Here is a 54,349-nt window from a genome sequence, read left to right on the forward strand (position 1 = left end):
CACGTGGGAACTGAGCGCCAAGGACATCAGTGGCGGAAAGTGCGAATTCACCAACCGCGTCCGCTCCTACGCGACCGACGAATTCCTCACGTTTTTGGCGAGGCAAGGCATCCCGTTCGAGCAATTCCGCTCCCAACGCCAGCCGGCTTCGATCGCTCACAATCAGAGTGAGACCCCCCTGTTCGCCGCCAGCATCGAGCGGCAAGCCCTGCGCAACTGAACTCGCATCGGAAGGAGACGTATTCATGACCAAGCTGGTGACCATGGGAACTGAAGAGGAATCTTGAAAGAAACTAGGCTAGTCGCAGACGAGATACCTGCGATGTCCTCTATAGGCATAATAGCAGTCACTACTCGAGTAGTAGCTGGAGCGCGCGCCGCCATAGGCGTATCCGGCGTAAGCGCCGGCCGCGTATGCGCCGGCATATGATGCCGCACGCGCGCCATATCCATATCCGTGCGCTCCACCATAACGATAGGCGCCGGCACCGCCGATGTTGACTGCCGTCGTCCGCGGTGCGTTCACGATGGTCGGCCCGCCGCCGACACCTCGCGCGGCGAGATCCGCGCGCGGCCCAGCTGCCGGACCGAGCCGAGGCCCCGGGCCAGCGACAGGGCCGGGCTGAGGGGGACCTGCAAATGTTGGCGGAGTTGCGGGAGCGATCGGAGGCGGCCCGGGCGGTGCCATCGGTGGCGGCGGCGGAAATTGCGCAAACGCAGCAGTGGCGACGAGCGGACTCGCTGCGACAGTCACAGCGACCGCAAAGGTTGATAGCGTCTTCGAAAGCATCGTCGTCTCCGTCCTAGATCTGGACCTCGAGCACAGGCTCAGGTGCGTGGTGAGTGGCGGTCTGTTCGGCAGGCGCTTCCTGCGCATCAGCTTCGGGTTCATGGGCAGGTGATCCAGTTGCACGATCAGGATGGATTCTGAACCACGCCACATAGAGCGCCGGCAGGAACAGCAGCGTCAGCAGCGTGCCGACGATGATGCCGCCCATCATGGCATAGGCCATCGGGCCCCAGAAAATCTCCCGCGCGATTGGAATCAGGGCGAGACTTGCGGCGGCGGCTGTCAGCAGGATCGGGCGCATGCGGTGCTCGGTTGCTTCCACCACGGCATCCCAGGGGGGCCGGCCCTCCTTTTTCAGATCTTCGATCTGCACGATCAGGATCACGGAGTTGCGGACCAGGATGCCGATGAGGGCCAGCACGCCGAGGATGGCGACGAAGCCCAGCGGCGCCCCGCTCGGCAGCATGGCCATGACAACGCCGATCAGCGCGAGCGGTGCGACCGCGAACACCAGGAACAGGCGCGAAAAGCTCTGCAGCTGTACCATCAACACGGTCGCCATGACGAACAGCATCAGCGGCACGACCGCGATGATTGGCCCCTGGCTCTTGGCGCTCTCTTCCACTGATCCGCCGATCTTGATCGCGTAGCCCGCGGGCAGCTGCTTTGCAAATTCCGCAACCTTCGGCGCAAGCTGGTCGACGACCGTCTTCGGCTGAACGTCGCTGACGACAGCGGCCTTCAGCGTGATGGTCGGAATCCGCGCACGGCGCCAGATCGTGGGCTGTTCGAGTTCATAGCGCAGATTGGCAACAGCCCCGAGCGGCACCGATTGGCCGCCGAGCCCAGTCAATTGAAGGTCGCGCAGCGTGTCGATCGAGGCGCGTTCCGGCGCGGTCGCACGTCCCGTAACATTGACCAGATAGATGCTGTCACGCACCTGCGTGATCGGCGAGCCCTGGAGCACGGAGTTCAGGGTGGTGGCGATGTCTTCCGAGGTCACGCCGAGCTGGCGCGCCTTGTCCTGAAGCACATCGACCTTGACGACGCGCGCCGGCTCCATCCAGTCGAACACCACGTTGCCGAGATCAGGACCGCTGCGAATGACGCCGGCAAGCTTCTGCGAGAGGTCACGAACCTCAGCGATGTCGGGGCCGCTCAGGCGGTATTGCACGGGACGGCCGACGGGAGGGCCGACCTCGAGCAGCTTGACGTAGGTGTCGGTGCCCGGGAACGTCTTTCTCAAATAGTCCTCGAACTGCGACTTGACTTTGTCGCGCGCGGCGATGCCGCCTTTGGTCACGATCACCTGCTGACCGAACCAGGTGTTGGCGGTCTGCAGGTCGAACGACAGCACGAAGCGGGGCGCACCGGTGCCGACATAGGTGGACCAGTGCTCGACCGAATTATTGCCCTGCAACTGCTCGCGCTCGAAGCGAGCCATCTGCGTGTTGGTCTCGGTGATCGAAGCGTTCTGCGGCAGGTTCCAGTCGATCACGAGCTCGGCACGGTCGGACGAGGGGAAGAACTGCTGTTGTACGAACTGCAAGCCGAACAGGGCGAGCAGGAAGGCGCCGGCCGTCACGGCAACGGTGATCCAGCGGTGATGCATGCAGAACAGCAGCAGGCGCGCGAACATCTGCGCGAGGCGCCCCTTCTGCTCGTGATGTCCCTTCATCCTGGCCGGCAGGATGGTGACGCCGAGAAGCGGCGTGAACAAGACGGCCACGATCCATGAGACGATCAGAGATACCGCGATCACCACGAACAAGGTGAAGGTGAACTCGCCGGCGTTGCTGCTGTTGAGCCCGATCGGGATGAAGCCGGCCACGGTGACCAGCGTTCCCGTCAACATCGGAAATGCGGTCGACGTATAGACGTGGGTTGCCGCCTTTTCGAGGGGATCGCCGATCTCGAGCCGCGCCACCATCATCTCGACCGCGATCATGGCGTCGTCGACCAGCAGGCCAAGCGCGATGATTAGGGCCCCCAGCGAAATGCGTTGCAGCGAGATGCCGCAATAGGCCATCACGACGAACGTGATCGCGAGCACGAGCGGAATAGCGATTGCGACCACGAGCCCCGCCCGCAAGCCCAGGCTCAGGAAGCTGATGCCGAGCACGATGATCACGGCCTCGAACAGCGCTTCGGTAAAGCCCGAAACGGCATGTTCGACCACGACGGGCTGGTCGGCAACGAGGTGCACGCCGACGCCGATCGGCAGGTCGGCGATGATCCTGGTCATCTCCTGCTTCAGCGCCTCGCCGAACTGGAGCAGGTTGGCACCGGACTTCATGCCGATTGCAAGCGCAATGGCGGGCTGACCGTTGTACCTGAATAGAGTTGATGGCGGATCGGCGTAGCCGCGCGTGATGGTCGCAACATCGGTCAGCGGGAAGAAGCGATCGTTGATGCGGAGATTGACCGCCTTCAGGCTCGCCTCGGAGGTGAACTGGCCATTCACGCGGACGCTGATCCGCTCCGGCCCCTCCTGGAGCACGCCGGAGGGCGCGACCGCGTTCTGGCCTTGGAGCGAATTCATGATGGCGTGAACGTCGAGGCCGAGGGCCGCGATCTTGCGGGTGGAGAATTCGAGGTAGATCACCTCGTCCTGAGCGCCGAGGATGTCGACCTTGCCGACATCGGGCACCGTCAGCACCTGGGCCCTTATATCCTCGACCTGGTCGCGGAGCTGTCGCTGGCTCAAGCCGTCGCTGGTGAAGGCATAGACATTGCCAAAGACGTCACCGAAGCGGTCGTTGAAACCGGGCCCGATCACGCCTTGTGGAAAATCGCCCCTGATGTCTGCGATCATGTTGCGGACGCGCACCCAGGTCGGCTTGACGTCCGCCGCCTTGGTCGAATCGCGCAAGTAAACGAAGACGGTAGTCTGGCCTGCGACCGTCACGCTCTTGGTGTAGTCGAGCGATTCGAGCTCCTCCAGCTTCTTCTCGATCCGATCTGTGACCTGACGCGTCATCTCCTCGGGCGAGGCGCCCGGCCACTCCGCCTGGATCACCATGGTCTTGATGGTGAAGTCAGGATCCTCCTGTCGCCCCAGCTGGAGATAGGCAAACAGGCCGGCCGCCATGAAGGCGATCATGAAATACCAGACGAGCGAACGATGGCCCAGCGCCCAGTCGGAGAGGTTGAACGACTTCATGGCTCTTGATCCTGTTCGAAGCGGACGCGCTGTCCTGGCTTGAGGCTGTGAATTCCGGCGGTGACGACGCGGGTGCCTGCAGCAAGCCCGCCGGTGACGCGGATGCCCGCCGCTTCGGCGACACCATCGATCTTCTGCAGAGAGACGGTGCCGGCGGACTGATCGACCACCCAGACAAAATCGGCGCCGTCCCTGGCGAGCACAGCTGATGCGGGCAGGCGCAAATCCTTGCCCTGATCCTTGCCGAGCTTTGCCATGACGGTCGCGCCGAGACGGAAGCTTTCGGGCGGATTGTCGAGCGCAATCCGGACGCGCCGCAGCCGTGTCACCGGATCGGCTTGCGGCGCGATTTCGCGAATCCTGCCCTCGACCTGAACGGCGGGGAGGAGCTGCAGGCTGACGCTGAACAGGAGACCGGCTTCGAGGGGGACAGGGAGGTCTTCCCCGATATCGACGACCGCCTCCCGAATGTCCGGCCGCGCAACCGTCACCACGGTTTGACCCGGCGAGACCACCTGACCGACTTCCGCGCCGACGGCGGTGACGACGCCGCCGAAGTCGGCCTTGATCTGGGCGTAGCCGAGTTGCTCGATCGCCTTGGTCAGGTTCGCCTGCTCCTGCGCAACGCTTGCTTCGGCGCCGGCGCGGGCCTGTTCGGCATTGTCCAGCGTTTGCCTGGTGGTCGCATCGCTGGTGATCAGCGTGCGTTGCCGCTCCTCCGTGGCCTTGGCCGTCGCAAGCTGTGCCTCGGCCTTCGAAAGCTGAGCTTTCGCCGCGCGAACGGCGAGATCGAGTGCGGTGGGATCAATCGTCCCGATGATTTGTCCTTCGCTGACGATGTCGCCAACGTAGACCGGACGCGAAGTCAGCCGTCCGAGTACGCGAAAGCCAAGGTTGGTTTTATAGCGCGGCTCGACGACGCCGACGGCAACCGTGCTGTCACCGCTGTTCGGCTTGGCCACCATCGAGAGCACGGGGCGCATGGGCTCCGGCGCGTTCGTCTCCTGCTGACATCCGGTGAGCAACGAGGCCGCCGCGAGCGTGCCAGCGATCATCATGACCTGTCGCTTCATGACTGACCTCCCTCTTCAGTGACCGACTGGCCGACGCTCAGAAGCTTGCCGCCGTCGACGACGACGCGCTCGCCGGGCTCGAGGCCCCCCTTGATCAGCACCTGACCGGCTTCATAGGCGCCGACCGTGACGGGCTTCAGCGAAGCTGTCTGCGTTCTCGGGTCGACGGTCCAGACGGCAGGCCTGCTGCCCGCGGCCATCAGCGCGCTCCAGGGCAAGGTGATCTCCTGCTGAGCTTTCGCCTTCACCGTTCCCGCGACGGCGCTGCCCAGCGTCATCGCAGCCGGCGGGTTCTCGATGGACACTTTGACGCGGATCGTGGAGCTCTTCGCGTCGATGGCCGGTGAAATCTCTCTGACCTCGCCCGCTGCTGCCACGCTGGGATCGGAGACCAGCGCCAGCGTCACGCGGCGGCTGTCGGTCTGGCCAAGGAAGACGGATTCGTAGACCTCGAAGACGGCATCCCGCTCCCCGTCCTGAGCAAGCGAGAACACGGGTTGGGCAGCCGGAACGACCTGGCCGACCTCGAGATTTCGGGCGGTAATGACGCCGTTGGCTTCAGCGCGCAGGACGGTATATCCAAACGCATCCCGCGAAGTGCCAAGCTGCGCCTCGGCCGCTTCCAGCACGCCCTCTGCGGTTCGCAGACCTTCCTGCGCCTGGTCGTAAACGGTCCGGGTGGTGAAGCCGCTTGCGATCAGCGCTTTCTGCCGCTCGAATGTAGCCTTCGCCACGCGCAGCTGGGCTTCGGCGGAGGCCACTGCCGCGGTCGCAGCATCGACATCGGCCTGTTGCTCGGCCGGATCGAGCCGGGCGAGGACGTCGCCCTTGTTGACATGAGCACCAACGTCCACGGTGCGAGCGATCACACGTCCGCTGACGCGGAACGAGAGGTCGGCACGGAAGCGCGCCTGGACCTCTCCCGTCAATGTGATGGAGGCTTGCCGGTCGCGCGGCTGCACGATCGTAGTCCGGACTAGCGTTGCCCGTGTGGTCGTCTGCGCCGCGTGATCGTTGCAACCGGTCAGCGCAATGCTGACAAGCGCGGCCGCTGCGACGCACCTCGCTGCATGTGGCGTTCGAAGAAGACGGATCGGATGGGGAGATCGGTTTGTCATGGCGCGTCCGTATGATGGGAAGGTGACAACAGCCCGCCAAGCGCATCGGCGGATTGGCGGGGGACGACCATTTCGCGTTCTTGCTGGCGCAGTCGTCGCGCAAAGGGATCGGTCTCAACGGTGGGCCCGCGTTGATCGGCCGCTGCACTTGCCGTGAGCACCGCTTCGTTCGAAGCAGTGGCTCTCGTGCGGCGCGGAGCTCTCATCTGGCGCGTTGCGATTGACCAGTTGGCGCCCCGTTCGCGCTCGGTCAGCGGGAACGAGAGGACGATCGAGGTGAATTCGGCGCCGAAACCCTGCTCGATCCGGCCTCCGAGCGCCCGCGCGATATCCCTGGCAATTCGCAATTCGCGGTCGGACGTCTCCCGCGCGGGACGCGAGCCGTTGTCCAGGATCACGCAGTTCACCAGCGCGCCGGTGCGCGTCAGCTTGATCCTGATCTGCCCGGCCCGGTCGTCGAAACAGGCGTGCCTTGCCCCGTGCATCACGAGCTCATGGACGATCAGCCCCAGATGCCAGCAGCGCTCCGGCTCAAGCGCGAGGGACTGGGTCGCGAATGCCAGTTGAATGTTCATCCGGTCCAGCAGCGCCCGGCGCATGCCACAGCCCAGCTTGCGAATGTAGGTCGCGGCGTGGATCAGCGTGTCGCCCGCGGGCATCGCCAGCGCACGATGCACGTCGGAGTAGCCATGCAGCAGCTCGACGACATCGCTGAGCGCGCTCTTGGCTTCCGTCCCGTCGACCCGAATGACGGCGGCGGAGACTAGGTCGATGGCGAAGGCGACACCGTTGGTCACCCTGTGATGGAGCTCGCGCAGCAGCACGCCTTCCTGCGAGCCGGACGGGGCTGAGCTCAAAACAGTCATGACATTCTCCTCATTCGCCTCAGACCATCCGGGTCGAACCCCACATCCTTGGGACCCCGACCGTTAGGGAGCACTCGCCAAGCTCGCGAAACGTGCAGACCTGACGAATTAATAAACTATACCGTATATTTTCTTTTTGTTGCCTTTCTTCGCGAGCCATGTCAAGTGGGAAAGCGACGCGCACAGACTCGTGATTTCGGAGGTCCAAGAATGAAGAAGACGAAGCGAGGCAGACCGCCCAAGGATCTTGCCGGGGACGCGCAGGCGCGCATTCTCGACGCAGCCCAGCAGCTGTTTCTGGAGAAGGGCTACCGCAGCGCCAGCATCGACGACATTTCCGAGCTCGCTCCCGCGAGCAAGCCGACGATCTACGCCCACTTCCCCGGCAAGGAAGCGTTGTTCGCGGCGGTGGTGGCCCGCACCATCGACGGCTTGACGGACTTCGAGGGCTTCTCGCCCGAGGGCCGCACCATCGAGGACAAATTGATGAGCCTCGGGACAGCCATCGTCGAGAGAGTGGTCGAGGAATCGCTCGGCATGGTGCGAGCGACCATCGCGGAATCGCAGCGGTTCCCCGAACTGAGCCGCAACGTTCACGACGCCGCGCGCGATCGCTCCCTGGCCGCAGTATCCCAGCTGCTGGACGACGCCACGCAGAAACTCGCTCGCACCCCGAGGGGCCCTTTCAGCGCCAAGCGAAGCCGCGCTACCGCACAGATCTTTCTCGACCTCATTCTGCTGCCGATGCTGTTCCGGTCGCTCGTCGGCGAGACGCCGAAAGACCTGAAGAAGGAGCTTCCCGGCTTCGTGCGCGAGCGTGTCGGCTTTTTCCTGGCAGCCTGCGAGACGGACTGGTCGTACTAGCTGTCCTCTTTGGACGATTGGCTCTGAAGCATTCGCTTTAGCCGGCAGCCTTGAGCTGCACGGGAGCTGTCATCTCGGCCGGTTGCAGGAATGGCGTGCGACGCAAAGCGTCCGTACAAAATCTCAACATCTCGCCGAAGCTTGGCCGCAGCGTCGCAGCGCCGACCCGCGATGGATTGAGATGGACATCCATGGCTTCCAGCAGGCAGCAGGTCAGCGCCATCGGACTGCCGCCCTGCAGTTCGCCGCGTGCTTGCCCGGTGCCGATGATCGGTCGCACCAGCCCGCGGATCCTGTCGTGGTAGGCGAGAACGACCGTCCAGTTCTGCCGGACAGCCAGGGTTACCAGGTCTTGCAGTCGTCGATGCTTCGCCGGTCGAGCTTCATTGCAGTCGGCGATGGCTTTCAGGATTGCGGCCAGGCGCCGTAACGCTGGTCCACTGCCGCCGGCCGCCTCAGCCGCCGCACCTACCGCCTCCTCGAGCACCTCCTCCACCACAGCCTCCTCGATAGCCCGCCTCGAGGGAAAGAATCGATAGACGCTTGCCGAAGACATCGACAGACTCCGCGCGATGTCGGCGACGGTGGTCTTGTTGTGTCCCATCTCGCCATAGAGATGGATAGCGGCCTGCACGATCCTACGGCGGGCGCTTCTCGTTCGATCTTCAATCTGCTCGCGCATAACGTCTCTCTCACTGCGCCGGAAGGTCCATCAGTTCGCGGCGGCAGGCTTCTCCGAAATCGCGCAATGGATCCATTTCCTCGATGAATTTGGGGAGATCGACGAATGTGCGATTTGGCGAAAGATACGTTTCGATGATCAAGTGCCCGGCTCTCTCGGCGGCCTGAACGACCTCGTTGCTCGATAAGATCCGCATGCGCCCGACCAGCGTGTAGAGGCTGACCAGTTGCGGGATTTCGGCCTGATCATTGACCAGGGCGTCGGCATAGAGCCGCGATGCCTCCTCGATGAAGCTGTGGTACAATTGTTCGCGCTTCGAGAACGAGCGGGCATGATGAAGCTCGCGACGCCTTCGGCGTCCGCTAAACCATCCACTGACGATGGTCGAGACCGCGCCGATCGCAGAGCCGCCGAAGGCAGCCAAGGCCGGTATGTACATCGTGCTCATAAGATCGCTCCTGTATCCTGTTGCAGTGCGGATGTGGTTCAGGGCAGCGCCGGGGCACATCAGCCGCAACGTCGCGCGTTATCTGCCCCTGACCGATCCGGTGGATGCCTGCTCGAAGACCGCTTTACACCCTTCGCTCAGATCCGACTTCCTGAGCCGCAGACAGGCTTCGACTCCCGACGGGTCGGGAATGTAGGCACTGCACAGACGAAAGGCGTCGGGCGTGCAGGCCGCCCGCTGCTCCGGTGTACCCCGGTTCTCCTGGGCAAAAGCTGCTGCGCTGCCAAGCGCGACTACGGCCGCTGCGAACAACGCCGCCATCAATTTCGTCATGTCAGATCCTTTCTCTGCTCGAGACTTCTGGTTGAACCTGGCGGAGCCTCGCCGCCTTGATCCTGCACACGCGCTTGTGACGCACTCGTCTTGACTCCGGCCATATCGCGTGATTTATATGAACTATACGGTGTATTTTATTAAGGAGACGCGGAATGTCAACACTGCTGTTCGCGTTGATGCGCGAAAATCCGTTGCCCGGCCTCGCCGCCGCATCGCTGAACGTCATTGTCGCCTTGTGCCTCGTGGCCCTGAGCGTGCTGCTTGGCATCACGATCGCGATGATCGCGTGGGCTCATACGCTCGCCACAGGCCAGACCAGCACCGTCCGGCTGGAGCGGAGGACGGTCGCATGACACCGGCCCTGCTGATCGCCCGCGACTGCATCATCTACTGGGTCAACGTCTGGATCGCGCCGGTCGAATGCGTGTTCGACGTGATCGAGTCCGAGCTCGCGCGCAGAGGCGTTGCGCCAGACGAAGTCGACCGCCTCACGCGCACGGCGTGAGGGAGCACCGGTGTCCGAGATGCTGAACTTCATCGAAGTCTTTGACGGGATGGAAGTGGACCCGACCAGCGGCGAGGTCGTGTGGACCGGTGTGACCGGAACACGGACAGCGCTCCAGCGTGACGGACTCATGATCGATCCGAAGGCCGCAGCCTATTGTCCAACCGAATGGCTCGACGATCGTGGCTATCTCGACGCCGAGCGTGCGCGCCGGCATCCGCGCCCGTGGAGTATCTGACGATGCGACAGAGCGATGCCGTTGTCGGGAGCCGCGTGCCGTGAGCCGACGATCCGTCATGTCAATGCACGCGAGCCGATCGAACGACACCGCCCTTCCCTTGTGCGGCTATTTTCTGTCGGTCGGCGGCGCCCTGCTCTGCTTGCTTTGGGCGATCGGTTGGGTGCTCCCGGCCCAACTGCCAAGCCGCTTCGCGGAGCCGGATCCTGCGCGGCCTCCGATCCGCATCCATTCCGACGTGAAGGGGCCGGAGCGCGTCGTGATCGATACCAACCAGTCGCTGCCCACGCTCTCCGACAAGGAGATCTTTGTCGCTCACACGGCCCTCGCAGGCGATTGACCAACCAGACCGAGATTAATCCAATGTCGAAGCAGCATTTGTTTGCCCTGATCATGTGGTCCGCCACGCTCTCCGCGACCGCCGCCATCGCTGACGTTCAAAAATCTGCAGATGCAGACAGCCGAAGCGCGAGCGCGCAAAGCCAGGCCGAAGAGGCCGCTATCCAACGCGTGCTCTCGGAATTCCGCACCACGCGCGTCCCGCTCAGCCGGGCGATGGCGATCGCGGAACGTCTGCATGATGGCTCGAAGACCGCCGACATCAGCTTCGAGGTGGACGGCCCGCCCGTCTACCGCGTTCGCACGATCCGGAATGAGCACGTGTGGGAGAACGCCATCGACGCAAATACCGGAAGCATCACCGGGAAGGAGATGACGTCGTCGCTGAAGGAGCTCGATCGGGAAGACCTCGCTAAGATCCTTGCCATGAGATGGATCAAGCAAGAATTGTCGGATGCCGTGCAGGTCGCCGAGAAAGCGGCGGCCGGCAGCGCGCTGGCCGGTGGACTGATCCGACAGGACGGCAAACTCAACTTCGTGATCGTCGTCGCCTCCGGGGACCATTTGAAGGAGGTGCTGCTCGAGCCTCCCAAGGTCGGAAAGCAAGACACCAGTCGCCATTAACACGAGCATCCAATCAGCAATTCAAGAGCACTCGCCATGAACTTCCAGCCCCGATCACAAATCTCATCCGCACAACGGCAGCTTCCCTTCGACTGCATCGCGCTGCTGTTGCAAGGCGGGGGTGCGCTTGGCGCGTACCAGGCGGGCGTGTACGAAGCCCTGGCCGATGCCAGCATTCATCCCGACTGGGTCGCCGGCATCTCGATTGGAGCCATCAATGCCGCAATCATCGCCGGCAACCCGCCCGAGTCTCGCGTTGACCGCCTGCGCGATTTTTGGACCCAGGTCACCTCGACCGCGCCCTGGGATTGGTCCGGCAATCCTTTCCTGGATTGGACGCGGAGCGACAATACGCGCAACCTCATCAACCAGATGAGCGCCGGTCTGGCGGCCACATGTGGCGCCACCGGATTCTTCTCAGCCCGTCCCGTTTTGCCTTGGCTGCAGCCAGGTGGAGCCAGCGATGCGACCAGCATCTATGACACGCGCGCGCTCAAGACCACGCTGGAGCGCCTGGTCGACTTCGATCGTATCAATGCCGGGCTGACGCGCTTCAGCGCCGGCGCAGTCAACGTCCGAACCGGAAATTTCGTCTATTTCGACAATACCACGCATACGATCCGGCCCGAGCACATCATGGCCAGCGGCGCGCTGCCGCCGGGCTTTCCGGCGGTGGAGATCGAGGGCGAGCACTATTGGGACGGCGGCCTCGTCTCAAACACACCGCTGCAATGGGTGATTGAATCTGATGCCCCGCAGGACATGCTCGCATTCCAGGTCGACCTCTGGAGCGCGCGCGGTCAACTTCCCCGCAACATGGCTGAGGTCGTCACGCGGCATAAGGAAATCCAGTATTCGAGCCGCACGCGCGCCAGCACCGACCAGTTCAAGCATGTGCAGCGCCTGCGGCGCGCACTCACGGATCTGCTCGGCCGGCTGCCCGACGATCTCAGTCAGCATGAGGACGTGAGACTGCTCAGCACGGCTGTCTCGCGGAACGTCTACAGCATCGTCCATCTGATCTATCGCGCGCGCAATCACGAGGGGCATTCCAAGGATTACGAGTTCTCGCGCCTATCGATGCAGGACCATTGGCAAGCCGGCTACCACGACGCACTGCGCACCCTCCGCCATCCCGAGGTGCTCGCTCGACCTTCGAGCCCCGACGGGGTCTTCACCTTCGATCTCGAACATGACGGCCGCGAGTAGCCCGATCTCATCGCCTGGAGAGAACGCAAATGCGCGAGACTGACGTGAAACGACAGGCTTTTGCCATGCCGCTGACCAGCCCGGCCTATCCGCTCGGGCCATACCGGTTCGTCGATCGCGAATACCTCATCATCACCTATCGAACCGATCCGGACAGGCTTCGGGCCGTGGTTCCGGAACCGTTGGAGGTCGACCAGCGAGAAGCGCTGGTCAAATACGAGTTCATCCGCATGCCGGATTCGAATGGCTTTGGCGACTACACGGAGAGCGGACAGGTCATCCCCGTCTCCTTCCGTGGACGCAAGGGCAGCTACACACATTGCATGTTCCTCAACGACGAAGGACCCATTGCGGGTGGACGCGAGCTATGGGGCTTTCCGAAGAAGCTTGCGCAACCGATCCTGCGAACCGAGATCGACACGTTGATCGGCACGCTGGAATACGGCCCGCTCCGGGTCGCCACGGGGACAATGGGCTACAAGCACTGCGAGGCCGATCTGGCGAAGGTCAAAGCTGCGCTTAACGAGCCGAACTTCCTGCTCAAGATCATCCCGCACGTCGACGGCAGCCCACGCATCTGCGAGCTCGTTCAATATCATCTCGAGGACATCGTGCTGAAAGGTGCATGGACCGGACCGGCGGCCCTGGCCCTCACGCCACACGCTTTGGCGCCGGTCGCCGAGTTGCCGGTCCTGGAGATCGTCTCAGCCGTCCACATCCGCGCCGACCTCACGCTCGGCCTCGGCACGGTGGTGCACGACTATCTGCAACAGCCGGCTCGCGGTTCGATTCGAGCCGGCGAGAAGGCTCTGGTTTTCTAAGTCAAAATGCGCGCCGCGCAGCTCGGTTCTGATTGGTATGTTACAAGGAAAGTGTACGAGATGGGAATTCTGAACGGTAAGACGGCTGTCGTCACCGGCTCGACCAGCGGCATTGGCCTCGCCTGCGCGCAGGCGTTCGCCAAGGCGGGCGCCAATGTCGTGATGAATGGCATGGGCGCGCCCGCCGACATCGAGAATGAACGCGCTGCGATCGAGCGCGCTTTCGCGGTTAGGGCGATCTACTCGCCCGCGGACATGACGAAGCCGAGCGAGGTCGCCGAGCTCATCGCTCTCGGCGAAGCGACGTTCGGCAGCGTTGACATCCTGGTCAATAATGCCGGCATCCAGCACGTTTCGCCGATCGAGGACTTTCCCGCCGAGAAGTGGGATGCGATCATCGCCATCAACCTGTCCGCCGCATTCCATGCCATCCGCGCGGTCGTGCCCGGTATGAAGAAGCGCGGTTGGGGGCGCATCATCACTACAGCTTCGGCGCATTCACTTGTCGCCTCGCCCTTCAAGTCGGCCTATGTCGCGGCCAAGCACGGCATCGCCGGCCTCACGAAGACGGTGGCGCTGGAACTCGCGCGCTCGAAGATCACCTGCAATTGCATCAGTCCCGGCTACGTCTGGACGCCACTCGTCGAAAAGCAAATTCCGAACACGATGGCGGCCCGGCGCATGCGGAGAGACGAGGTCATCAGCGATGTCTTGCTCGCCGCGCAGCCCACCAAGGAGTTCGTCACCGTCGAGCAGGTCGCCTCGCTCGCACTGTTCCTGTGCAGTGACGAGGCCGCTCAAATCACGGGCGCCAACCTCTCGATGGATGGCGGCTGGACGGCTGCGTAGCCGGTTTCAGTTCACGGAGCTTCAATCGTGCTTGCTCTCGAAAAAGCGAACCTAGTCGACGCGACCAAACGCAGTTTCCGACTCAATCCTGCGGAAGATGACGGCCTCGCCAACGCTCTGCGCGTATGCGAGGAGACCTTCAATGCGGACGCGCTGCCCCAAGGTATCGAGCTGATGGCTCCGTGCGACTTTTATGCGGCGATTGCTTTCGGTCGATCTCGCACTCGGCCAAGGGCCAGGGATGAAGGGGTAAGGCTCTTTCCCTATCTCGCGGCGTGAGGAACGTGCCACCAGACGGCGAGGGAGTTGACCCAAGTCAACACGAGCAAACCCAAGCTCGGAGATCATGCAATTCGAACAATCAACGGAGACGGTCATGTCGGAGCAAAGCAGCATGCATTTCTACCTGAATTGGGCCAAGGAGCGCATCGACGAGATGGATGCCGCACTCGCCTCGTTCGAGGTCAAGGCCGGCGAGGCCAGGGCTGACTCCAAGGTCAAGGCCGAACAGATCATCGCCGATCTGAAGAAGCGCCGCGACGAATTCCAGGCGCAGCTCAAGACGCAAGCCGAAGCCGGCGAAGCGGCCTGGGCACGCAGCCGGACGGAACTCGAGAAACAGTGGAACGGCTTCGAGGCGCAGATGAAGGTTTACTTCGAGAGCGCCGGCAAGCAGCTCGAGCAGCAGCAGGCCACATTCAAGGACATCGCCGCCGCGCAGGCGAAGGCCTGGCGCGAGGCCGCCGACAAGTTCCGTGAGGCGGCTGGCAAGGTCGCCGCAACTCATACCGGGGATTTCGATGCCGCCCTCAAGCAGATGAAATCCGATGCGTCAGAGGCGGAAGCGCGTCTGCAGAAGCTGAAGCAGGCTGGCAGCGAGTCATGGACGGTGCTGAGCGCAGCGCTCGCCGAGTCTCGCAAGGCGTTCGATCAGGCCAATCAGGCGGCTTGGAAGGCGCTGAAGGGCTCTGACGCGAAGAGCTGAAGGTTTTCTCACAAGCCCGCCTCACGCAAGATATGTTTGGCAAGATTTCCTCAGTTCTCGGGAGGCCGAGCGCTTGCAGCATAACGTTTTGACCGCGGAGTTGACCACCTTGGTGAAGCAGGGGAGCGGCAAATTTCGCTGGGAGTTCCGGCCCCTGCCTTAGACTGCTACCATCAAGGGCGCGAAATCGTGCAAGCTCGTAGTTTAGCGTGCAAAATCGCGGGATTGGTAGCGGGGTTCAGTACGCGTTTGAAAAGTGCCCTAGCAATATCAATAGCGTGAAGGTTGCTTTCAAAAGAAAGGCGAGCTTGCGAATTTCGGACGGCCAACATCAAACCGATATGAAATCTCCGGTTTCCGCCGCGCGCTTGATCGCGTCGATCACTCCGAGGGTTTTCAGCCCTTCACGCCCGCCCACCACAGGCTCGGCCGTACCGCGGATGACTCCGCAAAAATTGGCAATCTGCAGGCCGAGCGGGTCTTGCTTCTCGTAGCTCAGCCGCGCGCGCTCGATCGGCGCCCACCAGCTGGCCTCGCTCGGATGATGCCATAGATCGAGTTGCGGAATAGCCAGCGACGCCCTCGTACCGCCGATCTTGTAACACGCCTCCTGCGTATGACTGTAGGCCGGGTTCTCACCAGCGGTGAATTCCCAGCTCCAAGGCGACTGGATGGTATCGGAGACATTGACCGTTCCCAACGCGCCGGAAGCGAAGTGCAGGAGGATCACCGCGGTCTCTTCAACCGCATTTCCACGCAGCCGATTGGATTGGGCAGCCTGTACTGCCACGATATCCCCACAGAGGTACCGCAGCAGGTCGACATCGTGGATGAGATTCAGGAAAACAGGACCCGCCCCTTTCTCGCGGCGCCAGGCCACATCGAAATAGTCGTCCGGCTTGATCAGCCAGAACATGCCATGCACCGATACGATCAGGCCGAGCCGGCCGCTGTCGATCTCCGCCTTGGCGCGCTGGATCATCGGGTTATGCCGGCGATGATGGCCGGTGAGCAGCGGCACGCCCGCCCGCTCCGAGGCTTCGACCAGGGTCTGTGCAGCGAGGACGTCATCCGCTAGCGGCTTCTCGATGAGCGCTGGGATGCGAGCCGCGATACAGTCCATGCCGTTGGCCACGTGCATCTGGTTGGGGGTGGCGACAACCACCCCGTCTGGCCGATTTTCGGAGAGCATGTCCTGAAAGGACGGATACCAGTCCACCTTCAGCGAAACCGCCAACTCTCGTGCCGCAAGCGCCGGATCGACGATCGACGACAGCATCGCCTCCGGCCGCGCGAGAATGTGCTCGACGTGTCGCTTGCCGATGAGACCCGCTCCCATCACCGCCAGGCGGACGGGTGCACTCATACGATGCTATCCCTTCTTCTCATCAAGGAGCTTGGCCACACGACGCAAGCCGAGCAGATAACCCTGGGTGCCGAAGCCTGCGATGACCCCATCAGCTCGTTTGGACACAAATGAATGGTGGCGGAATTCCTCGCGCTTGTGCACGTTGGAAATATGCACTTCGACCACCGTCCCCTCGAACGTGTTCAAGGCATCTAGGATGGCGACTGACGTATGGGTGAAAGCCGCGGGATTCATCACGATGCCGGCAGCCGTCTCGCGCGCCTCGTGGATCCAGTCGATCAACTCGTATTCTCTGTTGGATTGATGGAAACGAATCTCCACGCCAAGCTCCTTGGCTAGCGCCCGGCAATCCCGCTCCACGTCCGCAAGCGTCTCGTGACCATAGATGTGGGGCTGACGCTTGCCGAGCAAGTTGAGATTTGGCCCGTTCAGGACGTAGACAAGACGGCTCATGGAAGTACTCCGTTCAGTGATGGGCGAGGATTTCGCCAAGGAACTGCCTGGTGCGGGCGTGCTGCGGATTGCGGAAGAAAGCGTCGGGAGCGCCTTCTTCGATGATCTGCCCATCAGCCATGAAGATGACCCGGTCGGCAACCTGGCGGGCAAAGCCCATCTCGTGGGTCACGCAAATCATGGTCATGCCGTCGTTGGCGAGGCCTATCATCGTATCGAGCACCTCCTTGACCATCTCGGGATCGAGCGCCGAGGTCGGTTCATCAAACAGCATTACCTTGGGCTGCATGCAGAGCGCACGCGCAATCGCGACGCGCTGTTGCTGGCCGCCTGAAAGCTGAGCCGGATACTTGTCGGCCTGGTCACCGATGCGTACGCGATCGAGATACTTTCGCGCGGTCGCTTCCGCCTCACTCTTGCTGATGCGGCGCGCGCGAATAGGCGCGAGTGTACAGTTCTGCAACACCGTCATATGAGGGAAAAGGTTGAAGCTTTGAAAGACCATGCCGACATCCTGACGTACGACATCGATTGCCTTGATGCTGTCGTCCAGCCGATGGCCGTTCACCACGATACTGCCCTGCTGGATCGCCTCGAGGCGGTTGATGCAGCGGATCAGCGTCGACTTACCTGAACCGGACGGACCGCAGAGCACGATCTTTTCCCCTCTGCGCACAGTGAGATCAACGTTGCGGAGAGCTTGGTACCCGCCGTACCACTTCTGCACGCCCTTCATTTCAATCAGGATCTGGTCCTGCATACTGGTCTCCGCCGTTGGGCGGCGGCCAACGCGGATCGCGTCGGCCGCTCGCGGTGGCTACTGGACGGTGAAGGGAACGCCGGGGACGGAGTCCGGGAAGACAGGGACCGGGACCTTCATCCATTTGGCGTAGAAGCTGGCCAACTTGCCGTTCGACTTGATCTCGTCGATGAACTTGTTGGCCGTCTCGTTCCACTCCTTCTCGCCCAGTCGTGTGCAAGCGCCGTTGTAAAGGGCGGTGAAGTGAAGCTTGGGCTCGAACCCGAGTTCCGGCTTTGCGGCGTTGAGGCGCTGCGGATAAAACAGATTCGCGCCGACTGCCTGAACTTGGCCAGAGAGCAGCGCCTGGATGGTGGCGGCGTCATCGTCGAATCTGCGGATCTCGGTCCCGGACGGGGCGTTGTTGGTCACCTGAGTATCCTGCGTGGAGGACCGCGGAACGCCGATGACGAATTTGCTCATGTCAGCATTGCCGTTGATCGGCGTTGCCTGGGCTGCGACCAGTGTAATCTCGTTGGCGACGTAGGGTTTGGAATACTGCACCGCCTTCGCACGCTCGGGCAGCATGGCCATGGTTGCGAACAGAATGTCCACGCGGCCTGTGGTCAGCGCCGGAATGCGATTGGCAACCGCCAGCGGAACGAACTCGGCCTTTACGCCGAGATATTCTGCGAACGCGCGCCCCATGTCGGCATCGATGCCATCCTGCTTTCCCGAGCTGTCGACATAGCCCCAGGGAGGATTGTCGCCCTGAATGCCGATGACGACGACGCCCTTCTTCTTCACGTCTTCCAGAGTTCCGGCCTGCGATTTGCCTGCGATGGCGATAGCTGCCAATGCCAGCAGCGCGATGCCGAGCTGGCGACGGTTGGGTGAAAACAACATGAGTATCTCCTCCTGGTGATGGCTGTTTGTGATTGAGTAGGTGCGCCGTTCCTACCTTTGACTGGCCAGGGCGAGCCTGGCCTCCATCCGGCTGCCCCACCACGAGAGTGGCCAGCAGAGGATGAAATACATTGCGCCGACCACGCCGAAGACGAGCAACGGCTGGAAGGTCTGGTTCGAAACGATCTGACCGGCGCGGGCGAGTTCGATGAAGCCGACGATGGCAGCGAGCGAAGTGCCCTTGATGAGCTGCACGAGATAGCCGATGGTCGCCGGCAGCGAGATGCGGATCGCCTGCGGCAGCACGATGTCGCGCATGCGGGACGAATAGTGCAGTCCAAGCGCCATCGCCGCCTCGGTCTGGCCGCGCGGCACGGCCTGTATCGCGCCACGCCAAATCTCGCCGAGGAAGGCGGAGGCATTCACGGTGAAACCGATCGCCACCGCGACGAAGGCGTCGAGCTTCAGCCCGGTGAGCGCCAATCCGTAATACACGACGAAGAGCTGCAGCAGCAGCGGCGTGCCCTGGAACATCCCGATGTAAATGCGAGTGATCCATTCCACGCCCTTATGACCACAGGTGCGGAGCAATGCGACGGCCAGCCCAGCCGTGCAGCCGCCCGCAAACGCGACCAGCGTCAGCAGCACCGTCCATTGCAGCCCACGCAGCAGGAAGCCGAACTCGGCAAGACCAAAATGCGGTGTCATGATCGCTCCCTCAGCGTGTCGGATATGAGAAGAAGCGGTGAGAGACGACCGCGAAGCCCAGCATCAACAGCCAGGAGATCGCGAGGTAGAGGAAGGTGACGAAGAAGTAGACCTCGAAGCTGCGGAACGTATCGCTTTCGATGCGCTGCGCAACCGACGTCAATTCGTAAGCCGATACCGCCGAACAGATCGACGAGGTCAGCGTCAGCATGATGAATTGCCCCGTCAGCGAGGGGTAGATCGCGCGAAGCGCGGGCTTGAGCACGATGAACCGGAACACCTGCCCTTTGTGCAGCCCGAGCGCGTAGCCGGCTTCCACCTGTCCTTTGTGAATGGACTGCACCCCGCCGCGGATGATCTCGATGGCGTAGGCGCCGCCATTGACACCGAGTGCGATAATGGCGGTGGCTGTCGGATTGAGCTTCAATCCGATCAGCGGCAGGGCGAAGAACAAAAAGAAAATCTGCACCAGGAAAGGCGTATTGCGCACGATCTCGACGAAGCCGATTACGATGGCCCGCATCAAGGCCGCCTTCGAATCGCGTGCCGCGACGCCGACGACGCCGATCATCATTGCGAGCGTCATGCCGGCAAGCGCCAGGGCGAACGTGCCCACGCACCCCCACAGCAGGGCCGGCATCGCGTGCCAAACCACCGAGAAATCGAGCGTATAGCCCATCTTGCGTTTCCTCTCGGGCGTTGTGCGTACCGCTCGCCCATCGGCCGGGTGTCACCCTCCCAGGGATGCAAAAGTGGCGAAGAAAACGTCTGGATCAGGTGAGATGCCCGAGAACAGGCGAAATGCTTCGGTCCCCTGGAAGATCGCCATGCCACCACCATCGACGGTGCGGCAGCCGAGGGCACGCGCCGCGCGCAGCAGCGCGGTTTCCAGCGGGAAGTAGACGATCTCGGCAACCCACAGATCGGGACGCAGCAAGGCCGTCGGCAGCGGCGTGCCTGGATATTTGTCCATGCCGATCGGCGTTGCGTTGACGATTCCGTCTGCGGCAGCGACGGCCGCCGCGACATCCTGGCCGACCTTCAAGCGCACTTCAGCAAATCGGGGGGACAAGCCGTCGACCACATTATGCACCTTGGCCACGTCGACGTCGATAATGGTCAATTCCTGCACGCCGAGCTTCATGAGCGCGAAAGCGACCGCCGATCCTGCGCCGCCTGCGCCGAATTGGACGACGCGGCCGAGCGATGCACCCTGCATGTTGCGGCGAAAGTTCTCGGCGAAGCCGAACCAGTCGGTGTTGTGGCCGGTCATTCGACCGTTCCTGATAACCACGGTGTTCACCGCGCCAAGCGCCTCCACGTCAGGCGAAAGCTCGTCCAAGAGCGGAAGGATCGCCTGCTTGCAGGGATGGGTCACGTTCAACCCGTCAAAGCCCATCCGCCTTGCCGCCGTGAGCAATTCCGGCAGCGCTTCGGCACCAAGTTTCAACTCCGTCAGGTCAATCTTCTTGTAGAGATAGCGGATGCCCGCGGCGTCAGCGGCCGCTTCATGCATAGGCGGAGTGCGTGACGCCGCGATGCCGCTGCCGATCAGGCCGACGAGAAAGCTGGACTTTTGATGCATGGTCGGCATCGCCCATCAGCTCAAAGGGACAGTCAGTTCAGCGATGACCCGAGCCGTGCTCGGTCGAACGCCGCGCCACCAGGAAAAAGCTTCGGCGGCCTGCTCGACCAGCATGCCGACGCCGTCTGCCAGCTTAGCTACACCTTCGGCGCGGGCCGCTCGCAGAAAGGGGGTCAATCCCTTGCCGTAGGCAAGTTCGTACGCCAGCTCCGCACCGCGGAAGACATTGCCGGGAAGTGGCGGCATCTCACCGCGCAGGCTGGCCGACGTCGCGTTGACCACGACGTCATAGCCCTCGGCAAGATCGGCCAGCTCGGCATAGCCACTGACGATCAGGGGGCCACAGCCGGCAAACTCTTCGGCCAATGCCACAGCCTTCGATAAGGTACGATTGACGAGAACCAACTCGGATGGCTCCTGACGCAGGAACGGCAGTAGCGCGCCACGCGCTGCTCCTCCAGCGCCGAGCATCAGGACGCGGCGGCCGGTCATTTTGACGCCGAGATTGACGGTGATGTCACGCACGAGGCCGATCCCGTCGAAATTCTCGGCAACGATCCGATCGCCGTCGAACTTCAGGCAGTTTGCAGCGCCTGCTCGTTTGGCGCTTTCTGAAAGCTCGTTTGCGTAGGCGAAGGCATCGAGCTTGAACGGGGCGGTGATGTTCAGCCCCTTGGCGCCCTCTGTCCGGAATTGATCAACCCGCTCGTTGAAACCATTGAGGGGGCCCTCGATCGCCTCATAGACTAGGTCCTGTCCTGTCATTCTGGCGAAAGTGCCATGGATGAGAGGTGACTTGCTGAAGCCGATCGGATTGCCGATCACCGCATAACGGTCGCTCATCGCTCACTCCTGTACTGCCACTTCGTTGTAGAGGACGCCGTCACGCACCATCGCCTCGATGGCTTCGGCCGACACCCCCAGCGAGGCGGCAATGCGGCGATTGTCCTGGCCGAGCAGCGGCGCCGGAGTCCGCACCGTGGTGTCGCAGTCTGAGAAGCGGAACGGCAGGTTAGGCAGCGTCACCTTGCCGAGCACGGGATGCTCCTGCTCGACCAGCATGCCACGCGCATGGATCTGCGGATCCTTCACGACCTCTTCGATCGTCTGCACGGGAGCCGACGGCACACCCGCTGCCTCAAGTGCCGCAAGACAGGCGTCCCGAGATGGTTGCGACTGCGTCCAGGTGCGCACAATCTCCATCGCTTCAGCATAATGGGCGTTGCGCGCAGCAGGCGTGGTGAAGCGTTCGTCGGATGCCAACGTGTCTCCCGCGATCAGGCTCGCCAATCGTTGCCACGCATCATCGACTTGCGCGGCGATGACAAGATTGCCGTCCTTGGCCGGAAAGACGCCGTAAACGGTCGAGTCTGGCTGTCCGCTGCCAGTCTGCTTTGGCAGATCGGTGCCGCCGGAGAGGAAGTAGCGCTGAACCGCATAGTCGTGCATCGAGACCATGCAGTCGTACAGCGCCAGATCGATATGCTGGCCGCGCCCGGATGAAGCGCGGCCGACCAGCGCGGCATTGATCGCAGCCACACCGTGAATGCCGGTATACATGTCGGCCAGTGGCATCCGCAGCAGCGGCGGCGCTTCGCCGGGAGTACCCAGTTGCGCCAGGGCGCCCGACATCGCCTCTGCGATCAGGCCGAAGCCCGGACGGTCGGCATAGGGACCGGTGTGGCCATAGGCGGAGACAGAGCAGTAGACCAACCTGGGATTCCGCGCCGACAGCGCCTTGTAACCGAGCCCGAGACGCTCGAGTGCGCCGGGGCGGTAGTTCTCGATGAAGACGTCGGCCGTGTCGACCAGCTTCATCATCATGTCGAGACCGCGCGTATCGCGCAGGTCGATGCACAATCCCTGCTTGCCCATGTTCTGCTGCAGGAAGTAGCCGGATTGTCCGTCCTTGAAATAGCCGTGGGCGCGGCCCGCATCACCTTGCTTCGGACGCTCCAACTTGATGACTTCCGCGCCCATCGCGGCGAGGCAACGGCCCATGAACGGGCCCGCCAGGAAATGGCTGTAATCGATGACGCGAATGCCTTTGAGCGGCAGATCTTGCGCGGTCATGCCTGCTCTCCTGCGGCGCTGGTCTTCGGGCGCATCGGGATCATCAGCCGATGCTCACCGAGTTGCACCACCTCCCCGCGCTGATTGATCAGCTCAGAAGGGAGCACCACGATGCCCCACCCATCACGCTTGGTGGCGCGCATTGAACCAACGCGGAACTTGACGTGCACGGTGTCGCCGAGCTTGATCGGCAGTTTGAAATCCCACGTCCAGCCCAGCGACATTCCGGGAAGGAATCGGTAGTCGGCACGGGTCTTCAAACCATCGGCCAGCGACAGACCAAACAGCCCGTGCGCGACGCGCGTACCGAATGGTGTGGTCTTGGCGTATTCCTCGTCGACATGGACGGGCGTGAAATCGCCCGTTAGCTCGGCGTAGGCATTCACCATTGCTTCGGTGACCGTTACCGAAAGGGTAACGCATTCGTCGCCGACCTTGGCATCGTCCCAGTAGCGCTCATCCGTCATGTCGCGTGTTCCTCAGGCCCGTGGATTGATCGCCAGCGCCGCTTCCACGGCACCCACACTGGCTTGCAAGATTTCGACGTTCAGGCCGCCCGGCAGCTCGAGCCAGTTCGGGCCGGCGGGCAGTGCTTTGGCGCCCCACGCGGCGGCACGGGCGAGCACACCTTCGTAATCGTCGACCATGATGCCGAGATGGGCGAGACGGCCCTCCGGTCCGACGAAGTTCGGATCTTCGATGAGTTGAACGCTTCCGAGCACCCATACCTGACGCGGGCGCGGGCCATCGGCGGGTTGCTCGTCGCGGATAGTGAGACCAAGCACCACACGAAAGAAGTCGACGTGACGATCCACATCCGGCACGCGAATCGCGACGTGCTCGACATAGGCGCGGGGCAACGACATCGTCTCAGGCCTTTCCCGGATAATCGCTGCGGGCGTATTCGAGCCCTTTGATCAACGCGACGAGGGTCGAATTGACGGGGGTCGGGACATTGAACTTGGCCCCCCAACGCACGACCGAGCCGTGAATGTAATCGACCTCGGTCAGATTGCCGGACTGCAAGCTCTGCAACATCGAGGTCTTGAACTCGGGCGGTAGGCCTGCCGATGCCATGGTCCAGGCGCGCCGCGGGTCGGTAATCGAGATCTTGACGCCGGCAGCTTGCGCGACGGCAATGCTCTCTGAAATCGCTGCTAGCGCGCAATCCTCCAGGATGGGGAGCGAATAGAGGCCGCCATAGGTCAGGCCGGTAATGGCGGTAACGCCGCCTCCGGCAACGTTGATGAAGAGCTTGTCCCACATCGTGCCCAGGATGTTGTCACTGAGCAGCGTGAGAATGCCGGCACGATTGAACGTCTCGGAAATCCGCTGTGCGCGTTCGGTCAAGCGTCCATCGAGCTCGCCGATGATGGTTTCCTTGCCGACGACCCCCGAGCGAACATGACCGGGTCCGAGCAGCACGCCGCCAACATAGGTCTTGCCTGCCATGACCCTGTCACGACCGACTTCCTCCGAGAGGATGTCTTCGTGGCCAAGGCCGTTTTGCAGCGACATCACAACCGTCTGCGGTCCGATGATCGGCGCCGCCGCCCGGATCGCATCCCGCGTGTGGTAGGATTTGACGAGGACGATGACGAGGTCCGCCACCATGCCGACCTCGGCGGCGGAGGTGCACGCAGAGAGCTTTACAGTGGCCTCAGCGCCACCCTCGAGCATCCGCAGACCGCTGGCATTAATCGCGTCGACATGAGCCTGAAACGGATCGATCAACCACACCTCGGCACCGCCGCGCGCCAGGGTGCCGCCGATGGTCGAGCCCAAGGCCCCCGCTCCGATAAAGCAGATCCTCATCCGAACGTTTCTCCCGCGCCTTTTTCGGCGTCGGAGGCGTGGTAGCAGTCCGCCCTTTATTCGGATATGCTATGATTCTTATATCCATTATTGTAGATTGCAATGAAGCACCGGGACCTCTCCGAGACGAACCTGCTGGACCCGCGCCTGCTCCGGCTGTTTGACGCCTTGTTCACCACGGGCAGCGTCACCAAAGCGGCCGAAAAGCTCGGTCAAAGCCAGCCGACCATTTCGATCTGGCTGGCGCGCCTGCGAAAGGAACTCGACGATCCGCTCTTCATCCGGTCGGCGGAGGGGATGCTGCCGACTCCGCGCGCGGAGGCTCTCATCGGGACGGCTAGACAAGCATTGGAGATGCTGCGTCGTCTGGCCGAGCTTCGCCCTGAGTTTGATCCGGCGACTGCAAAGCGCCGCTTCGTCATCTGCATGACGGATGCGAGCCACATCACGCTGCTTCCGGCCATCCTCGCCCACGTTCGCCGCGTTGCGCCAGGCATCCGCATCGAGGCGGCGCAGATCGGCGGCGATACCCCGCGAATGCTGCAGTCTGGCGAGGCCGATCTGGCGCTCGGCTACATCTCGGACCTCGACGCTGGACACTTCCAACAGGCACTTTTTCCGCAGGATTGGGTCTGCCTGGCGAACGCAAAACATGTTCGGATCGGCGACCGCATCACCGCAAAGGATTTCAGGCGTGAGGCGCACGTCCTCATTCGTTCCGGCACCGGACATCAGTTGCTCGCGGACGCGCTGAAGGAGCAGCGGATGGTCCTTGACGTTGCGCTCGAGCTGCCGGGCTTTTTGGGGTTACCCGCAATCGTCGGGACGACTGACCTGATCGCCACCCTTCCAAGGCACATTGGCGAAACGCTGGCCCACTATTACGGACTGCGCGTGCTCGAATGCCCGCTGGCGATCGCCGGCTTTACGGTGAAGCAATATTGGCACGCCCGTTTCCATCACGACCCGGCGAGCCAATGGTTGCGTGATTTATGCGCGGAGCTTTTTCAACAGCAGGAAGTGCGAGGTCTACATCGTTCCGGTCGGGCAAGGAAACGAAAGCCACGCGATTTGCAGTCGTAGTGGTCCGCGATAGCGGGCGACACCACCCACGAGGCCGCCGGATGGGCGGCCTGCGGCACGGCTGCAATTCCGCACAACCGCATCTCGACCGGTTGTCCGCTTCGTTCGTCATAGCACCCTATTCTACGATGAGGGCAAAACAGACCTTCCCTAGCAGCTTCCGCGGTATATCGTTGGAATGGAAGCCTCGGAGATAAGCCAGCATGGCCACGCCGTTTAGTTCGATTCTGGACTGAGTCTCTGTTTTCAAACGCGCCCAAAAGACCTGACCGAGATCGAACTGCTTAACGAATGAACTCAACAGCTTAAACACTGGCTGGGGCCGGAGGGTACTCAGCCAGACAATGACCGCCTACAGGCTACTGAAATAACTCACGAAAACGGAGCGACACGAGCGCTGTGTAGCAGCTGAGTGCAGCACCCCGCAAGCCCGTCCGGACAGGTGTTGCAATGACTTGTTTGGGTAGCAAACGCGGACCATTCGCTTCGCCCTGGGAGAGAGCTGCGGAGCTTTCCGTATCGCGAGGCCCCTCTACGCGGCCGCACCACGACCAACCAATGTTGCCGAAGGCATACGGCGATTGTTAGCCGACGACCGAGCCTCAAGGCGCCAGATCAGGACGACAACATTCGCAACGGGCCAGGCGAGTTGCTGTTGACGAGCACATCGGCCTCCGCCAGCAGCGCGATCAGGCGCGCCTTGCCGGAGCGGCTCTTCACGTCGGTCAGGATGCACTTCTTGCCCCAGTTGACGTCGAGCCACAGCGGCAACACCCAGTCGCCGACCGGCGGTTGAATCTTGATCACGTCGGCGCCCTGCTCGGCGAGCAGCCGCCCGATCGTGGGACCTGCGACCAGATGCGCCATCTCGATCACGCGCACGCCTTCGAGCGGGCGCGCCCTTGCCCTGCCGAGCCGCCGGTTGTCGCCTTTGCTCGTGCGCTGCTCGATCTGCACCATCGGCAGTTTCGCCGTTGCCGCTCCTTGCGGATGTGCGAGCCATTCCTCGGGACTGCGTACGATCCCAGCGGGAATACGCCGCGCCGCCATCTCGTCCTCGATCTGCTGCACTGGCTTCTTTTCGACCGCCGCCTGGATGGCGTGTGCGGAGTTGGAGCACTGGAAATAATCGAGCAGCGCATCACGCAAGTGCGGATGCAGGCCGATCATGGTGACGAAGCGACCGTCCTTGGCGCGGTAGGTGCCGTTGTCGGGACCGATCGGCCAGGTGTCCATCAGACAGCCATAGCCGTTGAGGAACTGGAGCTGGCCGGAGTTGAGCAGCAATCCGCAGCGGCGCCGGTTCAGCGTCATAGTTTGCGACGGCAGGCCGCGCAGCCGGCCGATATGTTCGACGACTGAGCCGAAGGCCGCCATGACGCCGGCGGCGTAGTCGTGCGCCTTGATCGGGCTGACCGTGTAGGAAACGCCGGGCTCCACCGTCACCTTCGCCGGATCGATGGCGAAGGGCAGCGTGTCGGCGATGGCGTCGAAGGTTTTTCGCTGGAGTGTCTCAATGATCATGGCGCCTTACCCCTCTCACAAGCTGGTTCGCGGCGCAGAACGCCGCAGTGGAAGGCGGCCGCACATGGAGCCGTGCACAACGCTCTGGCGTTCAAGACTGAAACGGCAGCTTCCGGGCCGGGAGCCTAGTGCACGCCATCCCGTGATCGAGTTAAGCCGAACAAAGACCGGCAAATCCTTCCAAAGCCGGAGCCGCAAGGTCGAACGCACTGAGACAAACCGCGACGTGGCATTTGATTGCGCCGGAGAGAGCAATTGTGGCGGCCCGCACGGTTTCAGCGGCGCGATGGCCGTAAGGCCGCATCGCTTTGGAACGATTTGCAGGAATTAGGAGGGCTTGGCTGAGAATCTTGACCGAAGCGACATAGAGGAGACGCTGCAGATTGGAGATCGGCGGCATCATGCCATCCAGGGTTATAGACTGGCGCTCGGCCTTTGCTTGCCGGGCCGGGTTCGCAATCGCAGCGCTGTCGCTATGCTTGATGCTCACTCATTGCGCAGAGCTCAACCAGGTTGCGAATCTGCCCGCGCAGCATAGTCCCAAATCGGCTCGCATGACCGTGCCGGAGTTCGACGGCGACACCGCGATCGGCCTAGCGTTTTCCGGTGGTGGAACGCGAGCCGCCGCCTTTGCTTTCGGCGTGCTCCGTGGACTTGACCAACTTCACTCGCCAGGCGGCGTAAGCTACCTCAATCGCATCATGTTCGTGACCGGGGTCTCCGGAGGCTCCGTAACCGCAGCGTATTTCGGCCTCAAAGGCCGCGAGGCGCTGGTTGATTTCCGGGAACGCTTTCTGCTGAGAGACGCCGAGGAAGCCCTGCGAACCGAGATCGACCTCGCGAATTTCTCGAGTGGCTTACACGGAGGCACCAATGGTGCAAGCCGACTGACGGGATGGCTCGACCGAAATCTCTTCGAGGGCGCCACAATGGGAGAGCTGCAGAAACCCGGCAAGCCAATCATCTGGATCAATGCGTCCGATCTGTTTCACCGAACGCCATTTGTGTTCTCGCCGGTGACATTTTCCGCATTGTGCAGCGATCTCAAGGAATTTCCGTTGTCGATGGCGGTGGCGGCTTCAGCAGCGGTTCCGGTTGTCTTTACGCCGATCGTGCTGGAAAGCTTTGCGTCGTCATGCCCGGTGACTCCGCCGAGTTGGTTGGACGCAGCTCTCGCCGATCCCAATAGGGGATCGCAGGCTCGCGCGTTTGCCACGGCATTGGCGAACTATCGCGATCCCGACAAGGTCAAATACCTGAAACTCGCGGACGGCGGCATTACCGACAACTTTGGGCTTTCCGGCCTCGTCATCGCGCGGGCGGCAGCGGCAGCTCCCTACCTGCCTCTGACGCCCGAGAAGGCCGTGCGCTTGCGAAGAATCGTCTTCATCGTTGTGAATTCAGGGCAGACGCCATCTGGTGGCTGGTCCCGCACCCTGGAGGGCCCCACAGGTGTCGAACTTCTCGGTGCCGTGACCGATACCGCGATCAGCTCGGCCGTTCGGAGCGGTTTCGACGCGTTTCGCCTCACGCTTCAGGAATGGGAACGCTCGGTCAGGCGCTGGCGATGCAGCCTGCCGCAACGAGAGACGAGGCGCCTCGGCGCGGCGGCCGGCTGGCGATGTGACGACATTACCTTCGAGGTCGCCGAAGTCTCGTTCGACCAACTCGGACCACACTTGGCAGCAAGGCTCTCGGCGATTCCAACACGTTTCAAGCTGCCTGCCGAGGATGTCGATCTGCTCATCAAGTCGGGCTCGGATGCAATCCTCGCTCAACCCAACATGCGCTAACGCTGCCGGGACGCGTGCGCCGCCTTTGCAACGATTTGCGCGCCTCTATCCCGTTTGGCTCCCAGCTTGGCCCGCTAAGCGTCCGCATTCCGGGTTTCAATGGATTGAACAGCGGAGGCATTGACCCGGATAGCATGCTCGCCCGATGAGACTGATCACCAGTTCTGAATTGAGGATCTCCGGCGCCTTCAACCTGGCCCGGCGCGTTTGCCGTGCCGGCTGAGAAAACTGCGAAACTCAGTCCTCCTCTGGGCTATTGATACTGCTCCGCTCGCTTCGCAAGCACCGCCAGCAGTGCCTCCTTCGGATCTTCGGCGGCCTTGCGGATGATTTCGTTGAAACTGCTGAAGAATTTCCGGGGTTGGTAGCTACCCTGGATATGGTAGCGGGGGAGGGACTCGAACCCCCGACCCCAGGATTATGATTCCCGTGCTCTAACCAGCTGAGCTACCCCGCCACAGGGATCGCGGCGGCGAATAAGGCCGATCTCGCGAACGCGCGGCATATAAGGAAGGGGGCGGCGGGAAGTCAAGCAAAGTGGCGGCGATTCATGGGGTGATTTCGCTGGCGAAATCGAGCGGTTCGGGGCCGAACTCGTCCAATTTCGGGCACCAGACTCGCGGAGAGCCCCCTTGTGCGGATTCCGGCCTCTCCCCGCGCGCGGGGAGAGGCGAAGGAGAACCGGCCTATTTCGGCCTCACATTCGGGTCGCCGCCGGGGCTGCCGGGGGGCGGGATCACCGGGGTGTTGGCGCCGGAGTCGGGGGCCGGGGCGTGCATGTCGGGGTCGACGCCGGCGGGCGGGCAGAGCACGCCGTCGGACTTTGCCAATTTGTCGCCGAGCGGTTCCCGGGACTGGCCGGTGGTGGTGCCATCGGGTGAACGGTTCGGGCGGTCCTGCGGGGTGCAGTTGGCTGCATGTTGCGGGGATTGCGGCGCGGTCGCTTGCGGCGGCGTCGCAGGTAGCGGCGGGGCCTGCGCGATCGCACTGCCGGAGGCGGCGATCAGGAGGCTGGCCAGGATGATGTTTGATGTCGTGCGCATGGGAGGAAAACGCGCCGGACTTGGCGCGTGTTCCCGTGGCGCGATCACGATTTGCGGTAGCGGATCAGCGAGAAATGGCCCATCGGGGGCATGGGGCGGCGCTCGGTGAGCGTGACGCCGCCATGTTTGGCGGCCCAGTTGACGAGGCGGGCCCACGGGAATTCCGGGCGCCAGCCGAGGCGGCGGGCGACGGGTGCGAAGGCGAGCTCGGAGAGCTTGCGAAGACCCTTCTCGGCGCCGATGTGGTTGACGAGGATCAGCTCGCCGCCCGGCTTGAGCACGCGGACGAACTCGTCGAGCGTGCCTTCGGGATCCGGCACGGCGGTGATGACATATTGCGCCACCACCGCGTCGAAGGCGTTGTCGGGGAAGGCGAGGTTTTTCGCGTCCATCACCGAGAGCACTTCGACATTGGAGAGCCGTAGCGCGCGCACGCGCGCCTGCGCCTTGCGTAGCATCGGCTCGGAGATGTCGACGCCGCAGATTTTTGTGGTGCGCGCGTAGTCCGACAGCGAAAGCCCGGTGCCGACGCCGACGTCAAGGATGCGGCCGCCGATGCGGTCGGCTTCCGCAATGGTCGACTGCCGCCCGGCGTCAAAGACCTTGCCGAACACGAGATCGTAGACCGGCGCCCAGCGGCCATAGGCCTTCTCGACCCCTGCCCGCGAGATGTCTGCTGCCATGCCCCCTGCCCTTAACTTCACCTCTCCCCAACAGGAGAGGTGAACCCAGCCCAATGAGTTGTGCTTGATGTCGTCATCCGTCAGCCGCGCACGGCTTCCACGAGCGGGCGTGACGTGTGGCCTGCGACTTTCGCCGCGGCGCTCTGAATAAAACCGCCGCCGAGCACACGGGCCTGGCCGCCAGGCGCATCGTAGAACACGCAGGCCTGGCCGGGCGAGACGCCCTCTTCGCCTGCAACGAGCTCGACCTCGTAATGGCCGCCTCCGCCGCGCAGCCAGGCCGGCTGCGGCGAGCGGGTCGAGCGCACGCGCACGAACATTTCGAGGCCGCTTCCGATGGCGCGGTCGATGTCGCCGCCGCCGATCCAGTTGACGTCGCGCAAGGAGATGCGGTGCATCTTCAGCGCATCGCGCGGGCCGACGACGACGCGGCGGTGCGCTGCATCCAGCCGCACCACGAACAGCGGCGAGCCGGAGGCGATGCCGAGGCCGCGGCGCTGGCCGACGGTGAAATTGGCGATGCCGTGATGCTGGCCGAGCACGCGGCCGTCGAGGTCGACGATGTCGCCGGGGTCCATCGCGTTCGGGCGCAGGCGGGTGATGATGTCGGTGTAGCGGCCCGTCGGCACGAAGCAGATGTCCTGGCTGTCGTGCTTGTCGGCAACGCTGAGGCCGAAACGCCGCGCAAGCTCGCGCGTCTCAGGCTTGGTCATGTCGCCGAGCGGGAAGCGCAGGAAGTCGAGCTGCTCCTGCGTGGTCGCGAACAGGAAATAGCTCTGGTCGCGGTCGGCGTCGGCCGCGCAGACCAGCGCGCGCGAGCCGTCGCCCTGGCGGCGCGAGGCGACGTAGTGGCCGGTGGCGAGCGCCTGCGCGCCGAGTTCGCGCGCGGTCTTCAGCAGGTCGCGGAATTTTACGCTGCGGTTGCACTCGATGCAGGGCACCGGCGTCTCGCCGAGCGCGTAGCTGTCGGCGAAATTGTCGATGACGGACTCGCGAAAACGGTCCTCGTAGTCGAGCACGTAATGGGGAATGCCGAGCTTGGCGGCGACGTCGCGGGCGTCGTGGATGTCCTGGCCGGCGCAGCAGGCGCCCTTGCGATGGGTGGCCGCGCCGTGGTCGTAGAGCTGCAGCGTGATGCCGACGACGTCGTAGCCTTCAGCCTTCAGCAGCGCAGCCGTCGTCGAGGAATCGACGCCGCCCGACATGGCAACGACGACCCTGGTGTCCTCAGGACGGCCTTCAAGATCCAGACTGTTGAGCATGGGTTCTTAAGCTGTGACGGCGGCGTTCGGCGATCCGCAATTTGCTTCTGGCCGGGACATGAACGGTCCCGGGGAACTTCGGTTCCCGCGGGGGCGCGACTTGCCCGGTCGAAAGCGGCTGAGAGCTGCCTCTTTAATATAGGCCGCATTCCGGTGAAGCAATCACGGGGCAGGCCTGCTTAGGGCAATTCTTGCCGGGGAGGCAGAAATGGCGGGGCTCTTGCGTCCCTCGCAGGTCGGAGAGCAATCCACCAATCCATTGATTTTACTTGATAAAACCGTCTTTCAGGAGGCTGGCCCGCTCCTTGCTACCCCCAAGCCGAAGATGTTTCCAAGGGGTCGCATGTGGTCGGTGTTTCCTCAGATCTAGTTGCCAGCGTCCAGGTTTCGAGCGCGCAGCAGAAGCCTGCGCGCTCGCAGAGCACGAAGGATACGTCGGCGAGCGACTCTTTCGGCTCACTGGTCGACAGCAACACCCAGGCGATCAGCAACAGCGCGCCGGCCCAGGACGCCGCGCCGCGCCGGACCGATTCCGCCTCGTCGTCCTCCGCCTCCGACCGGAGCGCGCGTGACACCGCCTCATCCGATCAGGCCTCGCAGAGCAAGGCCAGCGACGTCACCGACACGCCCGCCCCCGCGAAGAGCGAGGCCACGGACGATGCGGCCAAGGATTCCGACAAGCCAACCAAAGCCAAGGACAAGTCCGAGACGTCAGACGCCAAGTCGGCGGACAAGTCCGAGGAGACCAAGGGCGACAAGGCCACCGACGGTCTCGCCGCTGCCGTCGATGCCGCGGCCACGGCGCAAGTCGATGCGACGCAGACCGCCGTGCCCGATCCGAACGCGATTCCGGTCGCCGCGCCTGTCGTGCCGGTCGATCCGAATGCGAGCCAGGCCAGCGATGCCGCCACCTCGCCGCTGACGATCGCCGCCGCCGGCATCGCCGCCAGCGCCTCCACCGCGGCGCAGATCGCCGGCACCAAGACCGATACCGCGACGCCCGGCGACAAGAGCGCCAAGACGGCCGGAGCGAAAGTCGAAGCCGACACCTCGGCGACACTGGCCGATGCCGCGGCCGGCGCAACCGACGGCACCGCGACCGACGCCAAGACCAATGGCGGGCTGATCGCCGCCGTAGACCAGGGCACGCCAAAAACCTCGTTCAAGGCCGCCGCCACCGCGCAGGCGCAGACCGACATCTCCAACATCGGCCAGGACGCGGGCAAGACCAACGCGGCCACGCCGCAGGCGCCGGCGACCGCGATCAACGCCGCCGCGCATCCGCAAGCCGCCAAGCCGCAGGCCGACGGCAGCGCGACCGACGCCAAGCCAGGTGCCGCGGACCGTGCGCCCGATGCGATCCCGGCCGCACCGGCCGCGCACGCCCATGCCAATGCGCAAGCCGCTTTCAACGCGACCGACAGCAGCGCGCAGGCCGCCGCCGCCGTGCAGGCGCCGCTGACCACGACCACTTCGGCTGCGACCGCCTCGACCGCAACGCTGACCGCGACCGCGGCGACTTCGGCGGCGGTGCCGATCAACGCCGTGCCGATCGAGATCGCGGCCGCCGCGCGCGCCGGCAGGACGCGGTTCGACATCAGCCTCGATCCGGTCGATCTCGGCCGCATCGACGTCCGCATCAATGTCGACCGCAACGGCCAGGTCACCTCGCATCTCACGGTGGAGAAGCCGGAGACGCTGCAGATGCTGCGGCAGGACGCGCCGCAATTGCAGCGCGCGCTCGACGATGCCGGCTTCAAGACCGGCAGCAACGGGCTGTCCTTCAGCCTGCGCGACCAGAATTCATCGGGCCAGAACTCCGGCCAGAACAACGACAATGGCGGCAATGCCCGCCGGCTGATCATCAGCGAGGACGACAGCGTTTCCGCAGCGCCCGTGGGGCGCGGCTACGGCCGCATGCTCGGATCGAGCAGCGGCGTCGACATCAGAGTGTGAGGAGTATTCGCTTATGACCACCACGAATGCCGCCACCGCGCCCGCCGTCGTCTCCGGCACGACCGACATCCCGAAATCCTCATCGAGCTCGACCATGAGCTCGAGCACGGGCTCGACGCTCGCCGGCAACTTCCAGACCTTCCTGACGCTGCTGACGACGCAGCTGCAGAACCAGAACCCGCTCGATCCGCTCGACACCAACCAGTTCACCCAGCAGCTGGTGCAGTTCGCCGGCGTCGAGCAGCAGCTCAAGACCAACGACTCGCTGGCCCAGCTGGTCACGCTGCAGCAGACCACGCAGGCGACCCAGGCGCTGGGCTTCGTCGGCAAGACCGCGCTGGTCGACGGCTCGACCGCGACGATGAAGAACTCGTCGGCGACCTGGCATCTGAACGTGCCGACCGATTCCACCGTCGACATCACCGTCGCCAATGCCAGCGGCCAGACCGTGTTCACCGGCAAATACACCGCCGCCGCCGGCACCGACATTCCCTTTACCTGGAACGGCATGGGCAACGACGGCACGCAATGGCCCGACGGCAAGTACACGATCTCGGCCACAGGCAAGGACGTCGCGAACAACAATATCGGCATCGCCGCACAGGTGCAGGGGGTGGTGTCGTCCGTCGACCTGACCCAGTCACCGCCGCTGCTCACCATCGACGGCGCCAGCTACACGCTGAGCCAGGTGAAGAGCATTATTGCGACCAGCAGCAATTGAGGCGGGCGGGCGAGCTACATACTCGGTGTCGTCCTGGCGAAGGCCAGGACCCATAACCACCGAAAGTCGTTTAAATGCGAGGACGTGACCCCGAGTCTTCGCCAAACTACCATTTGGGGTAATGGGTCCTGGCTTTCGCCAGGACGACGGTTGAGGGCTTTGCAGCGTCCCGCGCAGACCCCGGTTTATTAGTAAAGTATTTACCTTCTGCCCGCTTGGCCGGCTCAAACCATGCTGTTTCGCCCGCCAGGCCGGCCGCGTTCCCGCAAGTTTCAACGAGAATTGTATTGAAGCCTTAGGCTTAGCGGATTTTTAAGCCGCCGGGGTTACGGTTACGGCGTGAGTTCAGTGGTTGAGAGTTTGTGAGTACGCCATGACAGAACCCCATCGCCCGAGGGTAAAATACGTCATCGGGCCGGACGGCAGTCCGCTGACGATCGCAGATCTGCCCGCGCCCGGTACCAAACGCTGGGTCATCCGCCGCAAGGCCGAGGTCGTCGCCGCTGTGCGTGGCGGACTTCTCTCCCTCGAGGAGGCCTGCAGCCGTTACACCCTGACGGTCGACGAATTCCTCTCCTGGCAGTTTTCCATCGACCAGCACGGTCTGGCGGGTCTTCGCACCACCCGCATCCAGCAATATCGCCAGTAAGCGATCCGGAAATCTGCGGCTTTTGACGAAAATCGGCCTCGCCCAGCGAGGCCGATTTTTTTCATGACGCGACTTTTGTCCGACCTCTTAACCTTCGTTAACCATATCGAAACCATCCCCTAGGCAATAATTGCCCAGTCGGCCGCTCGGTTGCGGGTCGAATTGGTCGGGGCGGTTGCTTGCAAGGTCTTGGGGACTTCTTAAAAAGTATCGGCGCCGCCCGGTTCGGGGCGATGATCGCGGTCACCGCCGCGCTCATCGGCTTTTTCGCGTTCGTCATCATGCGCGTCACCACGCCGCAGATGACGACGCTGTTCACGGACCTCAGCGTCGAAGATTCTTCCAGCATCATCAAGGACCTGGAACGCCAGGGCATCCAGTTCGAGATCCGCAATGAGGGCTCCATCATCATGGTGCCCAAGGACAAGGTCACGCGCCTGCGGATGAAACTCGCCGAGGGCGGCCTGCCCAAGGGCGGCGGCGTCGGCTACGAGGTGTTCGACAAGTCGGATGCGCTCGGCACCACCTCCTTCGTCCAGAACATCAATCATCTCCGCGCGCTGGAAGGCGAGCTCGCCCGCACCATCCGCGCCATCGACCGCATCCAGGCCGCCCGCGTCCACCTGGTGCTGCCCGAGCGCCCGCTGTTCGCGCGCGAGGCGCCGGAGCCGTCGGCTTCGATCGTGGTGCGGGTACGTGGCTCGCTCGAAGCGCAGCAGATTCGCGCCATCCGCCATCTCGTCGCCTCCGCCGTCAACGGCCTGAAGCCGCAGCGCGTCTCGATCGTCGACGAGGCCGGCCAGCTGCTCGCCGACGGCGCCCAGACCGATCCGGAGCAGGCGCTCGGCGACGAGCGCCGCACCGCCTTCGAGAAGCGGATGCGCAAGCAGGTCGAGGACATCGTGTCCTCGGTGGTCGGATCGGGCCGCGCCCGCGTCCAGCTCTCCGCCGATTTCGACTTCAATAAGATCACCCAGACCTCGGACAAGTTCGATCCCGAGGGCCGCGTGCTGCGCTCGAGCCAGACCCGTGAAGAAAGTAGCATGACCGCCGACAACAACGGCCAGGTCACCGTCAACAACGAGCTGCCGGGCAACCAGCAGAACAACGGCGTCGCGGCCAAGGACCAGAGCAAGAAGACCGAGGAGACCAACAATTACGAGATCTCCCGCACCACCAAGACCGAGGTGACCGAGGCCGGCCGGGTCAACCGCATCTCGGTCGCGGTGCTGGTCGACGGCATCTACAGCAAGAACGACAAGGGCGAGCTGGCGTACCAGGACCGCACCAAGGAGCAGCTCGACCGCATCGCCACGCTGGTACGCTCGGCGATCGGCTTCGATCAGAAGCGCGGCGACCAGGTCGAGGTCGTGAACCTGCGCTTCGCCGACGCCCCCTCCACCGCACCTATCGGCGAACCTGGCGGCTTCCTGGGCATGCTGCAGTTCACCAAGGACGACGTCATGTACTTCGTCGAGCTCGGCGTGATGATGCTGCTCGGTCTCGTCGTGATGTTCATGGTGATCCGCCCGCTGGTCAAGCGCATCCTCGCCTCGGACGAGGTGGCCGCTGCCATCTCCGGCGTCCTCGCCGGCCCCTCCGCCTCGGAAGAGGCCGCGCCGGCCGCCGGACAGGCGCTGCTGCCCGGCGGCGCCGCCAGCGCGATCGACGTTGCCACCATCCAGGGCCAGGTCCACGCCCAGTCCGTTCACCGCGTCGGCGAGCTCGCCGAGCGCAACCCCAACGAAACCGTCGCCATCATCCGTCAATGGCTGAGCGAACCCGCGAAATAACCCAAGCCAAGTGAATCAAGAAGTGATCTGACATGGCCGCCAATCTGCAAAACGCCAACTCCACCGACATCACCAGCGTGATCTCCACGCTCGGCCAGCGTGCGGGCAACCGTGCGGGCGGCAAGACCGAAGCGCTGGCGGGCCCGAAGCGTGCCGCGATCCTGATGCTGGCGCTGGGCGAGCAATATGGCGGCAAGATCTGGGGCCTGCTCGACGACGACGAGGTGCGCCAGCTCTCGCTGGAAATGTCGACGCTCGGCACCGTCGAGGTCGACACCGTCGAGGACATGCTGCTCGAATTCGTCTCGCGCATGTCGGCCTCGGGCGCGCTGATGGGCAATTTCGACGCCACCGAGCGGCTGCTCCAGCAGTACCTGCCGCCGGAGCGCGTCAACGGCATCATGGACGAGATCCGCGGCCCCGCGGGGCGCAACATGTGGGAGAAGCTCTCCAACGTGCAGGAAGAGGTCCTCGCCAACTACCTCAAGAACGAATACCCGCAGACCATCGCCGTGGTGCTGTCGAAGCTGAAGTCGGAGCATGCCGCCCGCGTGCTCGGCATCCTGCCCGAGGAGCTCGCGCTCGACGTCGTCAACCGCATGCTGAAGATGGAGGCGGTGCAGAAGGAGGTGATCGAGAGCGTGGAGAAGACGCTGCGCACCGAATTCATGTCCAACCTGTCGCAGACCCGCCGCCGCGACGCCCACGAGGTGATGGCCGAAATCTTCAACAATTTCGACCGCCAGACCGAAACCCGCTTCATCACCTCGCTGGAAGAGGAGAACCGCGAATCGGCCGAGCGTATCAAGGCGCTGATGTTCACCTTCGACGACCTCGTCAAGCTGGATTCCGGCTCGGCCCAGACCTTGATGCGCAACGTCGACAAGGACAAGCTCGGCGTCGCACTCAAGAGCGCCAACGAGGACGTCCGCAATTTCTTCTTCGGCAACATGTCCTCGCGCGCGGCCAAGATGCTGCAGGACGACATGGCCGCGATGGGCCCGGTCCGTCTGCGCGACGTCGACGAGGCCCAGGCGCTGCTGGTCAACCTTGCTAAGGACCTCGCCGCCAAGGGCGAGATCATGCTGACCAAGAACCGCGCTGACGACGAGCTGGTGTACTGATGGCCGCTCCGGCAAAATTCCTGTTCGACACCGACTTCGCCGCGCCCGAGCGGACGCGCGAGAAGGCCGCGACCGCGGCCGAGATCGCGCAGAAGGTCGCGGAAGCCGAGGCGCGGGCCTATCAGGACGGCTTTGCCGCCGGCCAGCGCGAGGCCAAGGCCGAGAGCGACCGCCGCGTCGCGCTCGCCATGGAAGAGATCAATATCGCGATCCGGGGCATCGCCTCCGGCATCGGCAACATCGAGTCCAAGATGGAGACCGAGGCGGTCGACGTCGCGGTCGCCGTGGCGCGGAAGCTGTGCGCCGACCTCGTCGCCGCCGAGCCGCTCGGCGAGGTCGTCGCGCTGGTCAAGGACTGCTTCTCGCATTTGGTCGCGACGCCGCATCTCGTCGTCCGCATCAACGATTCGCTCTACGACAGCGCGCGCGAGAAGATCGAGCGGCTCGCCAAGCAAAGCGGCTTCGAGGGCCGGCTGGTGATCCTGGCCGAGCCGGAAATTGCCACCGGCGACTGCCGGATCGAATGGGCTGATGGCGGTGTCGTGCTGGAGCGCGGCGCCATCGCGGCCAAGATCGACGACATGGTCGGACGCTATATCGCGTCCCGGAGGGGGAGCTAAGCCATGAGCGACACCGACGGACAGGTCCCGCTGCCCGATCTCAACGGCCCGATGCCGCCGACCGCGGATGTCGGCTACAACGAGGACGAATATGCGGCGCGCGCCGCCGCCGACCTCGAGGCGGTGTTCGACGTGCCGGTGCAGGTCTCGGCCGTGCTCGGCCGCTCCAAGATGGACGTCGGCGAGCTCCTGAAGCTCGGCCCCGGCACCGTGCTCGAGCTCGACCGGCGCGTCGGCGAGGCCATCGACATCTACGTCAACAACAAGCTGGTCGCCCGCGGCGAAGTCGTCCTGGTCGAGGACAAGCTCGGCGTGACCATGACCGAAATCATCAAGACCGAACGCACGTGATAACGCGCAATAGCGCGACCAGACGGACAGGAGACTGACATGCGGCTTCTCATCGTTGGCACATTGAAGGGCCAGCTCACCACCGCCACCAAGATCGCGATGGAGAACGGCGCTACCGTGACCCACGCCGAGGATCACGAGCAGGCGATGCGCGTGCTGCGCGGCGGCAAGGGCGCCGACCTCCTGCTGGTCGATGTCGCTCTCGACATCCGCGACCTCGTCATGCGGCTGGAAGCCGAGCACATCCACGCTCCGATCGTCGCCTGCGGCATCACCAACGACGCCCGCGCCGCGGTCGCCGCGATCCACGCCGGCGCCAAGGAATACATCCCGCTGCCGCCGGAGCCGGAGCTGATCGCCGCGGTGCTGGCTGCCGTCGCCAACGATTCCCGCGAGCTGGTCTATCGCGACGACGCCATGGCCAGGGTGATCAAGCTCGCGCAGCAGATCGCGGGCTCCGACGCCTCGGTGATGATCACCGGCGAATCCGGCACGGGCAAGGAGGTGCTGGCCCGCTACGTCCACACCCGCTCGGCCCGCGCCAAGCGGCCGTTCATCTCGATCAACTGCGCCGCGATCCCCGAGCACCTCCTGGAGTCCGAGCTGTTCGGCCACGAGAAAGGCGCCTTCACCGGCGCGGTCGCCCGCCGCATCGGAAAGTTCGAGGAGGCGACCGGTGGCACGCTGCTGCTGGACGAAATCTCGGAGATGGACGTCCGCCTGCAATCAAAACTGCTGCGCGCCATCCAGGAGCGCGTGATCGACCGCGTCGGCGGCACCAAGCCGGTCCCCGTCGACATCCGCATCATCGCAACCTCGAACCGCAATCTTGCGGAGGCCGTGCGTGAGGGCACGTTCCGCGAGGACCTCTTGTTCCGCCTCAACGTCGTCAATTTGAAGATCCCGCCGCTGCGCGAGCGTCCCGCCGACATCCTCGAGCTCGCCCAGCACTTCGTGAAGAAATACGCCGAGGCCAACGGCGTGCCGATGCGCCCGCTGTCTGCAGAGGCGCGCCGCGTCCTCTCCACCAACCGCTGGCAGGGCAACGTCCGCGAGCTCGAAAACACCATGCACCGCGCGGTGCTGATGGCGCAGGGCGACGAGATCGGCCCCGACGCGATCATCACGCCGGACGGCGACCGACTCGACCTCGCCAAGACGGCTCCGGCCGTGGCGCATGCGACCATGGCCGCCGAGCAGGTGACGCGCGCGCTCGTAGGACGCACCGTCGCCGATGTCGAGCGCGATCTGATCCTGGAGACGTTGAAGCACTGCCTCGGCAACCGCACCCATGCGGCCAACATCCTCGGCATCTCGATCCGCACGCTGCGCAACAAGCTCAACGAATACGCCGACGGCGGCATCCCGATCCCGCCGGCGGGCACGCCGGGCGAGTATCCGCGCGTGCCGATGATGGGGTGAGCGCTGATCTTCAAGCTCGACGTCTGCAAAAAGGCCCGGAGCGCCGCAAGCGTTCCGGGCCCGATCCTGTCGCGATCTGTCCGAACTATTTGCCCGGCGGGACGTAGGAGCTTGCGAGCTTCGCGGCCTTTTCCGCGATGCTCTTGAATTCGCCCATCTTCCAGGCGCGCACGGTTTCGATCTTGGAGACGGCGCCACTGGCGGCGGCAACCATTCCAATCGCAATAGCATCGGAGCCGTCGGGAAACTCCGTGACGATCACTGCGTCGTGCTGACCAGTCGTCATGAAAGCTGCCTGGAGCTTTCCGCCGGCTTTCTCGACCAGCGCACCGATGACTGAGGTACGATCGATCGGCTTGTCGACCATTCCCTTGATGCCCGCGTTTGAGTATGAGACGTACGAGATGAACAGCGGCATGTTTCTCTCCGTCGAGGGTTACGACAACAGCAATGAGGTTCTGAAAAAGCGCTCTGATTGGGAGCGAGGCATGGCCTGCCGACGGCATGCGAGCTGCCTTGAAAATCAGAGAGAATGGACTTCGGCACGCCCAACTGGCAGCTTGTGTCGACTATAGCCGACCCCAGAAGGCAGCGCGAACGGTAAGCCAAGCCTACCCATTCGGAACGCGGCTATTCAAATCCGCTTCTCGGCCATTGAGCCGTGAGTGAAGCAGTTCACAACCAATACGCGCCGAGATCGCTAGAGTCCCCGAGCCGCGCAGCGTGATGTCGGCGAGGCATCGCATCCGCCTTCGAAAGCGTCCTTCAAATCGAAAGGGCAAGTCATGAAATATCCCTCGTGGACGATCTCCCGCCTATCGCTGATAGTTACGCTGATCACAGTCTCGGCGCCGCTGGCGCGCGCCGATGTGGTCATGGACTGGAATGCAAAGGCCGACGCGATCGCTGCCGAGAAGCAGATTCTTCCAGCGCCCCACAGCCGCGCCTTGTCCATGATGCACGTTGCAATGTTCGAGGCGGTCAACGCGATCGACCGCCGCTACGCGCCATACAAGATCTCGTTGTCAGCGGACCGTTCGACCTCGCGGGAAGCCGCAGCGGCCGTTGCGGCGCACGATGTGCTGCTGTCGATCTATCCAGACCTCAAGCCGGACCTGGATGCGACGCTGACAAACGCGCTGACGCCCATTGCCGACGGCGAGTCCAAGACCGCCGGCATCGCCCTTGGGAAAGAGGCGGCAGTGCAGATCATCCAGCTTCGTGCGAAGGATGGCAGCGCCGCCGTGGAAACGTACCGGCCCCTGACCGCACCGGGCGCCTATGTTCCAACCGTTGTCCCGCTTTTCTCGACCACCGGCGCGACAACGCCCTGGGTCATGGCGTCTGGATCGCAGTTTCGCCCCGGTCCGCCGCCCGCGCTCGATTCAGAGATTTGGGCCAAGGACGTCAACGAAATCCGCGAGGTCGGCAGCCGAGGCAGCCCGGCCCGTACGCCCGAGCAAACGACGATCGGCCGCTTCTGGTTCTTTGTCGGCGCCCGCACCTACAATCCCATCGTGAGGCAGGCAGCAATGGCCAAGGGAATGGATCTCGTCGACTGCGCTCGCCTGTTCGCCTTGACGTCGATCACCGGCAACGATGCCATCGTTGCCGTGTTCGACGCGAAGTACCACTACAATTTCTGGCGCCCGATCACGGCCATACGCAACGCCGACCTGACGTCGAATGCCGCGACGCCTCGCGATCCCTCCTGGCTGCCGCTCGGGGAAACGCCGATGCATCCGGAATATCCCTGCGCTCACTGCATCGTCTCGGCCGCGATTTCGACCGTGCTCCAGACTGTCGTTGGAGATTTTGGCGAGTTCTCCCTGACCAGCCCGACGGCACCGGGGGTCACGCGCAAATGGTCGCGGCTGCAGGACTACAGCGACGAAGTCTCCAATGCGCGCATCTGGGCCGGCTTTCACTACCGCTTCTCGACCGAAGTCGGCAAGGACATGGGCCGCAAGATCGGTGCGTTGGTCGTCGCGACGCAGCTTCGCGGTGTGGAGGCAATGGCACAGCCAAGCCGCTAAGCCGGGCTGCCTCTGCATCGCCCGTCGTGCGATTCTGCGCATGGTACCCGCGTTCGGCGCCTATCTCATCGACGGCACCGGCCCTATAAGGGCGCTGAGAACCACGAGGGTACATATGTCTGAAGCTCAAATCACGGACTGGCTGGCGTCGCAGAAGCAGGCGATGATCGATCTCTTGCGCGATGTCGTGAACATCGATTCCGGGTCCTACGACAAGGAAGGCGTCGATGCGGTCGGTGCGCGGTTCGAGCGGCATTTTGCCGAGCACGGCATTCCATTCCGGCGCGAGGCCAACGCCAGCTTCGGCGATGCGATCCATGCCGAGGTGGCAAAGCCCGGCAGCAACGAGAAGCCGGTGCTGTTGATGGGACATCGCGACACGGTGTTCGGCAAGGGCGAGGCCGGGCGGCGGCCGTTCACAATCCGGGATGGCCGCGCCTACGGACCGGGTGTCTCGGACATGAAGTCCGGCCTCGTCATGAACGTGTTCGTGGCGACGGCCTTCCACAAGTTCGGCGGCTCACCGCATCCGATCAAGGTGCTGATCACCTCTGACGAGGAGATCGGTTCGCCCTCCTGCCGCCCGGTGATCGAGCGCGAGGGGCGCGCCGCCCGCGCCGTGTTCAATTCCGAGCCGGGCCGCCCCACCGGCAATGTCGTCACCGGCCGCAAGGGCGGCATCTTCATGCACATGACCATCACCGGCAAGGCCGCGCATTCCGGCGCCAATTTCGCCGCCGGCATCAGCGCGATCGGCGAACTCGCGCACAAGATCGTGCAGATCCACGCGCTGACCGATCTCGACAAGGGCATCACGCTCAATGTCGGCCTCGTTTCCGGCGGGCAGTCCGTCAACACCACGGCGCCTTACGCCGAAGGCCAGATCGATCTGCGCTATGTCGATCCGGCCGATCGCGCGCGGATCATGGGTGCGATCGAAAAGATCGTCGCGACCTCTTACGTGCCGGGCACGAGTGCGACGCTGACGATCAAGGGTGAGTTCGTGCCGGTGGTGCAGAGCGCGGAGTCGAAGGCGCTGTTCGAAGGCTATCAGGCCGCCGCCAGGCAGGTCGGCCTCACCACGCTGCAGGGCGAGTTCTCCGGCGGCTGCGCCGATTCCGGCTTCACTGCCGCGGTCGGCACGCCGACCATCTGCGGCCTCGGCCCGGTCGGCGGCCTCGCCCACACTCCGGAGGAATATCTCGAGATCGACAGCATCGTACCGCGCGCGCAGGCGCTGGCGCTGGCGATTTTGCGGGGGTGAAAGAGGTGGTGCCGTAGGGTGGGCAAAGGCGCTCTTGCGCCGTGCCCACCATTTGTCTTTCGCTGGTAGAGGTGGTGGGCACGCTTCGCTTTGCCCACCCTACGAGACCTACCGAGTTCTACGAATAACTCGGCGCGTCGGGCTTGCGGAAGATGTGGATGGGATCGCCCGGCACGATGGGCTGTCCCGAGAACATCGCGTAGGCGTAGAGCGCGAGATAGGCGATTGCGAGCGCGCCGATGGCGTAGAAGACTAGGGTCGCGACGCGCTTCATCGATCCGCTCCATGGCCGTCCCGGCGGGAGGCTCAGGGCGCTTCTAGAGCGATGAGGCGGAAAAGGCCAGCCTGCAGGGCGCCTGCCCGCGGCGATCAAATGCCGCGCCGGGTGCGCGCGGGAACGCTGACGTCGGCGAGCTTTGCGGCGTCCTCGTCCTGGTCGACCGCCACATACTGGCCGTGCCAATAAGCGAGCGCCGCGTTGCGGGTCGAGTTCCTGACGTCCCTGACACGGCCGATGACGATGCCGTGCGAGTGCCGCTCGACGATCTCCTCGACCTCGCAGTCGAACACCGACAAAGCGCCGACCAAGAGCGGAACGCCCGAGACCGCCGTCACCCATTTGGCGCCCGCGAAGCGATCGACACCCTTCAGCCCGCCCTTGCCAGCAAAGCGCTCGGCAATGTCGAGCTGGTCGGCGTTGAGGATGTTCACGCCGAAGGCGCCATGGCGCTTGATCAGCGGGAAGGACGAGGCATCGCGGTTGATGCTGACCAGCAGGGTCGGCGGCTCGACCGACAGCGAGGTGACGGATGTCACCGTCATGCCGGTGATGTCCTTGCCCCGCCCCGCGGTGATGACACTGACGCCACCGGTGAGGTGGCGCATGGCGCCGCGGAAATCGGCGGGCGAAACGGGGATTTCGGTCATGAGGTCGCGGGGTACTACATTCATGGCATGGTCCCCGAAGCGGGGTTCCCCTGTATTTAGGTACGATCGTCCGCCGACAACAGGTGGCTCAGGATCGAGCCTTCGAGACCCGCGAGCTCGGCCGAGCCGCGCTGGCGCGGCCGGGCGGCGCTAACCACGACGTCATGGGCAATCCGGCCCTCCTCGATGACGAGCACCCGGTCGGCCAGGGCAACGGCTTCCGAGACGTCGTGGGTGACCAGGATCGCGGTAAAACCCTGGTCGCGCCAGACGCGCTCCAGGAGGCGCTGCATCGAGATGCGGGTCAGCGCGTCGAGCGCACCGAGCGGCTCGTCGAAGGCGAGCACGCGCGGACGAGACACCAGCGCGCGGCCGAGCGCGACGCGCTGCTTCTGGCCACCCGACAGCACCGACGGCCACTGGTCGCGCTTGTCGGCGAGGCCAACCTCGGTCAGCGCCTTCTCGGCGCGGGCATGCGCATCCTTCGATGCGCGATCGCGGCCGAGACCGACCTCGACATTGGCGAGCACGCGCGCCCAAGGCAGCAGCCGCGGCTCCTGGAACATCACGCGGATGTCTTCGGGCTGCACATCCTGACCGAAGCCGATGCTGCCGGCATCGATCTTCTCCAGGCCTGCGATGAGACGCAGCAGCGTGCTCTTGCCGCAGCCGCTTTTTCCGACGATGGCGACGAACTGGCCGGCGGGGATATGCAAATCGATGCCGCGCAGCACCTCGTTGTCGCCGAAGGATTTGCGCAGGCCCCGGATGCTCAGCGGCAGGCCTGTGGTCTGCACTCGCCGTTCTTCTTGCCGCTCCTCGCGCGCCACGCGGGCGTGAGGCGCGAAACTGGCGCGGCTGGCGAGCTCGGTCTCGGGAAGGGAGGTACGAAGCGCTGTCTGCATGTGATTCCCAGTATTTCTGCTCAACGTTTCTGGAAGGCGGGGTGCCAGGAGAGCGTCAGGCGCTCCAGCACGCGGGAGGCGCTGTCGGCGAGCTTGCCGAGCAGGGCGTAGATCAGGATCGAGAGCACGACGACGTCGATCAGCATGAACTCGCGCGCCTGCATCGCCATGTAGCCGAGGCCCGATGACGCCGCGATCGTCTCGGCAACGATTAGCGTCAGCCACATGATGCCGAGCGCGAAGCGGATGCCGACGAAGATCGAGGGTAGCGCGCCCGGGAAGATGACGCGGCGGAACAATTCGCCGTCGGTCATGCCGTAGATGCGGCCCATCTCGATCAGCTGCGGGTCGACGGTGCGAATGCCGTGCAGCGTGTTGAGGTAGATCGGGAAGAACACGCCCAGCGCCACGAGGAAGAGCTTGGCGCTCTCGTCGATGCCGAACCAGAGGATGACCAGCGGGATCAGCGCCAGATGCGGCACGTTGCGCACCATCTGCAGCGTGGTGTCGGTGAGCTTGGCCGAGAGCTGCGACAGGCCGTTGGCGAGCCCGAAGGCGAAGCCGATGCTGCCGCCGATCAGAAAACCGATCGAGGCACGCCAGAACGAGACCCAGATGTTGCGGACGAGCTCGCCGGAGAGCAGCAGCTTCCAGCCCGCCAGCGCAACGTCACTCGGCGCCGGCAGCACACGCGTCGGCACGAAGCCGGTGACGCAGGCGACCTGCCAGATCGCGATGATGGCGAGCGGCACGATCCATTGGACCAGGCCGTCGAGCCGCGGCAGGCGGACGCTGCGGGGGAGAGAGATGCTGTCGATGAGACTCATGATTGCGACACCCGATGCTGCGGACGGAAATCGCTGCCGACCGTCTCGCCGAAAGGACCGCCGTTGAAGTGAAGCTTGGTCACGTTGGAGGGCTGCTCCAGCGAGAGCAGCGGGAACACCAGCTCGGCGAAGCGATAGGCTTCCTCAAGATGCGGGTAGCCCGACATGATGAAGGTATCGATGCCGAGATCCTGATACTCCTTGATCCGCGCCGCGACGGTCTGGGCGTCGCCGACCAGCGCCGTGCCGGCGCCGCCGCGGACGAGGCCGACACCGGCCCACAGGTTCGGGGCAATCTCGAGCTTGTCGCGCTTGCCGCCATGGAGCTGCGCCATGCGCTGCTGGCCGACCGAGTCCATACGGGCAAAGTTCTTCTGCGCCAGCGCGATGGTGTCGTCGCTGACATGCTTGATCAATTCGTTCGCCGCGCGCCAGGCCTCTTCGTTGGTTTCGCGGACGATGACGTGAAGGCGGATGCCGAAGGAGAGTTTTCGGCCGCGCGCGCTGGCGACCTCGCGCACCTTCGCGATCTTCTCGGCAACCAGGGCCGGCGGTTCGCCCCAGGTGAGATATTTGTCGACGGTGTCGACGGCGACGTCGACGCCGGCATCGGACGAGCCGCCGAAATAGAGCGGCGGGCGCGGCGACTGCACGGGCGGAAACAGCAGCTTGCCACCCTCGACATGGATGTGCTTGCCCTCGACGTTGACGGTCTTGCCGGCGAGCAGGTCGCTGTAGACGTTGAGGAACTCGCGGGTGACCTCGTAGCGCTCGTCGTGAGCAAGGAAGACGCCATCGCCCTTGTTCTCGACGGGATCGCCGCCGGTGACCACGTTGACGAGAAGCCGGCCATTGCTGACACGGTCGAGCGTCGCGGTCATGCGCGCGGCGACGCTTGGCGATTGCAGGCCGGGCCTCACCGCCACGAGGTAGCGCAGCCGCTCGGTGAAGGGCGCGACGCTGGAAGCAACGATCCAGGAATCCTCGCAGGACCGCCCCGTCGGCAGCAGCACGCCGAAATAGCCGAGTTGGTCGGCGGCCTGCGCGATCTGGCGCAGATAGTTGATATTGACCTCGCGGCCACCGATGCCGGTGCCGAGATAGCGGCCGTCACCGTGCGTCGGCAGGAACCAGAGGATGTTGGCGTTGGATTGGCTCATCGATGTGCCCCTAGCCGTAGGTCGTGCCGACGGCGGCCGCGACGATGCCGATGGACATGACGATGGCTGCGATCACGCGTTGAACGATGCGCTTCATGTTCAGACCTTTTGAAATGGGAAGAGTGGTCGGCACGGTCAGGCTGCCGGATTGCGCCAGACGATGTCGCGGATGACGATCGGCTTGGGGATCAGGCCGAGCTTGTAGAAGCGGTCGGCGACACCCTGCTGGGTCACGACGATGTCGTCGGTGACGGGACCGACTACGAAGTTCGCGCGATTGGCGGCGACGGTCTGGATATCCAGCGGGACGCCGGTGATCGCGGCGAGCGATTTGGCCACCTCGTCGCGGTGCTGCTCGGCCCATTTGCCGGCCGCGGTGGTCACATCGACAATCTGTTGCAGGATGGCGGCGTGGTTCTTCGCGAAATCGCGATTGGCGATGAAGAAGGAGTTGGTCTTGGTGACCTCGCGCGCATTGATCAGGATGCGGCCGTTCTGCCTGGTCTCGCCGATCGCGAAGTAAGGATCCCAGATCGCCCAGGCCTCAATGCTGCCATTGGCGAAGGCAGGCCCGGCATCCGGCGGCGTCAGGTAAACGGGCGTGATGTCGGCATAGGTGAGTCCGGCCTTCTCAAGCGTCTGCACCACGATGTTGTGGGCGCTGGAGCCCTTGGTGAAGCCGATGCGCTTGCCCTTGAGGTCGGCGATGGTGCGGATCGGCGAATCCTTCGGCACCAGGATGCCCTGGCCGTTGGTGATGGGCTGGCCTGCGGCGTAGACGATCGCGGCGCCGGCGGCTTGCGCGAACACCGGCGGGGAATCGCCGACCGCGCCGAAATCGACGCTGCCGACGTTCATCGCCTCCATCATCGGAGGGCCCGACGAGAACTCGATCCATTTCACCTCGATGCCTTGCGGCGTGAAATGTTTTTCCAGGACAGCCTGCTGACGCGTGATGACCAGCACGCCGGTCTTCTGGTAGCCGATACGAATTTCCTTCACCGCGCCTTGCGCGTTGGCGGGCGAGGCGAAGGCAGCGGCGGCCGCTGTTCCGATCGACAGTTTCAGAAAGTCGCGACGCTGCATTCCACACTCCCGGCCGCATGCGGCCGTCATCCATCTGCGTTCGGGAATGATGGTGCGCCTTCGCGGAGGTGTCGAGACGTGCGGGAAAATAGCGATGCGAGCACTGCGCGTGTGGCGGAGTGCGTGATTAATCTTTCAAGCGGCCGCGATGATGCAGAGAGATTTTTCCGCACGCGAATGTGAGAGCCGTACCGCTACCGTCCGAGGCCCCGACGACCGGAACATAAAAAGTCGCAAAACAACCCCATGCACCGTAGCCGGCGCGTGCGAAAACAATGACTTACGCATTATCCGAAGTTCGTTTGACCCGTCGGGCAAAACAGGGGTATGATGGCATGGTCGGCGAATCGGAGTTGTCGACGCAAAGCGCGTCCCACTGCCTCGCTGTCATTCCCCGCCACCGGGTCTCGCCTCCGGCGAGCCCGATGACAGGCTCCGGCGGGGAATCCAGTATTCCAGAGACGCCAGAGCTTCACACGACTGCCGCGGCGTACTGGATCGCCCGCCCCAGTGCGCAACTGCGCACAAGGCGGGCGATGACACCGCTGTTGTGGCAAGCACATGCCTCCATCTCGTTGGTGCGAAGCACAGATAGTTTGCGAGCTAATGCCACTTCACCGGCAGATTCTGCAGCCCGCGGAACGCCCAGCCGCCGATCCGCACCGGCTCGTCATCGGCGATCTCGATGCGCCCCGCACGCGCGAACAATGTCGGCAGCGCGACGTCGGCGATCATCGCGCGTGAAGCGAAAGCGCCGGCGCAGAAATGCGGGCCGGCGCCGAAGGCGACGCTCTTGGTGGCGTCGCGACGCACGTCGAACTGATCGGCGCGTTCAAAATGCTTCTCGTCGCGGTTGGCGGAGCCGAACATCAGGAACACGCGCTCGTCGGTTTCGAACGACACATTGCGAATGGTCCAGGGCTTTGCGATGCGCCGCGGCGACATGCCGATCGGCGAGATCCAGCGCGCATATTCCTCGAAGGCCTGCAGCCAGGACACTTCACCGCGCCGGACCAGATCGAGCTGCTCGGGATGGGTCAGCAGCGCCCAGACCGTGCCGGCAATCGCCTTGCGCGGCTCGTTCTGACCGCCCGATATCGCGAGTTTTACATTCGCGCGTACGCTCTCCATCGGCATGCCCGAGGCGAGGAGCACGCCGAGAATGCTCTGGTCGGGATCCTTGCGCTTCACCGGCAGGATATCGTCGATCGCGGCGTCGATGCCCGACGTTGCCGCGTGACAGCGCGCCTCGACCGCGGGATCACCGGCGTAATTGGCGATGCCCTCGATCATGCCCTGCGACCACGCATCCATGTCCTCGAAGCCGATATTGGTGAGGCCGGTGATCGACTTCAGGCATTCGCCGGAGAACGGCAGCGCGAAGTCGCGCATGAAGTCGATCCGCCCCGGCTCGATCGCACCGAGGATGCGATCGGCATGGGCCTGGAACAGCGCGGTCCAGTGCGCCTTCACCGTCTTCGGCGACACCGTCGGAAACATCGCGCGACGCTCGACCTGGTGCGCCTCGCCGTCCTTGCGCATCATGTTGTGACCCATCAGCCGGTTCATCAGGCCGGCCGGCTGGTGCGAGGAGAACACGTCGATCTGCTTCTCGGAGATCGAGATGTCGTCGCGGCTCGTCAGCAGCGTCGACCCAAGCTGCGGCACGAACGCGATCGGCGCCTCCTTGCGCATTCTTGCAAGCATCGGATAGGGATCGGCCCAGAATGCATCGGGATCGATGTCGATGCGCGGCGCGGTGCTCACGGCGGTCTTCCCCTGGATTTTGGTTGTCGTTCGGGCCAGACTAGCGCACTGCAGCGCCCGCCGTCTGTCCCTAGCGATGGGGACAGACCGCACTGGGGCATGTCTTCATGAAGCCGGGTGCACGCAGGCGCGATTGCGAGGTCCGCATGGACCACGACGGCGGGCATCGACAAACGCATGAGCGAAAGTCCGCTAAGGGCCAACAGACGACATCATTCGATTACTTCATTGACGCGAAGAAGGAGAGAGGGGGGAATTTGGATGCCCAAAGACCGCGCTGTAGCGGAATTGATGACTAATTCAAATGCCGTAGGCTGCTCTATGGGCAGATCACTCGGCCGAGCACCTTTCAAGATAAGTGCCGCGTAGGTGCCAGCTTTTTGTAAAGCTCCGGCTACGCTCGGTCCGTAGCTCATCAGCCCGCCTACCGCACAAAACTCGCGAAATTCATAAGTCGCCGGAAGCGAATGACGCTTTGCCAATGCAACAATTTGCTCGCGCTGAGCAAGAAAGCCTGCATCGTTTCCAACGAGTACTGCACCGACTTGAGCCCTGACCAGCTGCGCAAATGCCGGTTCGAGGTCATCCGGGTTGCGCGCTTTGGCCACTTCCAAGGACTGCCCCGTGGAGCGTGCAATTCGTTCGATCTCCAACAGCAATTCGTTGTTATCCGGGTTCACCAAGAGACCTACGGTCGCGTGTGATGGGAGGAGTTCCCGGATTAGTTCAAGCCGCTTCAGTGTGAGCGTTGCCGTCAGCATAGACACGCCGGTGGCGTTGCCTCCGGGATGAGCGAAGCTTTTCGCGAGCCCGATCTTCGTGGGGTCGGACGCAATGATGAAAACGATGGGAATGGTTGAGGTGGCACGCCTTACGGCGACAGCAACCACATTGCCTGGTGCCACGATCAAGGTTGGGTTTAGGCTGACGAGTTCGTTTGCAAGCTCGGGAAGCTTATCGTGATTTCCTCGTGCCCACCGGGCTTCTTTCGTGACGTTTTTGCCGAACACATATCCCTGTTCCGCAAGGCCTCTCTCGAATGCTGGGAAATCCGGGACAGGTGAGCCGATTTGCAATATACCGATAACAGGCATCACCGCCTGCTGGGCGCGCGCTGTGAGCGGCCATGTTGCGGCTGCGCCAAGAAGGGCTGTGAACTGACGCCGCCGCATTGAGCCCCCTCATACGAAGTGCTTCATCGTCGTACGGAGCCTAGCACTTTATAGCGGAGTGAACAGCGGACTCAAAGCGCTGCGACCCAATGTCCGAGTTGGGTCTTGGCTGTGTAAAAACGCTAAGACGACTGAGGGCGATAGAAGAAGGCAAAGCGGATGTCGCGGCATCAGCAGCTAGCTTCCGCTATGGGTCCAATTGGCGACATGGTCGCGCGTCTCTGTCTCTTACGGCGATTTGTGTTCTGGAGTAAGCTACTGACGGGAGCCCAGCTGGCAACAGGTGGGGAATGGCCGCAAAGTGCAAAGCGCTGATCGTCGGAGCCACTGGAGCCGCCTCCAAGCGTCTGGTCGAAGTCCTTGCCAAAGAACCGGAGTGGGAAGTCGTTGGCGTTTGCCGGAACCCACCGGGCCAGGTACCTGGTGAAAAGGTGCATTACGTCGCGGCCGACTTGACGGACGGTTCCGCCATGCAAGCGGTGGTCGCGGCGCATCCGGGGATCACGCACGTCTTCTATTGCTGCCGCGCCAGGCACGGGGAGATCGGCGTCAAGAGTGTCGCCGATAACGTGGCCATGTTCGGGGCTGTCCTTGAGGCGGTTGCGGAAACCGCGAGCCTGCAGCACTTCCATCTCGTCGAGGGCGGCATGTGGTATGGCATGCATCTGGGACCATTCCCGACGCCTGCCCAAGAGGATGACCCGCGGCATCTTCCGCCGAACTTTTACTATGATCAGGAGGACATGCTGCGCGCACGGCAAAGCGGTGCGCGCTGGACGTGGTCGGCCTCGCGGCCCAACTTCATCAGCGATTTCGATCCAGGTCGTCCACGTAACCTGGTCGCGATCCTCGGGGCCTGGGCAGCCATTTGCAGGGAATGCGGAATGAAGCTCGATTTTCCGGGCAAGCCCGCTGCCTTTTCGGCGCTTGCTGAACTAACGGACGCGACCCATTACGCGCGAGCAATGCGCCATATTGCAGCGGCGCCCGCCTGCGCCAACCAAGCCTTCAACGTGACTAACGGCGAGCCCTTCCGCTGGCAGCGGTTCTGGCCAAGGCTCGCCAGGACGTATGGACTTGAGGTCGGCATCGTCCGACCCATGCGGCTTGCCGACTGGATGGCGGACAAAGAGCCGCTTTGGCAGACGATGATCGCGCGCTACGGCCTCATCGAGCAATCGTTCGCCAACGTGGCACATTGGGACCTAGCCGATTTCGCGCTCAACCAGGAGCACGATGTCTTCTACAGCATGAGCCGCCTCCGAGGCGCCGGCTTCTCCGAGAGCGTCGACACGGGCAGCGTGATCCTCCACCAGATCGCCGCCTACCGCCACGCGCGAATCCTTCCCTGACACGTCGACCTGCGGTGCTCGAAGGACGTGTGGTCGCGTTCGGCCTTGACCTGAGGCCGACGCGCCTCGGCCAGCTGCGAGAAGCTCTTCCGCTCAGGGTCAGAAGGCGACGATCCTGGCGGGCGGACTGCGTGTCCGCTTTGCTCTCGGAAGCAGGTATCGCGGACCGAGAGCACCCCTTAGTTCGGGCGGCTAGGCCCCGCAAGCAGCGGCAGCACGATCGCAAACAGCTCGTGCTGCGAGGAAATGCAGAGCCGCTCATAGGCGCGCTTGCGGTAGGTCGCAACAGAGGTCAGAAAGAGACATCGCGCTCGCACATTGGCGGCCAGATCACGGGCAACGCCCGAGGCATTCGTTTCAACTCAGATGGCAGCTCCGGCCAGCAAGAAAGCGCCGCCAAGCGCGACCATCACAAGTCCAGGCCAGTTCGATTTGACGCCGAAGCCGCTACCGGGCCTTTCAGGCTCCAGCGTATCACGCCCGGAGCGAAGCCACTTCCCACCGCTGAATCGGCCTCGCCAAATGGGCTGATACGCCATTTGGAATATGCCGCCGAAAACAAGGAGCACTCCAAGCCATATGAGAGTCATGCTCACCTCCTCTACCCGCGAACGCCGATAGGTTGCTGCGCCGAGAACCGTGGTCCATTCAACGTCTGCCCGCTGCTCTCGGAATCAGACCGACCTTGAAAGCCACCGGGCGGATCAGCGCGCTGCACGCAGGCTGGGGATCGCACTCACCGAAGCTCAGACTATGTCCAAGCGTCCTGCTTAGTCCTCGTCCGGCTCGCGCACGACCGCCGGTTCGTCGGTTTGGTTTTCTTCATCGTCTTGCTCGTCCTCCTCGTCCTCCTCATCCTCTTCGTCGTCATCAGGATCTCGGGGCGGCATCGTGTTGGTCATGATCGCGAAGACATGCCGGTCGATCCTAGCGGGAACCAGCTCAGGAAGTAGGGTCATGTTGTTGCTCCTCGGATGTGACCCCTGCGACACTCTACCCCTTTTCGGCGGAGCAGACACGAAATTGGCTGCCGCCGCGGGCGAGGTCCGGTCATCTCTATCAGGCGAGCTAGGCCGTGCGCGACGTGTCCCACGCGGTCCCGGCGAGGAACACCGTCAGTCCGCTGCATCGCGTGTTTGCCGCCCTTGGCAAGGCGTGTATGCGTCAGCCCCCTATCGGTGAAGCCCTATGTCGCGCCGCCATAAAGTCTTGCCGCCGAACGTTTCCGTTCGGCGCGCAATGCCTATTGCTTGTCGCGCACCGATTTCGCG

At 63.5% G+C, this 54,349-nt stretch carries 61 protein-coding genes, 1 tRNA gene and 1 pseudogene (2 of these 63 cut by a window edge); 25 read left to right on the forward strand and 38 right to left on the reverse strand.

The annotated features are described in order from the left end of the window. Positions 1-220: the 3' portion of a hypothetical protein gene (locus JQ592_RS32580; protein ID WP_211406819.1), read on the forward strand. Its footprint begins 305 nt before the window's first position; only the last 220 of its 525 coding nucleotides appear in the window; its start codon lies beyond the left edge, outside the window; its stop codon occupies positions 218-220. Between the two features lie 583 nt (positions 221-803). Here JQ592_RS32580 and JQ592_RS32585 read toward each other — a convergent pair. The 4 genes from JQ592_RS32585 to JQ592_RS32600 are packed head-to-tail and all read right to left on the reverse strand — an operon-like array spanning position 804 to position 7,010. Beyond that, positions 804-3,953, reverse strand: coding sequence for an efflux RND transporter permease subunit (locus tag JQ592_RS32585; protein ID WP_211406820.1), 3,150 nt, complete (start codon positions 3,951-3,953; stop codon positions 804-806). Further along, complete coding sequence (locus tag JQ592_RS32590) at positions 3,950-5,026, reverse strand: efflux RND transporter periplasmic adaptor subunit (protein ID WP_211406821.1); 1,077 nt, start codon at positions 5,024-5,026, stop codon at positions 3,950-3,952. The genes JQ592_RS32585 and JQ592_RS32590 overlap by 4 nt, the downstream gene beginning before the upstream one ends. Beyond that, positions 5,023-6,144, reverse strand: coding sequence for an efflux RND transporter periplasmic adaptor subunit (locus JQ592_RS32595; RefSeq protein ID WP_211406822.1), 1,122 nt, complete (start codon positions 6,142-6,144; stop codon positions 5,023-5,025). The genes JQ592_RS32590 and JQ592_RS32595 overlap by 4 nt, the downstream gene beginning before the upstream one ends. After that, the gene (locus tag JQ592_RS32600; RefSeq protein WP_211406823.1) at positions 6,141-7,010 is read right to left on the reverse strand and encodes a histidine kinase dimerization/phosphoacceptor domain -containing protein; all 870 of its coding nucleotides are present in this window, start codon (positions 7,008-7,010) and stop codon (positions 6,141-6,143) included. Before JQ592_RS32600 ends, JQ592_RS32595 begins: the two co-directional genes overlap by 4 nt. 210 nt (positions 7,011-7,220) lie before the next feature. Here JQ592_RS32600 and JQ592_RS32605 point away from each other — a divergent pair, with 210 nt between their 5' ends. Further along, on the forward strand, positions 7,221-7,874 hold the full coding sequence (locus tag JQ592_RS32605; protein ID WP_211406824.1) for a TetR/AcrR family transcriptional regulator: 654 nt from the start codon (positions 7,221-7,223) through the stop codon (positions 7,872-7,874). Between the two features lie 37 nt (positions 7,875-7,911). On the opposite strand, the gene JQ592_RS32610 is transcribed toward JQ592_RS32605, so the two are convergent. The 3 genes from JQ592_RS32610 to JQ592_RS32620 all read right to left on the reverse strand — a co-directional run bounded on the left by JQ592_RS32610 (position 7,912) and on the right by JQ592_RS32620 (position 9,337). Beyond that, complete coding sequence (locus JQ592_RS32610) at positions 7,912-8,556, reverse strand: TetR/AcrR family transcriptional regulator (protein ID WP_211406825.1); 645 nt, start codon at positions 8,554-8,556, stop codon at positions 7,912-7,914. A gap of 10 nt (positions 8,557-8,566) precedes the next feature. Further along, complete coding sequence (locus JQ592_RS32615; protein WP_246820838.1) at positions 8,567-9,004, reverse strand: hypothetical protein; 438 nt, start codon at positions 9,002-9,004, stop codon at positions 8,567-8,569. A 78-nt stretch (positions 9,005-9,082) separates the two neighbouring features. Then, positions 9,083-9,337: a hypothetical protein gene (locus JQ592_RS32620; RefSeq protein ID WP_211406826.1), complete on the reverse strand. Its 255-nt coding sequence runs from the start codon at positions 9,335-9,337 to the stop codon at positions 9,083-9,085. A gap of 155 nt (positions 9,338-9,492) precedes the next feature. Between JQ592_RS32620 and JQ592_RS32625 the strand changes: the two genes are divergently transcribed. The 10 genes from JQ592_RS32625 (at position 9,493) to JQ592_RS32670 (ending at position 14,910) form a co-directional block, all read left to right on the forward strand. Beyond that, positions 9,493-9,693, forward strand: coding sequence for a hypothetical protein (locus JQ592_RS32625; RefSeq protein WP_211406827.1), 201 nt, complete (start codon positions 9,493-9,495; stop codon positions 9,691-9,693). Beyond that, positions 9,690-9,845, forward strand: coding sequence for a hypothetical protein (locus tag JQ592_RS32630; protein WP_211406828.1), 156 nt, complete (start codon positions 9,690-9,692; stop codon positions 9,843-9,845). Before JQ592_RS32625 ends, JQ592_RS32630 begins: the two co-directional genes overlap by 4 nt. 19 nt (positions 9,846-9,864) lie before the next feature. Beyond that, a complete protein-coding gene (locus tag JQ592_RS32635; RefSeq protein WP_246820863.1) occupies positions 9,865-10,083 on the forward strand; it encodes a hypothetical protein in 219 nt (72 codons plus the stop codon). Between the two features lie 58 nt (positions 10,084-10,141). Then, positions 10,142-10,423: a hypothetical protein gene (locus tag JQ592_RS32640; RefSeq protein ID WP_211406829.1), complete on the forward strand. Its 282-nt coding sequence runs from the start codon at positions 10,142-10,144 to the stop codon at positions 10,421-10,423. A gap of 23 nt (positions 10,424-10,446) precedes the next feature. Continuing rightward, entirely contained in the window at positions 10,447-11,046 is a 600-nt protein-coding gene (locus JQ592_RS32645; RefSeq protein ID WP_211406830.1) for a PepSY domain-containing protein, read from the forward strand. Between the two features lie 36 nt (positions 11,047-11,082). Beyond that, on the forward strand, positions 11,083-12,255 hold the full coding sequence (locus JQ592_RS32650) for a DUF3734 domain-containing protein (RefSeq protein ID WP_211406831.1): 1,173 nt from the start codon (positions 11,083-11,085) through the stop codon (positions 12,253-12,255). Between the two features lie 29 nt (positions 12,256-12,284). Continuing rightward, positions 12,285-13,076, forward strand: coding sequence for an acetoacetate decarboxylase (locus JQ592_RS32655; RefSeq protein ID WP_211406832.1), 792 nt, complete (start codon positions 12,285-12,287; stop codon positions 13,074-13,076). A gap of 60 nt (positions 13,077-13,136) precedes the next feature. Next, positions 13,137-13,925, forward strand: coding sequence for a 3-hydroxybutyrate dehydrogenase (locus tag JQ592_RS32660; RefSeq protein ID WP_211406833.1), 789 nt, complete (start codon positions 13,137-13,139; stop codon positions 13,923-13,925). Positions 13,926-13,952: 27 nt separating this feature from the next. Further along, a complete protein-coding gene (locus JQ592_RS32665) occupies positions 13,953-14,204 on the forward strand; it encodes a hypothetical protein (RefSeq protein ID WP_211406834.1) in 252 nt (83 codons plus the stop codon). 97 nt (positions 14,205-14,301) lie between these two features. After that, positions 14,302-14,910 carry a hypothetical protein gene (locus JQ592_RS32670; RefSeq protein ID WP_211406835.1) on the forward strand — a complete coding sequence of 203 codons (609 nt, stop codon included), beginning with the start codon at positions 14,302-14,304 and terminating at the stop codon, positions 14,908-14,910. Positions 14,911-15,241: 331 nt separating this feature from the next. Here JQ592_RS32670 and JQ592_RS32675 read toward each other — a convergent pair whose 3' ends face one another. Genes JQ592_RS32675 through JQ592_RS32730 form a run of 12 tightly spaced genes read right to left on the reverse strand, consistent with a single transcriptional unit; the run spans position 15,242 to position 24,558 of the window. Continuing rightward, positions 15,242-16,276 (reverse strand): Gfo/Idh/MocA family protein, encoded by a 1,035-nt coding sequence (locus tag JQ592_RS32675; RefSeq protein ID WP_211406836.1) that lies wholly within the window; start codon positions 16,274-16,276, stop codon positions 15,242-15,244. Positions 16,277-16,282: 6 nt separating this feature from the next. Continuing rightward, on the reverse strand, positions 16,283-16,732 hold the full coding sequence (aroQ, locus tag JQ592_RS32680) for a type II 3-dehydroquinate dehydratase (protein WP_211406837.1): 450 nt from the start codon (positions 16,730-16,732) through the stop codon (positions 16,283-16,285). A 13-nt stretch (positions 16,733-16,745) separates the two neighbouring features. Beyond that, entirely contained in the window at positions 16,746-17,492 is a 747-nt protein-coding gene (locus tag JQ592_RS32685) for an amino acid ABC transporter ATP-binding protein (RefSeq protein WP_246820839.1), read from the reverse strand. Positions 17,493-17,549: 57 nt separating this feature from the next. Continuing rightward, positions 17,550-18,377 carry a transporter substrate-binding domain-containing protein gene (locus JQ592_RS32690; RefSeq protein ID WP_211406838.1) on the reverse strand — a complete coding sequence of 276 codons (828 nt, stop codon included), beginning with the start codon at positions 18,375-18,377 and terminating at the stop codon, positions 17,550-17,552. Positions 18,378-18,428: 51 nt separating this feature from the next. Then, the gene (locus JQ592_RS32695; RefSeq protein WP_211406839.1) at positions 18,429-19,085 is read right to left on the reverse strand and encodes an amino acid ABC transporter permease; all 657 of its coding nucleotides are present in this window, start codon (positions 19,083-19,085) and stop codon (positions 18,429-18,431) included. A 10-nt stretch (positions 19,086-19,095) separates the two neighbouring features. Further along, positions 19,096-19,764, reverse strand: a complete 669-nt coding sequence (locus tag JQ592_RS32700; protein WP_211406840.1) for an amino acid ABC transporter permease — start codon at positions 19,762-19,764, stop codon at positions 19,096-19,098. Positions 19,765-19,815: 51 nt separating this feature from the next. Next, positions 19,816-20,670: a shikimate dehydrogenase gene (locus JQ592_RS32705; RefSeq protein ID WP_246820841.1), complete on the reverse strand. Its 855-nt coding sequence runs from the start codon at positions 20,668-20,670 to the stop codon at positions 19,816-19,818. 15 nt (positions 20,671-20,685) lie between these two features. Continuing rightward, positions 20,686-21,513 (reverse strand): shikimate dehydrogenase, encoded by an 828-nt coding sequence (aroE, locus tag JQ592_RS32710; protein WP_211406842.1) that lies wholly within the window; start codon positions 21,511-21,513, stop codon positions 20,686-20,688. Between the two features lie 3 nt (positions 21,514-21,516). After that, positions 21,517-22,743, reverse strand: a complete 1,227-nt coding sequence (locus JQ592_RS32715; RefSeq protein WP_211406843.1) for a CaiB/BaiF CoA transferase family protein — start codon at positions 22,741-22,743, stop codon at positions 21,517-21,519. Next, positions 22,740-23,210, reverse strand: a complete 471-nt coding sequence (locus tag JQ592_RS32720; RefSeq protein ID WP_211406844.1) for a MaoC family dehydratase — start codon at positions 23,208-23,210, stop codon at positions 22,740-22,742. Before JQ592_RS32720 ends, JQ592_RS32715 begins: the two co-directional genes overlap by 4 nt. A 12-nt stretch (positions 23,211-23,222) precedes the next feature. Then, positions 23,223-23,609: a VOC family protein gene (locus JQ592_RS32725; RefSeq protein ID WP_211406845.1), complete on the reverse strand. Its 387-nt coding sequence runs from the start codon at positions 23,607-23,609 to the stop codon at positions 23,223-23,225. Positions 23,610-23,613: 4 nt separating this feature from the next. Then, positions 23,614-24,558, reverse strand: a complete 945-nt coding sequence (locus tag JQ592_RS32730) for a ketopantoate reductase family protein (protein WP_211406846.1) — start codon at positions 24,556-24,558, stop codon at positions 23,614-23,616. Between the two features lie 102 nt (positions 24,559-24,660). Here JQ592_RS32730 and JQ592_RS32735 point away from each other — a divergent pair, with 102 nt between their 5' ends. Continuing rightward, positions 24,661-25,641 (forward strand): LysR family transcriptional regulator, encoded by a 981-nt coding sequence (locus tag JQ592_RS32735; protein WP_211406847.1) that lies wholly within the window; start codon positions 24,661-24,663, stop codon positions 25,639-25,641. Positions 25,642-26,256: 615 nt separating this feature from the next. On the opposite strand, the gene JQ592_RS32740 is transcribed toward JQ592_RS32735, so the two are convergent. Together JQ592_RS32740 and JQ592_RS32745 are read right to left on the reverse strand one after the other, a co-directional pair. Next, positions 26,257-27,165: a CoA transferase gene (locus JQ592_RS32740; RefSeq protein ID WP_211406848.1), complete on the reverse strand. Its 909-nt coding sequence runs from the start codon at positions 27,163-27,165 to the stop codon at positions 26,257-26,259. 151 nt (positions 27,166-27,316) lie between these two features. Then, entirely contained in the window at positions 27,317-27,655 is a 339-nt protein-coding gene (locus tag JQ592_RS32745; protein WP_211406849.1) for a hypothetical protein, read from the reverse strand. A gap of 64 nt (positions 27,656-27,719) precedes the next feature. Here JQ592_RS32745 and JQ592_RS32750 point away from each other — a divergent pair, with 64 nt between their 5' ends. Beyond that, complete coding sequence (locus tag JQ592_RS32750) at positions 27,720-28,958, forward strand: patatin-like phospholipase family protein (protein ID WP_211406850.1); 1,239 nt, start codon at positions 27,720-27,722, stop codon at positions 28,956-28,958. A 380-nt stretch (positions 28,959-29,338) separates the two neighbouring features. Here the strand turns inward: JQ592_RS32750 and JQ592_RS32755 are convergent. The 4 genes from JQ592_RS32755 to mnmA all read right to left on the reverse strand — a co-directional run bounded on the left by JQ592_RS32755 (position 29,339) and on the right by mnmA (position 31,946). After that, a tRNA-Met gene (locus JQ592_RS32755) sits at positions 29,339-29,415 on the reverse strand. Positions 29,416-29,644: 229 nt separating this feature from the next. Next, the gene (locus JQ592_RS32760) at positions 29,645-30,001 is read right to left on the reverse strand and encodes a hypothetical protein (RefSeq protein ID WP_211406851.1); all 357 of its coding nucleotides are present in this window, start codon (positions 29,999-30,001) and stop codon (positions 29,645-29,647) included. A 44-nt stretch (positions 30,002-30,045) separates the two neighbouring features. Then, positions 30,046-30,684 (reverse strand): class I SAM-dependent methyltransferase, encoded by a 639-nt coding sequence (locus JQ592_RS32765; RefSeq protein ID WP_211406852.1) that lies wholly within the window; start codon positions 30,682-30,684, stop codon positions 30,046-30,048. 80 nt (positions 30,685-30,764) lie between these two features. Continuing rightward, positions 30,765-31,946 (reverse strand): tRNA 2-thiouridine(34) synthase MnmA, encoded by a 1,182-nt coding sequence (mnmA, locus tag JQ592_RS32770; protein WP_211406853.1) that lies wholly within the window; start codon positions 31,944-31,946, stop codon positions 30,765-30,767. A gap of 345 nt (positions 31,947-32,291) precedes the next feature. Here mnmA and JQ592_RS32775 point away from each other — a divergent pair, with 345 nt between their 5' ends. From JQ592_RS32775 to flbD, 8 genes are all read left to right on the forward strand, one after another. After that, on the forward strand, positions 32,292-33,902 hold the full coding sequence (locus JQ592_RS32775; RefSeq protein WP_211406854.1) for a flagellar hook-length control protein FliK: 1,611 nt from the start codon (positions 32,292-32,294) through the stop codon (positions 33,900-33,902). 13 nt (positions 33,903-33,915) lie between these two features. Beyond that, positions 33,916-34,623, forward strand: coding sequence for a flagellar hook assembly protein FlgD (locus JQ592_RS32780; RefSeq protein ID WP_211406855.1), 708 nt, complete (start codon positions 33,916-33,918; stop codon positions 34,621-34,623). A gap of 373 nt (positions 34,624-34,996) precedes the next feature. Beyond that, entirely contained in the window at positions 34,997-35,272 is a 276-nt protein-coding gene (locus JQ592_RS32785) for a DUF1153 domain-containing protein (RefSeq protein WP_002714638.1), read from the forward strand. A gap of 179 nt (positions 35,273-35,451) precedes the next feature. After that, the gene (fliF, locus tag JQ592_RS32790) at positions 35,452-37,065 is read left to right on the forward strand and encodes a flagellar basal-body MS-ring/collar protein FliF (RefSeq protein WP_211406856.1); all 1,614 of its coding nucleotides are present in this window, start codon (positions 35,452-35,454) and stop codon (positions 37,063-37,065) included. Positions 37,066-37,097: 32 nt separating this feature from the next. After that, entirely contained in the window at positions 37,098-38,189 is a 1,092-nt protein-coding gene (gene fliG / locus JQ592_RS32795; RefSeq protein ID WP_211406857.1) for a flagellar motor switch protein FliG, read from the forward strand. After that, positions 38,189-38,809 (forward strand): FliH/SctL family protein, encoded by a 621-nt coding sequence (locus tag JQ592_RS32800; RefSeq protein ID WP_211406858.1) that lies wholly within the window; start codon positions 38,189-38,191, stop codon positions 38,807-38,809. The genes fliG and JQ592_RS32800 overlap by 1 nt, the downstream gene beginning before the upstream one ends. Before the next feature lie 3 nt (positions 38,810-38,812). Next, entirely contained in the window at positions 38,813-39,160 is a 348-nt protein-coding gene (gene fliN, locus JQ592_RS32805) for a flagellar motor switch protein FliN (protein WP_080139212.1), read from the forward strand. A gap of 39 nt (positions 39,161-39,199) precedes the next feature. Then, the gene (flbD, locus tag JQ592_RS32810; protein WP_211406859.1) at positions 39,200-40,582 is read left to right on the forward strand and encodes a sigma-54-dependent transcriptional regulator FlbD; all 1,383 of its coding nucleotides are present in this window, start codon (positions 39,200-39,202) and stop codon (positions 40,580-40,582) included. Positions 40,583-40,667: 85 nt separating this feature from the next. On the opposite strand, the gene JQ592_RS32815 is transcribed toward flbD, so the two are convergent. Then, positions 40,668-41,000, reverse strand: a complete 333-nt coding sequence (locus JQ592_RS32815) for a GYD domain-containing protein (protein ID WP_211406860.1) — start codon at positions 40,998-41,000, stop codon at positions 40,668-40,670. Positions 41,001-41,550: 550 nt separating this feature from the next. On the opposite strand from JQ592_RS32815, the gene JQ592_RS32820 reads away from it, so the two are divergent. Both JQ592_RS32820 and JQ592_RS32825 read left to right on the forward strand, forming a co-directional pair. Next, positions 41,551-42,618, forward strand: a complete 1,068-nt coding sequence (locus JQ592_RS32820) for a vanadium-dependent haloperoxidase (RefSeq protein ID WP_246820845.1) — start codon at positions 41,551-41,553, stop codon at positions 42,616-42,618. Positions 42,619-42,733: 115 nt separating this feature from the next. Further along, the gene (locus JQ592_RS32825) at positions 42,734-43,882 is read left to right on the forward strand and encodes a M20 family metallopeptidase (RefSeq protein ID WP_211406862.1); all 1,149 of its coding nucleotides are present in this window, start codon (positions 42,734-42,736) and stop codon (positions 43,880-43,882) included. A 118-nt stretch (positions 43,883-44,000) separates the two neighbouring features. Here JQ592_RS32825 and JQ592_RS32830 read toward each other — a convergent pair whose 3' ends face one another. From JQ592_RS32830 to JQ592_RS32865, 9 genes are all read right to left on the reverse strand, one after another. Then, positions 44,001-44,156, reverse strand: coding sequence for a hypothetical protein (locus tag JQ592_RS32830; RefSeq protein ID WP_211406863.1), 156 nt, complete (start codon positions 44,154-44,156; stop codon positions 44,001-44,003). Positions 44,157-44,251: 95 nt separating this feature from the next. After that, positions 44,252-44,833 carry a flavin reductase family protein gene (locus JQ592_RS32835; RefSeq protein ID WP_211406864.1) on the reverse strand — a complete coding sequence of 194 codons (582 nt, stop codon included), beginning with the start codon at positions 44,831-44,833 and terminating at the stop codon, positions 44,252-44,254. 32 nt (positions 44,834-44,865) lie between these two features. Continuing rightward, a complete protein-coding gene (locus JQ592_RS32840) occupies positions 44,866-45,714 on the reverse strand; it encodes an ATP-binding cassette domain-containing protein (RefSeq protein WP_211406865.1) in 849 nt (282 codons plus the stop codon). 20 nt (positions 45,715-45,734) lie between these two features. Beyond that, complete coding sequence (ssuC, locus tag JQ592_RS32845; RefSeq protein ID WP_211406866.1) at positions 45,735-46,541, reverse strand: aliphatic sulfonate ABC transporter permease SsuC; 807 nt, start codon at positions 46,539-46,541, stop codon at positions 45,735-45,737. Next, complete coding sequence (gene ssuD / locus JQ592_RS32850; protein ID WP_211406867.1) at positions 46,538-47,701, reverse strand: FMNH2-dependent alkanesulfonate monooxygenase; 1,164 nt, start codon at positions 47,699-47,701, stop codon at positions 46,538-46,540. Before ssuD ends, ssuC begins: the two co-directional genes overlap by 4 nt. Before the next feature lie 10 nt (positions 47,702-47,711). Next, on the reverse strand, positions 47,712-47,834 hold the full coding sequence (locus JQ592_RS38665) for a hypothetical protein (RefSeq protein ID WP_283816218.1): 123 nt from the start codon (positions 47,832-47,834) through the stop codon (positions 47,712-47,714). Between the two features lie 2 nt (positions 47,835-47,836). Then, positions 47,837-48,787, reverse strand: coding sequence for a sulfonate ABC transporter substrate-binding protein (locus JQ592_RS32855; protein ID WP_211406868.1), 951 nt, complete (start codon positions 48,785-48,787; stop codon positions 47,837-47,839). A 603-nt stretch (positions 48,788-49,390) separates the two neighbouring features. Next, positions 49,391-50,554, reverse strand: coding sequence for a cytochrome P450 (locus JQ592_RS32860; protein WP_211406869.1), 1,164 nt, complete (start codon positions 50,552-50,554; stop codon positions 49,391-49,393). A 212-nt stretch (positions 50,555-50,766) separates the two neighbouring features. After that, entirely contained in the window at positions 50,767-51,726 is a 960-nt protein-coding gene (locus tag JQ592_RS32865; RefSeq protein ID WP_211406870.1) for an ABC transporter substrate-binding protein, read from the reverse strand. Between the two features lie 290 nt (positions 51,727-52,016). On the opposite strand from JQ592_RS32865, the gene JQ592_RS32870 reads away from it, so the two are divergent. After that, on the forward strand, positions 52,017-53,078 hold the full coding sequence (locus JQ592_RS32870; protein ID WP_211406871.1) for an NAD-dependent epimerase/dehydratase family protein: 1,062 nt from the start codon (positions 52,017-52,019) through the stop codon (positions 53,076-53,078). A gap of 179 nt (positions 53,079-53,257) precedes the next feature. Here JQ592_RS32870 and JQ592_RS38445 read toward each other — a convergent pair. The 3 genes and pseudogenes from JQ592_RS38445 to JQ592_RS32880 form a co-directional block, all read right to left on the reverse strand. Next, positions 53,258-53,374 (reverse strand): annotated as a pseudogene (locus JQ592_RS38445) (LuxR family transcriptional regulator); the annotation flags it as partial. 474 nt (positions 53,375-53,848) lie between these two features. Continuing rightward, entirely contained in the window at positions 53,849-54,037 is a 189-nt protein-coding gene (locus JQ592_RS32875; RefSeq protein ID WP_211406872.1) for a hypothetical protein, read from the reverse strand. 284 nt (positions 54,038-54,321) lie between these two features. Then, positions 54,322-54,349, reverse strand: the final stretch of a protein-coding gene (locus tag JQ592_RS32880; RefSeq protein WP_246820847.1) for an arylsulfatase. It continues 2,462 nt past the right edge of the window; only the last 28 of its 2,490 coding nucleotides appear in the window; its start codon lies beyond the right edge, outside the window; the stop codon is at positions 54,322-54,324.

The organism is Bradyrhizobium iriomotense (genome assembly GCF_018129405.1).
Lineage (GTDB): Bacteria > Pseudomonadota > Alphaproteobacteria > Rhizobiales > Xanthobacteraceae > Bradyrhizobium > Bradyrhizobium iriomotense_B.

What these genes read in the sequence shown, in the direction of transcription:
- JQ592_RS32585 (WP_211406820.1), bottom strand. Translation starts at nt 3,953, where the DNA reads ATGAAGTCGTTCAACCTCTCCGACTGGGCGCTGGGCCATCGTTCGCTC.
- JQ592_RS32590 (WP_211406821.1), bottom strand. Translation starts at nt 5,026, where the DNA reads ATGAAGCGACAGGTCATGATGATCGCTGGCACGCTCGCGGCGGCCTCG.
- JQ592_RS32595 (WP_211406822.1), bottom strand. Translation starts at nt 6,144, where the DNA reads ATGACAAACCGATCTCCCCATCCGATCCGTCTTCTTCGAACGCCACAT.
- JQ592_RS32600 (WP_211406823.1), bottom strand. Translation starts at nt 7,010, where the DNA reads ATGACTGTTTTGAGCTCAGCCCCGTCCGGCTCGCAGGAAGGCGTGCTG.
- JQ592_RS32605 (WP_211406824.1), top strand. Translation starts at nt 7,221, where the DNA reads ATGAAGAAGACGAAGCGAGGCAGACCGCCCAAGGATCTTGCCGGGGAC.
- JQ592_RS32610 (WP_211406825.1), bottom strand. Translation starts at nt 8,556, where the DNA reads ATGCGCGAGCAGATTGAAGATCGAACGAGAAGCGCCCGCCGTAGGATC.
- JQ592_RS32615 (WP_246820838.1), bottom strand. Translation starts at nt 9,004, where the DNA reads ATGAGCACGATGTACATACCGGCCTTGGCTGCCTTCGGCGGCTCTGCG.
- JQ592_RS32620 (WP_211406826.1), bottom strand. Translation starts at nt 9,337, where the DNA reads ATGACGAAATTGATGGCGGCGTTGTTCGCAGCGGCCGTAGTCGCGCTT.
- JQ592_RS32625 (WP_211406827.1), top strand. Translation starts at nt 9,493, where the DNA reads ATGTCAACACTGCTGTTCGCGTTGATGCGCGAAAATCCGTTGCCCGGC.
- JQ592_RS32630 (WP_211406828.1), top strand. Translation starts at nt 9,690, where the DNA reads ATGACACCGGCCCTGCTGATCGCCCGCGACTGCATCATCTACTGGGTC.
- JQ592_RS32635 (WP_246820863.1), top strand. Translation starts at nt 9,865, where the DNA reads ATGCTGAACTTCATCGAAGTCTTTGACGGGATGGAAGTGGACCCGACC.
- JQ592_RS32640 (WP_211406829.1), top strand. Translation starts at nt 10,142, where the DNA reads ATGTCAATGCACGCGAGCCGATCGAACGACACCGCCCTTCCCTTGTGC.
- JQ592_RS32645 (WP_211406830.1), top strand. Translation starts at nt 10,447, where the DNA reads ATGTCGAAGCAGCATTTGTTTGCCCTGATCATGTGGTCCGCCACGCTC.
- JQ592_RS32650 (WP_211406831.1), top strand. Translation starts at nt 11,083, where the DNA reads ATGAACTTCCAGCCCCGATCACAAATCTCATCCGCACAACGGCAGCTT.
- JQ592_RS32655 (WP_211406832.1), top strand. Translation starts at nt 12,285, where the DNA reads ATGCGCGAGACTGACGTGAAACGACAGGCTTTTGCCATGCCGCTGACC.
- JQ592_RS32660 (WP_211406833.1), top strand. Translation starts at nt 13,137, where the DNA reads ATGGGAATTCTGAACGGTAAGACGGCTGTCGTCACCGGCTCGACCAGC.
- JQ592_RS32670 (WP_211406835.1), top strand. Translation starts at nt 14,302, where the DNA reads ATGTCGGAGCAAAGCAGCATGCATTTCTACCTGAATTGGGCCAAGGAG.
- JQ592_RS32675 (WP_211406836.1), bottom strand. Translation starts at nt 16,276, where the DNA reads ATGAGTGCACCCGTCCGCCTGGCGGTGATGGGAGCGGGTCTCATCGGC.
- aroQ (WP_211406837.1), bottom strand. Translation starts at nt 16,732, where the DNA reads ATGAGCCGTCTTGTCTACGTCCTGAACGGGCCAAATCTCAACTTGCTC.
- JQ592_RS32685 (WP_246820839.1), bottom strand. Translation starts at nt 17,492, where the DNA reads ATGCAGGACCAGATCCTGATTGAAATGAAGGGCGTGCAGAAGTGGTAC.
- JQ592_RS32690 (WP_211406838.1), bottom strand. Translation starts at nt 18,377, where the DNA reads ATGTTGTTTTCACCCAACCGTCGCCAGCTCGGCATCGCGCTGCTGGCA.
- JQ592_RS32695 (WP_211406839.1), bottom strand. Translation starts at nt 19,085, where the DNA reads ATGACACCGCATTTTGGTCTTGCCGAGTTCGGCTTCCTGCTGCGTGGG.
- JQ592_RS32700 (WP_211406840.1), bottom strand. Translation starts at nt 19,764, where the DNA reads ATGGGCTATACGCTCGATTTCTCGGTGGTTTGGCACGCGATGCCGGCC.
- JQ592_RS32705 (WP_246820841.1), bottom strand. Translation starts at nt 20,670, where the DNA reads ATGCATCAAAAGTCCAGCTTTCTCGTCGGCCTGATCGGCAGCGGCATC.
- aroE (WP_211406842.1), bottom strand. Translation starts at nt 21,513, where the DNA reads ATGAGCGACCGTTATGCGGTGATCGGCAATCCGATCGGCTTCAGCAAG.
- JQ592_RS32715 (WP_211406843.1), bottom strand. Translation starts at nt 22,743, where the DNA reads ATGACCGCGCAAGATCTGCCGCTCAAAGGCATTCGCGTCATCGATTAC.
- JQ592_RS32720 (WP_211406844.1), bottom strand. Translation starts at nt 23,210, where the DNA reads ATGACGGATGAGCGCTACTGGGACGATGCCAAGGTCGGCGACGAATGC.
- JQ592_RS32725 (WP_211406845.1), bottom strand. Translation starts at nt 23,609, where the DNA reads ATGTCGTTGCCCCGCGCCTATGTCGAGCACGTCGCGATTCGCGTGCCG.
- JQ592_RS32730 (WP_211406846.1), bottom strand. Translation starts at nt 24,558, where the DNA reads ATGAGGATCTGCTTTATCGGAGCGGGGGCCTTGGGCTCGACCATCGGC.
- JQ592_RS32735 (WP_211406847.1), top strand. Translation starts at nt 24,661, where the DNA reads ATGAAGCACCGGGACCTCTCCGAGACGAACCTGCTGGACCCGCGCCTG.
- JQ592_RS32740 (WP_211406848.1), bottom strand. Translation starts at nt 27,165, where the DNA reads ATGATCATTGAGACACTCCAGCGAAAAACCTTCGACGCCATCGCCGAC.
- JQ592_RS32750 (WP_211406850.1), top strand. Translation starts at nt 27,720, where the DNA reads ATGACCGTGCCGGAGTTCGACGGCGACACCGCGATCGGCCTAGCGTTT.
- JQ592_RS32760 (WP_211406851.1), bottom strand. Translation starts at nt 30,001, where the DNA reads ATGCGCACGACATCAAACATCATCCTGGCCAGCCTCCTGATCGCCGCC.
- JQ592_RS32765 (WP_211406852.1), bottom strand. Translation starts at nt 30,684, where the DNA reads ATGGCAGCAGACATCTCGCGGGCAGGGGTCGAGAAGGCCTATGGCCGC.
- mnmA (WP_211406853.1), bottom strand. Translation starts at nt 31,946, where the DNA reads ATGCTCAACAGTCTGGATCTTGAAGGCCGTCCTGAGGACACCAGGGTC.
- JQ592_RS32780 (WP_211406855.1), top strand. Translation starts at nt 33,916, where the DNA reads ATGACCACCACGAATGCCGCCACCGCGCCCGCCGTCGTCTCCGGCACG.
- JQ592_RS32785 (WP_002714638.1), top strand. Translation starts at nt 34,997, where the DNA reads ATGACAGAACCCCATCGCCCGAGGGTAAAATACGTCATCGGGCCGGAC.
- fliG (WP_211406857.1), top strand. Translation starts at nt 37,098, where the DNA reads ATGGCCGCCAATCTGCAAAACGCCAACTCCACCGACATCACCAGCGTG.
- JQ592_RS32800 (WP_211406858.1), top strand. Translation starts at nt 38,189, where the DNA reads ATGGCCGCTCCGGCAAAATTCCTGTTCGACACCGACTTCGCCGCGCCC.
- fliN (WP_080139212.1), top strand. Translation starts at nt 38,813, where the DNA reads ATGAGCGACACCGACGGACAGGTCCCGCTGCCCGATCTCAACGGCCCG.
- flbD (WP_211406859.1), top strand. Translation starts at nt 39,200, where the DNA reads ATGCGGCTTCTCATCGTTGGCACATTGAAGGGCCAGCTCACCACCGCC.
- JQ592_RS32815 (WP_211406860.1), bottom strand. Translation starts at nt 41,000, where the DNA reads ATGCCGCTGTTCATCTCGTACGTCTCATACTCAAACGCGGGCATCAAG.
- JQ592_RS32820 (WP_246820845.1), top strand. Translation starts at nt 41,551, where the DNA reads ATGTTCGAGGCGGTCAACGCGATCGACCGCCGCTACGCGCCATACAAG.
- JQ592_RS32825 (WP_211406862.1), top strand. Translation starts at nt 42,734, where the DNA reads ATGTCTGAAGCTCAAATCACGGACTGGCTGGCGTCGCAGAAGCAGGCG.
- JQ592_RS32830 (WP_211406863.1), bottom strand. Translation starts at nt 44,156, where the DNA reads ATGAAGCGCGTCGCGACCCTAGTCTTCTACGCCATCGGCGCGCTCGCA.
- JQ592_RS32835 (WP_211406864.1), bottom strand. Translation starts at nt 44,833, where the DNA reads ATGAATGTAGTACCCCGCGACCTCATGACCGAAATCCCCGTTTCGCCC.
- JQ592_RS32840 (WP_211406865.1), bottom strand. Translation starts at nt 45,714, where the DNA reads ATGCAGACAGCGCTTCGTACCTCCCTTCCCGAGACCGAGCTCGCCAGC.
- ssuC (WP_211406866.1), bottom strand. Translation starts at nt 46,541, where the DNA reads ATGAGTCTCATCGACAGCATCTCTCTCCCCCGCAGCGTCCGCCTGCCG.
- ssuD (WP_211406867.1), bottom strand. Translation starts at nt 47,701, where the DNA reads ATGAGCCAATCCAACGCCAACATCCTCTGGTTCCTGCCGACGCACGGT.
- JQ592_RS32855 (WP_211406868.1), bottom strand. Translation starts at nt 48,787, where the DNA reads ATGCAGCGTCGCGACTTTCTGAAACTGTCGATCGGAACAGCGGCCGCC.
- JQ592_RS32865 (WP_211406870.1), bottom strand. Translation starts at nt 51,726, where the DNA reads ATGCGGCGGCGTCAGTTCACAGCCCTTCTTGGCGCAGCCGCAACATGG.
- JQ592_RS32870 (WP_211406871.1), top strand. Translation starts at nt 52,017, where the DNA reads ATGGCCGCAAAGTGCAAAGCGCTGATCGTCGGAGCCACTGGAGCCGCC.
- JQ592_RS32875 (WP_211406872.1), bottom strand. Translation starts at nt 54,037, where the DNA reads ATGACCCTACTTCCTGAGCTGGTTCCCGCTAGGATCGACCGGCATGTC.